Genomic DNA, 57,671 nt, shown 5'->3' with positions numbered 1-57,671 from the left:
AGCCCAAAATATCTTCCCAAGCTTTATTCAAAAAAGTAAATCGTCCTTCTCTATCTGCTTGATAGATGATGTCATTCATACTTTCAACTAAATGCTGGTATTTTCGTTCTTGACTGGTTACTTGTTGGAGTAAAAGATTGGTTTGTGTAGTTTCACGACTGCAAACAATGAGATAGTCAACCTCTTTATTGGCATTGAAATTTGGAGTAACTGAAAAATCTAAATAAAGGTTGTTTATACTGTGTGAAATCAGAAATTGTTCACCTCGAAATCCTCTTGAATATGACTCGCTCACAATTTCACGGTAAAGCTCATCAGATAATTGTTTTCCACGCTCACCGATTTGGGGAGGTTCATTAAATAGAGTATGATAAAAACCGAAGAAAGCTTGATTGAAACCCACAAAACGATAGTCTGTATCAACTACATGTACAGCGTCGTGGATTAAATCTAAAATTTGAGGATAAAAACTATTCGACCATGTACTTGTACTTACTTGCATAAATTTTAGTTTTTGGAATACCAAAGATTAGAAAAAAATCATGATTTTTCTAATAGAAAGCCTATAATTTACTTTTTTCAAAAACTATTTTTTAGAAGAACTATACTACAAATAATCTTAAATTAACTAACAAAATATTGTAAATCAAGCGTAAGGAAATTTCAATTTAAAAGTCGTACCCATATTTTCGGTACTTTCAAAAGTGATTTCGCCTCCGTTAATTTGAACTAAATTATGTACAATTAATAAACCCAAACCTGTTCCTTTGATAGAGCCAACATTGCTTCCTCTAAAAAACGAAGAATATACTTTCTTTTGCTGACTTACAGGAATGCCAATGCCGTAATCAATCACATAGATTTGATAATCGTGTTCATTGAAAAAGAGTATTAACTTCGGTGAATCACGTTTTTGCGAATATTTAAAAGCGTTAGAAACTAAATTATCAATGATATGCTCAAGATGTTGGGCATCAGCAAGTATTTTTCTTTCTTGACCGATGATTTCAAACTCTAAAGTACGTCCGTCTCGTTGATGTCTGTTTTGGCGTTCCATGATATAGCGAATCAAAGAAACCAAATCCAATTCTGCCCTATGTACTTCGGTATTTTCAGATTCAATTTTTCCAAGAAAAAGCGTTTCATTCATTAAATTGGTAATTCTGACGATTTCAGAGTGAATATTTGTTAGCTGTTTTACAATTTTTTCGTTTCGGCTATCTTCAATTTGCTCTACATACATTTCTATAATCTCTGCCGAAGAAGAAATGGTAGAAAGTGGCGTTTTAAATTCATGAGCCGTCATTGCCACAAATCTGGTTTTCATTTCATTCAGCTCTTTTTCTTTTTGAAGAGCTTTCAACATACTTTCTTCTACTAATTTCTTCTCTGTAATGTCTCGGCTTACACTAATAACCCTATCTTCTATCTCATAATCATCAAAAAATACTTTGTAGGTAGTTTCAACCCAAAGGTAATCGCCATTCTTTTTCACAAGACGGTAATCAATGGTAGAATCCAACAATTCGTTCTCCAAAATCATTCGATGTCTTTTCTGAATAAAGTCGATGTCATCAGGGTAGAAAAAATCATAAGCACTTCTACCTATCATTTCATTTTGAGTATAACCCAGCATTTCATTACAGGAAGGAGAGGCATAAAGAATATTACCCTGTAAATTATAGATTACAATAAGGTCTTTTACATTACTTGAAAGTAATTCGCTAAAGTGGGCATTCATTTTTTCATTGGTGGTGTCTCGGAGTGTTCCGGTTGTACCAATGATTTCATCATTTTCATTGAGTAAAAGCGTAGCAAATACTTGCATCCATTTAATTTTCCCAGCTTTATCAATATATCTGATAGCATGACGACAATATGTTTTTTCACGCTTGATGAGTGGCTCGAAAAGAAGGGCATTTTTGGCAACATCGTCTGGATGAAGGTATTCAAAAAATGGACGACCTAATGATTCTTCGACCGTAAATTGAAAAATTTCATTCCACGCTTTATTTAGGAAAATCCAATTTCCCTTAGTATCCGTTTGGAAAAGTACGTCACGCATATTTTCCACAACGTACTGATATTCCTCTTTCTGGGCAGTTACTGCTTTTATTAATTTATTGGTTTGAGTCGTTTCTTTGATAATAAGCATCAAAAACTCCACTTTATTATTACCATCAAAAATGGGTGTAAAAGAAAACTCCCAGTAAATCTCATTTACCATTTGATTGGCTTTAAAGCTTTCTCCTTTAAATACTCTTTCGATACATTCTTTTGTAAAGAAATCAAAATCAGTCTCCAAAGCAACCAGACGTTTCTCCCCTAACACTGGATAAGTACCATAAATCTTAAAGAAAAAATTTTCATACGCAGTATTGAAAGCAACAAACATGGTATCCCTATTGATTATACAGGTACTTTCCTCTACGGCATCAAGCATCAATTTATTAAAATCCATTGTCCAAGTAATTATTTCTCTAAGTATTAGGTAAACAATTCAAATAAATAAAAAACTTTATTTAATCTGAAGTGAAAATATCTGTATAAAATGTCAAGTTTGTGAGTATTCAAAATTCAGCTATATTGTCGTCACATATAATGACATTTATCATCTTTTTTACAAATATCTCTCAAAATAAATATGTTTTATATGTTTAAAATACAAGAAAGTGTATATAAGAGTGTTTTTAATTATTTAATCTCATAAGGAATTCTCAATCTGAAAGTTGTACCATGGTCTTCAGCACTTTCAAAACTGATTTCACCTTGATAGATTTTCACAAGGTTATTTACTAAAAATAAGCCCAAGCCACTGCCTTTGATGTTTCCAACATTATGACCTCTAAAAAATGAAGTACAAATCATTTTTTGCTGATTTAGCGGAATACCTATACCGCTATCAATAACCACTACTTGAAAATCACTTTCATTAAAAGTAAGTATCAATTTAGGGTTTGGTCTATTTTGTGAATATTTAAAAGCATTTGAAATAAGATTGTCCAAAATATGTTCAAAATGTAACGTATCACCTTGTATGTTCCTTTCAATTCCATACTTTTCAAATTCAATCACACGATTATCCTTTTGCTGTCTGTTCTGACGCTCGATGATGTACTGCACCAAATGCAATAAATTGATTTCTACTTTTTTTATTTCACGAGAACCCATTTCAATTTTACCCAACAACAAGGTATCATTGATTAATTTGGTGATTCTTATAATCTCAGAATAAATATTGTCAAGTTGCTTTGATATGTTTTTTATTCTCGGATTATCTATCTGTTGGGTATATACTTCAATAATTTCCGCAGACGACGAAATAACTGAAAGAGGAGTTTTTAACTCATGGGTAGTCATTGATACAAATCTTGACTTTAGTTCGTTCAGTTCTCGTTCTCGGTGCAAGGCTTTCATTAATCCTTCCTCAGCCAATTTTCGTTCTTGGATTTCTCTTGTAGAAGTAATCAGTCTATTTTCTAAATTAAAGTCATCATAAAATACTTTTGTATTTGATTCTACCCACACATAGTCACCACATTTTTTTTTGAAGCGATAAGTAAGGTAATGTACTGATGTTTTTTGTTTAATAACTTCTTCATGATCATTATTAATATATTCAATATCCTCTGGATGAAAAAATTCATAAGGACTTTTACCCAGCAATTCCTCTGGTTTAAAACCTGTTAGGTCTTCAATAGAAGGAGAAACATACAAATACGTTCCATCCATATTATGAATACATACTAAATCTTTGATGTTTTGCGAGAGTAAATTGTTGATGTTTGTCTTTTCTTTTTCGATACTAACATCAGTCATTGTACCAGAAATCCCTATAACTTCTTTTTGGTCATTGTATATCAAATTTGAAAGTACTTTTAGCCATTTGATTTTACCTGATTTTGAAATATAACGTACCGTTGAAATAAGGTTTTCTTTTTCCCCTTTCATTACAGGATCAAAAGAAGACAAAACTGGAGCAATATCATCAGGGTGGATAAACGAAGTATAATTTTTCCCGATTGATTCCTCGATAGAATACTCAAGAATATTCGTCCAGGCCTTATTCAAAAAAATCCAATTACCTTCTAAATCAGTCTGAAACATTACTTCATTAAAATTATCAATCATGTATTGATAACGCTGTTCGTTGACAGAAACAGTTTCAGATAAGCGAGGTTTAGCCTCAGCACTTTTTGTGTAAATAATTACAAAATCAACCTCCGACTTTTCATTGAGTACTGGTTTAAAGAAAATAGAGATTGATTTCTTATTAATCGTTTCAGTCATCTCGAAAGGCTCACCCAAAAATGCCTTTTGATAAGCTGCTCTTACTTTTTCTCCTATAAAAAAATCCCCAGCTCCCATTCCTTTTTTGAAAAGTGTCGGATAACATCCAAAGAAGGTTTTATACTGTTCAGCAAAGGCTTTATTGAAACCCAAAAACTCAAAATTATGATTGATTGCAAATACACACTCATCAAAAACATCAAGTAAAGGACTATTCAAGTTTATAAATAAAGTACTTTCATTCATAAGTTTCTAAAGATAAAATACAATTTTGGGGTTAGTTTCACATTTACCGCTTTGCAATAAATATATTTATTCATAGTTTGAAAAAGTAAATGCTTCATTTCGAAGCAAGCCTCAAATCAATAAATTAAATTTTGCATTGGTGTCTTATTTCAATGATAAACCATCAATCTTACATAAAATCCAAATATTTATTTGACTAATAAATATTTATAAAAATCTGAGCTTAACCTTTATTTTCTTAAACTTCTTGCACAAAATAACATTAGAAAAAACAAGGATACAATCCCTTAAAGTAGGGGTTTTTCCCTATTTTAAGGGGTTAGATAAAATCTGGCATAGATACACAATAAAAAAGCAGCATTCGTAATTAACGAATGCTGCTTTCAGATTACTTGTTAGTGGTTACAATATTTAAACAGTATTTATGTGTTAGTGGTTTTAATGCCAGTTTAAGTGTTTGGTTAAGTTAGTTGGCGGTAGCTACCGCCGTCGCTACCCCCAACTAAAGTAAATTACACACACCACTTCATCGTAACTATTTAATCAGGAGATTAGACAATTGAACTCTGAAGGATGATGCAAAGTAAAAACAAATTGAAAAACTGCACAATCCCTATTACAAGGGGTTTTTTAATTCTGCTAGAAAAAATTAGTCTTTTGAGGTCAATCTATTATCTACTAAAAATAAATAATCATATTCTAAGTGTTATTTGCTACATTAAAATCCAAAAATCCTCATATAAAACAATAGTAAGACAAAGGCTACTCATCGAACAATCATTCAAAATATTAAAACCCCTATTTATAGGGATTGATTAACAGATTTATATCGTCTTACTTTGTATCACTAATTGTAAAAAAATACTCCATAAAAAGGTTTTTCCAATCCAAAAGAAAACACATAGTTATAAGATTATTTTTGAAAATTCAGCTTTTTACAAAACATTATATACATTGACTTTTATCATTTTTTAGTCAAACATCTGTCGTAGTTGTAGCAATCATCAAAAACTATATTTGTTAAAAACTGATGAATATTTACTTCGCTAATTATGGATTTATTGATAGGAATCATTGAAGATGACAGCAATCTAAGAGATAATGTCGAACACTTTTTTTCAATATATGAAGACATGAAAATTGTCTTCTCGGTCAATAGTATAGAAAAGTTTCTGAGCGTCAGTCCACAACTCAGTCAACCACCTTACTTAATATTTATAGACAACGGGCTTCCGGGTATTTCAGGGATAGACGGCATAAGTATCATCCGTAAAACTTACCCTAATGCTCACATTGTAATGATTAGCGGTTCTTGTGATGAAGAGTCAATCTGGAAAGCCGTAACCGCAGGAGCAAACGGTTATTTATTAAAACCTTTGTCGCTGAAAAAATTGGTAAAGCAAATTGACATCATTAAAAATAACGGAGCTTTGATTTCGCCAGAAATTGCATCAATGTTATTTTCAAAAATATCACAAAAAACAAAAGTAAAAGAACAAAGACTTGATACAAGATTAAGTAAAAGAGAAAAAGACGTAGTTGATTATTTACTCAAAGGAAAATCTTATAAAGAAATTGCCAGCCAGTTATTCATCAGTTACTCGACCGTAAACGACCATATTAAAAAAATATATTCAAAGCTTGATATTAACTCAAAAGGCGAATTATTAGCCCTTTTCATTAATTAAACGTACATAAAGCAACGTTGAAAGCAAAAACAAAACCATAAGATTTCAATAACCTTTAGTAGATAAACAAAACATCATTAACCAATTCTATCAACATGTCTTTTTCAGAACCATCACTTATATTATCTGTTGGGCTTATTATTATATCAATTCTATTACTTGCCTTTTATAAGCTTAATAAAACAAGTATTAACGAATGCCCCAGCTGCGGTTGCGACCATTGTGATAGGATAAAAAGACCTTTTTTAATTAAATTATTCTTTTTCTTTATTTCAAATTTAAAGTATTATCGTTGCCCGGGTTGTGGCAAAAAATTCATTATTGTAGCTAACAAAAACGCTGTTGTGAACAAAAACCTCAAATACTTAAAGGTATAATTCTAAAAAAATAAGATTTCGTTTGATTTTCGATACTTTATTTTACAAAGTATCCTGAAACGCTCATGTAGTTTATTAACGAATACAAATTTGTTTAGAACCTATTGTTCATAGTTTTTTTACACTATTAATTCCTACGGATATGAATAAGAACATTTTACCTGCTTACATAGCCATCATTGCTGTTACTTTTGCATTACCTTCATGTATTAGTAATAAAAAATATAGAGAACTTGACGGTTCTAAAATGCGTCTGAATGAAAGTTTCAAGCGTTCGCAGTTAGAAGTACGTGACTTGCGTGCAAGAACACAAACTATGACCGACCAACTGGCAACGCAAGAACAAAAATACGAATCCTACATGAATGAAGTGAGGAGTATTAGAAGCTCTTACAAGCAAGATTCAGTTAGAATGCAAAATTTGATGAGCTTGGTAGATTTGAAAGTTGAGGAGTTTACAGCTTACAAAATCGAAACACAGAAAAAGATTTTTGGGTATGAAAACGAAATCGTAAAGCTCAATACTCATATTCGTAAACAAGATAAAGTAATACAAGTATTGTCTTTCAAAATTGTAAAAGAGCGAAAGCAATTTGTGGCACAGAAAAAGGAAATTATCAATCGTTATGAGCGAAAAATCAAAAATCTTGCTACGATTAAATCTTCTAATGGCGTATAGTATTTAGTCTTGGGGTTTCAGAAATGAAACTCCAAGACTATTTTTTTTAAGACATTTCGCCTGCTATTGAATATTTCAAATTTTTCTTCTTCTCAGCAAAGTAGGTATCTTGTGCCAAAATAAACATGAGTTTAGTAATGGCAGCTTCGGTGGTTAAATCTGCTCCACTTACCACGCCAATTTCTTGAAAATATCTACTTGTTTGATAATGTCCCTGACTTACTCTTCCGCCATTGCATTGTGAAACATTATAGATGATGATTCCTTTGTCAATAAATTCTTTGATTAAATCCAGAAACCAAGGTTCGGTAGGTGCATTTCCTGAGCCATAGGTTTCTAAAACTACTCCCTTGAGTCCTTCGATGGCTAAAATACTTCTGATTACTTTTTCAGAAATACCCGGAAAAATCTTTAGAATCACCACATTTTCATCCAACTTGTCGTGTACAATTAGTTTGGCATTCGGAAAATGATGTTTCAAATAAGGTTTATTGTATTCTATTCTGATTCCTGCTTCTGCCAAAACTGGATAATTTTCAGATTCAAAAGCGTTGAACTGAACACTTTCTCTTTTTCTGGCACGATTCCCACGCAATAAATGTGAATTGAAATAAATACAAACCTCTGAAACCACAGGTAAATTGTTCACTTTATCCGCAGCGATTTCCAAAGCCGTAATAAAATTTTCTTTTGCATCTGTTCTGGCAACGCCAATTGGCAACTGAGCTCCCGTAAGAATGACAGGTTTGTTCAGATTTTCTAATAAAAAACTCAAAGCAGAAGCCGTATAAGCCATTGTATCCGTGCCATGAATGATGACGAAAGAATCGTACTCGTTATACTTTTCACCAATAATTTTGGCAAGACTAATCCAGACTGAGGGATTCATATTCGAGGAATCCAACAAAGTATCAAAAGTAAGTACTGAAATATCAAAATCTAAACGAGCCATTTCGGGCAAATTTTCAGGAATTTGGGCAAAATCAAAAGGAACTAAGCCTTTGCTTTGTGCATCATAGACCATCCCAAGCGTACCTCCTGTGTAAATCACAAGTACTTTTACATCTCTTTTTCCTTCGGCTTTTGTTTTGATTTTAATGATATTATACATAAATAATAAATATTTTAGTGAGTTGTGAATATTTACTTACTAACTTTTTCAAGGCATAAATGTAGGGCATTTTGCGTACTCTGTTCGATTACTTTTTCGATGCTACATTCCATCAAATCGGCTACTCTTTGGGCAATGATTGTCAAATAAGCTGGCTCGTTTCTTTTTCCTCTGTACGGAACGGGTGCTAAATAAGGTGCGTCGGTTTCCAAAACAATGGATGTTAAATCAATATGTGGAAGAATTTTATCTAATCCGCCATTTTTGAAAGTAGCCACCCCACCAATTCCCAACAAAAAGCCTAATTCAATAGCTTTTTGGGCTTCCTCTAAAGTACCCGTGAAGCAGTGAAAAATACCTTTTAAATTGGGGTCAGCATTTTTTTCTATCAAATTTACAGTTTCCCAAAAAGCATTTCTTGAATGAATATCAATCCATAAATCGTGTTTTTTTGCCAACTGACATTGATATAAAAAAGCTTCCTCTTGCTGTTTTACAAAGGTTTTGTCCCAATACAAATCCATTCCAATTTCTCCGATAGCAATAAATTTATACTTATTTAACCAATCTTCCACAATGGCTAATTCTTTTTCAAAATCTTCTTTCACATAACAGGGATGTAAACCCATCATCGGAAAACATTGCTTCGGATATTTTTCAGCCAAAACCATCATTCCATCAATGGTTTCTGAGGCACAATTCGGCATCCAAATTTGCGATACTCCTGCCGAAAATGCCTTTTGCAACATTTCGTCACGGTCTTCTTGATAAGTTTCATCGTAAATATGAGCGTGTGTTTCAATAATTTGTAAGGATGAATTATTCATTTGATATTTTATTTTGCTTTAAGCGGTAGGCTGTAAGCTTTTGATTTTTTGAAATCTATACTAAAACAATTCCGCACTCTACATTCTTCATTCAAAACTCAACGATAAATTCTTCCCTTCCAATCCACCGCAACGGGCGAATAATAAAAGAGTATCATCGTTAATTGCCAGCAATTGGCATAGATTTCGTACAAAAGTAAATGTTTTATTAAGTGAAATCGTCTTAATTTTAAAATTGTTGGCAAGACTGTAATACTTTGGTTCAACCATTTTACAAACCATAAAATACCAGCCAGTTCCCAAGAATAAGTAAGCCCAACTACTGCCAAAATCGGCAATAAAAGTGCTTGTAAAAAAAGTAAAGTAACTATCCACCAAGGACATTGTAAAGCCCCAACCATCCAACGTTTTCTTTGATGCAAGAATTCTTTGAGGTTCATCATCGGTAAAGTTTGGTTGAATACTTTACGATTAATGGTATTTTTAAAGCCAAAACCTTTTCCGACTACTTCATGGAAAAGTGCAAAATCTTCAGTAATAGAAAAAGGGATTTTTGCATAACCGCCCGTAGCTTCATAAGCCTTGCGAGTAATGGCTGAATTATTGCCCAGACCCGTCAAAGGAATTTTTAAATCTGCGGCAATTTTCAATAAAGTGAGTGCATGAAGCCAGTCGATTGACTGAAAATGATGCCAGACGTTTGTCCCTTTAATATCTGTAATACCAACTTGATGACCGATTTTTTCATCGGCTTCAAAATTAGCAATCATGCCTTCAATCCAATCAGGATTTACTGTTACGTCGGCATCACAAATCAAAAAATATTTTCCCGTAGAATGTTCATAAAGATTGGCTAACACATTGGCTTTTCCTCTTTGACCATTAATTACTTTCTGAATATCAATAAGTTGAAAAAAAGGTTTGTCTTTTATAAAGTCTTCAACCAACGCTTTTGTTTGGTCTTCCGACTGGTCGTTTCCAATGAGTACTTGTAGTTTTTCTTTAGGATAATTGACTTTATTGATAGAGTTCAGACAATTAATAATCGTCTCTTCTTCATTACGAGCAGCTATCCAAATCGTAATATTTGGCTGTTGTGAAGTATTCATTTATTCCATTTAGGTTTACAATGCCCTAAAAGTAAAACCTTTTTCTGAGAAAAAAGACAATACTCTTGGCAAAGCATAAGACATATTTGTATTGGCTTTGATGCTGTCGTGAAACAAAACAATCGAGCCATTAGTGCTGTGTTGAATTGTTTTTTTCAATACTTTTTCGGGTGATAATTCTTGAGAGAAATCCCCAGAAAGTACATCCCACATGATAATTTCGTGACTTGGTAAAATCACTTTCGCTTGACTTTTTTTGATGCGTCCATAAGGCGGGCGAAACTTCCTTTTATTGAAAATCAAGCTATCGGGAAGCTGAAAATCCTGCTCTAAAATTGCCTCACATTCCTTGAAATTTTGTAAATAAAGTTCATCTTCTGTCACCCAACCTTTCAAATGATTAAAAGTATGATTCCCAACCGCATGACCTTGTTGTATTATTTTTTGAAATACTTCAGGATGTTTTCTGACATTATCGCCGATACAAAAAAAAGTAGCTTTTGCCTGATACTTTGCCAATTCTTCCAAAACAAATTCCGTAACATCAGGAATTGGGCCATCGTCAAAAGTCAAGTAAATTACTTTTTCATCACGCTTGATATTCCAGACAAAATCTGGATACAAAGCCCGCATCAGGAAGTTGGTTTTATGAATGAACATGGGGAATAACTTATTACAAACAAAAAATATACGAGTGCAAGTTAATTTTTATACTTTGAATTAGCTGAGTGAAAAATCAAAATTTGTGCTTGGTTCAATAAAAATGCTTCTTTACTCCAACCTCCGCCCCTTCCAACGGTAGCCTTTTCCTTGTGCCAACAAACCAAAAAACACTACATAAAAGGGATAAATAAGTTGAACAATCGGAATGTACTTAGCTTTACTTTGGTAACCCAAAAACTTGATGATAGAGTACAGAAAATAAAATTCAGCTGAGAATTTTAGCAATAAAATTCCTTTTCCGAAATAATTATCCAACATACAATAAGCCACCAAAACACTGAGATTTGCCAAGAAAATAAATACTGCTAAAGCCGATACTTGCCAATTGTCGTAGTGCTTCCACTTACTCGCCCAGCGTCTTCTTTGTTGGTAAAAATGAGTTAAATTTTCCTGAGATGCCGTTCGCACGATAGCATCGAAAACTGGATTGAAAAATACTTTATCAGGATATTTTTTGGCGATTTTATGCATCAAAAATTCATCATCGCCCGAGGCTACATTTTCGTTTCCTGCAAAACCATTTACTTCTTCAAATACTTCACGGGTATAAGCCAAATTTGCTCCGTTGCACATATTGGGCTTTTTTAAATACATCGCACAAGCTCCTGAGCCTATCAAACTGGCAAACTCTATGATTTGAATCGTATTCCACAAACTGTCTTTTTCAGTAAAAGTGACTGGCGAACTGATGAGTTTTGCATCATTATTTTTATACAATTGCTGTATGGACATCAGCCAGTTGGGCGAAACACTACAATCGCCATCGGTAGTTATCAAAAGTTCGCCCGAAGAAATTTCTATACTTTTTTGTATGGCTCTTTTTTTGGGGGAAGTGCTGGCATCATTCAATAAATTTAAGATTTTCAGTGAGTATTTGGCTTCTTCTTGATAATTCAAAACGATACTTTCGGTACTGTCGGTAGAGCCGTCGTTGGCAACAATCACTTCAAAATTATCGGCTGGATAACTTTGTTCATTCAAGTTTTTAAGTAATTGAAGTATGTATTTCTCTTCGTTTCTGACAGGAATAATTACCGTCAATTTAGTGTCGGTAGCGTGGGCTGATACTTGGTGTTTCGCCATCATTTCTCTCCAAACTGCTATCAAAATCAGGTTGAAAGCAAAGTACAAACTGGTGATCATTAGGATAATGAAGAGCATATTTTTTTAATTTGAAAATGGAAAACAATTTGAAAATTTGATGATTTGGAGATTTGAAAATGGAAAAACAATTTGAAAATTTGGAGATTTGATGATTTGAAAATGGAAACTCAATTTGAAAATTTAAAAATGACTAACTATAACCTTCAAACTAAAAAGCTAATCTTCAAATTTTCAAATTTTCAAATCGAAACCCTTGTTTTCAGCACTAAAATACTTCCAACTAATACTGGAAATAGAATATTAATCAGCCATAACACAAAGGTAGCGGCTATTACTGCTGAAGTATTGACATGGTAAAAACTAAAAAAGTAAATAGCAGAAAATTCTCTGATGCCTAAATCTCCCAAAAAATTAATGGCTGGCACAATCGTTTTTGCCAGAAAAACCAAACAAGCAATTGCCAACAAATCTAACACTTCTAAGTCGATACCAAAGATTAATAAGACCAAAACAAATTGTATTGAAATGGTAAAGTATCGCATCAAAGCCCAGAAAAAAACTATTCTAACTTCTTGATTTTCAAAATTTTCTAAAATTTTTACGGTATGAGCAAACCTTTTCAGAAAAGGTATTTTCAAAAGAAAGAGATAAAAAAGATGTCGTTTCAAATAAGCAAAAAAGCCCAAAGTCAGACTCAGACTAAATACCAAAATCATGATAAAATTGAGCGTTGAAAACTGTTCTTTTCTGAAAATAAAATATATCAAGCCCAAAGTACCAAAAAGCAAAGAAGTAAAAAATTGAATACCGTTTCCCAATAAAATTGCTCCGATACTTTCGGCTCTTTTTTCTTGTTTAAATTTCCACATTCTGCCTGCATAATCGCCCAAATTGGCTGGTGTAATAAAGCCTAAAGACAAACCCATCAGTACGCCTTTCAAGGCTTCTTTGAAAGATATTTCTTCAACTTTCAGGGCTAAAGTTTGCCACTTTTTAGTTTCAAATCCAAAATTAAAAAAGATTAAGAGTATCAATAAAACACCTTTGATGATGTTTTTTTCAACCCATATTTTTTTATATTCAAGCAGCAAATTATCAATATTTTGTTGCTTGTCGGCAAAGGCTTTGTAGAGCATCCAGAGGATAAGTACAAAAACAATGGTTTTGAGCAAGGAAAATAGTTTTTCAGATAAAATGCTTGTTTTAGGATTTGTTTCGTTGGTATTTTGCATGAAAAGATAAAAGCAGGGACGGAAATTTTTGGGCTAAAAAATGAATAATAATACAGAGAAAATAATTTTAGGCGTTGACCCCGGTACTCGGTTTATGGGTTATGGAGTGATATTGGTTCAGCGTAACGAAATGAAAGTTTTACAGTACGGCGTTATCAACGTCAGCAAATATAGCACGCAGGAAATTAAGTTAAAGAAAATTTATGAACGAATCATTTCGGTCATTGAAGAATTCATGCCCGATGAAATGGCGATTGAAGCTCCTTTCTTTGGGAAAAACGTTCAGTCGATGCTGAAATTGGGTAGAGCTCAAGGCGTAGTGATGGCTGCGGCACTGTCACGTGAAATCCCCATTGTAGAGTATTCGCCTAAAACAGTAAAACAATCGGTGACGGGCAACGGAAACGCTTCAAAAGAACAAGTAGCACACATGCTCGACCAATTGTTGAAAATGAAATTAGATGCCAAATTATTTGATGCAACCGATGCTTTGGGTATTGCGGTTTGTCATCATTTTCATGGTACAAGTATCATGGCAACGAACAAAGGAACAAAAAAAGGTTGGGGAGCTTTTGTGAACGAAAATCCTGATAGAATCAAATAAGTGAGGAGTTGCGAGTTTGGAGTGAGGAATTTTATACATATTTGATTTTCTGTAATTTAACTAATCATCTAAGCATAAACATTGTATGAAAAAGTCTATACTCCTCAAACAAACCTCTTTTATTTTCTTACTTATGTTGGCTTTAAGCCATTTTTCATTGGCTCAAATCTCTAATAAACAGGGCATTAGTTCTATCAGCATTCATCCTTCGGCTACTTTATTTGGCTTTGGTTTACCACAAAATACTGCTGTCAGTAATGGATTTCAAACGGGTGTTTTTTCTTATATTCCTTTTCCTTTTACCTCCCTTCCCATTAATTCGAGTATTAATAAAGAAGGGAAAACGGAGTTTTATGGATTAATCGGTTCGTTTGATTTAGGAGTAAATTATTCAAAATTGCTGAAAAACAATCGAATTTTCAGAACAGAAATTGGTGCTTATTATACTTGCTCGCCAGTGAGTTACGAGGTGAACGACCAGTACCATCTTTTTATCAATAACAAAGAATCAAGTATTTGGCAAAATACTATTGCCTATTCGGGTTTTTCGGCAAGTATGACTTATACTTCAAAATCGAGAGGTAGAAGGGGTTTGGGTGAAGTAAGAAATTATGTAGAAGTAGGTGCAAGAACGATGAATTTCTTGAATCAGTCAGCCAAAGAAAATGAAGATTGGATTGCCAATGGACAAGGTTTTAGGATAGAAAGCAAAGTGGTAAACAGAACCAGTACAATGCTTTTCTTTGAAATTGGGAAAACCTTTTGGCGACCCGCCAACGATATGCGTTCGTTGAATATGGGCATTAGAGTAGGCATTCCATTTTCACATTTTGTTGAAAATACTTATTTGGGCATCAGCGGCAACCAAGTTTCAGCATCAACCACAGCTTTGGAAAATGGGGCTTATATTGGCTTTCAAGTTTCGTATCACTTGCCTATTAAAACTGTCACGAAATCTTATTTAGAAAGAAAAGCGGAGAAAATTTACTGCGAAATGGAGCGAAAAGTAAAAATTAAACACTATTTCAAAGTAAAAGAAGAAGAGTTATTCATCGAAATTTTCGACCACGAAAACGAAGATGGCGACATTGTTTCGCTTTGTTTCAATGGACAATATATTCTTGAAAAACATTTATTGACCCGAAAACCTAAAGTACTGACTTTAAAACTTAGAGCCAATCAAAAAAATATCCTCACAGTTTTTGCCAACAACACAGGCAAAGAAGGAGCAAATACCAGTGCCATTCGTTTCAGTGTAAATGGTAAAAAAGAAGAAATTATTTTGTACGCAGACAAGAAGGAATCTGAGGGGATTTCTTTTGAGTTGTGAATTTTGAGTGCTGAGTTGTGAATGAAAATTTCTGATTTATAACTCAGCACTCAAAATTCATAACTCATCACTTCCCTATCTGTTCCCAAGCCTCTACAACCGTTTTTACTGGCAATTGGCAAGTTTTGTCGTAACAAACGAAAATTAAGGTTTCGTCTTCTTTGGCACTTCTATTTTCTAATAATGGTAATTTACTAATGGTTGCAGTTCCAGAAAGTACTTTGTTGGGGAAAAAATGTTGGTCAAATTGCTTTCTGAAAGTTAAAGAGTCTTTTCCTACAATGGCGATTTCTGGAGTTTTTGAAAGCATTTGTGTTGCCAAACAAGCCCAATTGGTTAGATAATCTACATTTTTCAATAATAGATTTTTCATTTTTGAAAGCATCAATTTAGATAAAGCTAAAAAATCTTCTCTTTCCAAAATCAGCCCTAAAGTATAGAGATTTCTCGCCATGATAGAATTTGAACTTGGCACTACATTATCAAAAATTTCTTTTTTACGAGCTATCAATTCCTCCGCATTTTTATCGGTAAAGAAAAACAACCCGTCCTCTTCATCCCAAAAATTCTGATAAGTATATAAACTTAGTTTTTCGGCATAATGTAGCCAAATTTCATCAAACGTAGCTTGGTATAAATTGATGTAAGCATCAATCAAAGCCGCATAATCTTCTAAAAATCCTTGAATTTTGGTTTCTCCATTTTTATAACTGTGCATCAATTGCTCGCCTACCAAAAACTTATCTTTGATAAAATGTGCATTCTGAACCGCTAAAGTCAAGAAATTTTCATCGTCGAATACTCTGTAAGCATCCACCAAGCCTTTTAGCATCAGGGCATTCCACGAACAAAGTATTTTATCATCCAATCCCGGACGAATACGTGTATTCCTAATCGTATTCAATTTGGCAATTTGTCCTTTAAATTGTTCATTCAAAGTTGGCTCGTATTTCCATAAAATATTTACGCCATATTCCCAGTTTCCTTGTGCTGTTACTTGGTAGTTTTCACAAAATGCTTCGGCTTCGTCTCCTAAAATGGCTTCTATTTCGTCTTTTGTCCAAACATAATATTTACCCTCCACTCCTTCCGAATCAGCATCCAAAGCCGAGAAGAAACCACCTTCTTCGCTTGTCATTTCTCTTTTTAGCCAAGCTACGGTTTCATAAACTACTTCTTTGTATAAGGCTTCGCCAGTTAAAGAATAGGCTTCGGAATATAGACTCACCAACTGCCCGTTGTCGTACATCATTTTTTCAAAGTGCGGACAAAACCATTCTCCATCGACTGAATAACGAGCAAAACCTCCGCCCAATTGGTCGTAAATTCCACCGATTGCCATGCGGTTTAAAGTCAGTTTTACATGATTTAGCAATCGCTCATCTTTGGTTTCATGAATATATCTTAACAAAAATGCCCAAATTGAAGGCATAGGAAATTTTGGACTTCTTTGAAATCCGCCCCAAACGTCATCAAAAGTATCGGCTAATTTATAAGCCATTACTTGTAAATCTTCTTTGGTAAAAATCTGACTTTCAGGCTCTAATCCATACTTCACAGAATCCTTAAAAAGCATATTTTGCGTAAAACCGTCTGCTGATTTTTGCAATTCTTCCTGACTATTCTTAAAACCTGTATTCACTGCATTGAGTAATCTCAACCAATTATTTTTCGGGAAATAAGTACCTCCGTAAAAAGGTTTTCCGTCGGGCATTAAAAAAACATTCAAAGGCCAACCGCCATGTACTCCCATTGCCTGAACGGCATCCATATAAACAGCATCTACGTCTGGACGCTCCTCTCTATCTACTTTTATATTTACAAAAAAGCGATTCATCACTTCGGCTACATCCTCTTTCTCAAAACATTCATGTTCCATTACATGACACCAATGACAAGCCGAATAGCCAATACTTACCAAAATTGGTTTGTTTTCAGCTTTGGCTTTGTCTAATGCTTCTTTTCCCCACGGAAACCAATCAACAGGGTTTTGGGCGTGCTGTAATAAATATGGAGAAGTTTCTTTCGCTAATCTGTTCATTTGTGAATACTTATTTCCTAAAAAATCTTTTTAAAGTTCTTTGATTTTAATCGTAATATCATGTGGGGCAGTTTCATCGCCTCCAAAATAGGGATAAAGTTTATAGCCAACGGCAGTATTTCCCGAACATCCACGAGACAAAGTATCTGCCTTGCCGTTTAGTTTAAAGAGGTAGTACGAAGGTTGGATAATCAATTCATAGTCGGAAGCCGTATTAAGTGGTACAGTTCCTAATTCTTTCCATTGTCTAACACCATTTACATAACAATAAGCGTGAATGTGCATAGCATTTTCTACCCAATTCCATCCAAATCTGGCACTATTTACTTGATGGAAACTACTGCAATCAGCTACTCCATAAAGCTTGTTGATGTCGAACTGATTGATTGGGTCGATGGTTTTATAAATACACGAACTATCAAAAATAGCTTGGAATTTAAGTGAAGTCACTTCTGTACTTGGGTAACTGTTATTTTCGGCAAAGTTATTCCCCGCTTTTATCAAATAACTGACGAAAGATTTGGTTTCTTCCTTAGTAGGATTTGGGTCTATGTCTTCACGACAAGCAAAAAATAAGCTTGTAAAAAACAAGCCCATCAGCATTGACATCGCATAAAACAACCTTTTTCGCTTGGGAGATGTTTCGTTTGTGGCAAAATATGTTTTCTTCATTATTTCAAAAAAATTAATAAGCTTTCTTCAATGCTTCCCTCCGCTACTTGCATAAGTGGCAAGTTCGGAAGAAAACCTTTAACTTTGCAACGAAAATTTGCTTCATTCTATTTTAAAATACCAAAAGGCATTTGCCTTTTGTAGCGAAATAGGTGGTATCAACATATTTTTTGCGATATGCCTGAACCATTAAAATCATTAGTTTAAAGCTTTTTTCAATTTAATTTCCTGTAAAATTTAAGGATAACAACCTTACTAAAATGAGACAACATTTATCGCTGGTAGTAGAACCACACATTGCTTTCGACGCTGAAAATTTCAGAACACATTTAAGTAAACTTTTACAATTTCCTGTGGATGCACCTGCCATTATTCGTCCTTTGAAAAGGTCAATTGATGCCCGTGGACGACAAGTAAAAGTAAATGTTGAAGTAGAAGTATTTATTGATGAAACTCCTACGCCTGTTATTGCTTTCCAAAAAAATTATCCTGATGTTTCAAAAGCCAAACAAGCAATTATTGTTGGGGCTGGCCCTGCTGGACTTTTTGCTGCTTTGCGAATGATTGAACTGGGCGTAAAACCTATTGTGTTGGAAAGAGGCAAAGATGTAAGAAGTAGAAGACGAGATTTGGCGGCTATCAACAAAGAACATATCGTAAACCCAGAATCCAATTACTGTTTTGGCGAAGGCGGAGCAGGTACATATTCCGACGGAAAACTTTATACCAGAAGTAAAAAAAGAGGCGATATTCGTAGAGTATTGGAAATTTTGGTGGCTCATGGTGCTACCGAAGAAATTTTGGTTGATGCCCATCCGCACATCGGTACAAATAAATTACCACAGTTAGTAGCCGAACTTCGTGAAAGTATTTTAAATGCTGGTGGTGAAGTACACTTCAACACCAAAGTCACCGATTTTATTCTGCAACAAAAACAAATCAGAGGAGTTGTATTAGAAGATGGCAGAGAGATTTCGGGTATAGGAGTAATATTGGCAACGGGACATTCGGCAAGGGATATTTTTGAACTATGCCAGAAAAAAGATGTACTGATTGAAGCAAAACCTTATGCCATGGGTGTAAGAATTGAGCATCAGCAATCGTTAATAGATTCATTACAATATCACCAAAAAGAAAGAGGTAAGTACTTACCTGCGGCATCGTATAGCTTAGTTGCTCAGACTTTTTACAAAGGTGTACAACGAGGCGTTTTCTCATTTTGTATGTGTCCGGGTGGCTTTATCGTTCCTTCGGCTACTGCTCCGGGTGAATTAGTGGTAAACGGAATGTCGCCTTCTCGTCGAGATTCAAAATTTGCTAATTCGGGAATGGTAGTTGCCATTAATGAAATAGATACTTTGCCTTATAAAGCTTATGGGGCTTTGGCTGGTTTACAATTACAAAAAGAGTTGGAGCAAAAAGCCTGTATTTTGGCTGGTGGTGGACAAACTGCACCTGCCCAGTTGGTAGGAGATTTTATTAAAAACCATACTTCAAAAAATCTTTTAGAAACTTCTTATCAGCCCGGGCTTGTTTCGATGGATATGTTGGAAGTACTTCCTGATTTTATCGGAAAACCTTTGCAAGATGGTTTGCAACAGTTTGGTAAAAAAATGAGAGATTATGCTTCAAACCATGCTCAAATTATTGGTATCGAAAGCAGAACATCATCGCCAGTACGTATTCCGAGAGACAAAGAAAGTTTGGAACATCTTACCATTAAAAGACTTTTTCCTTGTGGCGAAGGTGCTGGTTATGCAGGTGGAATCATGTCGGCAGCAATGGACGGCGAACGTTGTGCAGAAAAATTAATTGAATATTACGCAAATGTTTAATTAGTTTTATAATATTGATAAGAATTAAAATAAGGATGATGAAATGTAGCCATGAATCTAAAATACCTATATTCAAAACCTGTCATTCATAATTCAACCATAGTACTGTACGAAAGATTTAATTAATTCGGATTTGGGTTTTCTAATTTCGGAAAATAGGAAAAGGAAACGTTTTTATAATTTAAAATCCGAAACCCAAAACCAACAACTTGACAATCCTTCGTACTTACTAAAAATAATTCATCATTCTTACTAAATTTCCTCGCCAGAAATATGATTGGTTTTGTACCATTTACCGAAAAACTTAGAAAAAGGCTTCAAGAACCCCTTCCCGGTAGGGTTGCCCACGAAATAATGGCTTCGGAATCGAGGCTAAAATTAAAAATGCTTTCGCCAAGCGAACGCACAAGAGAGAGTGCCGTTTTGATTTTGTTTTACCCCGAAAACGATAAAATTTACATACCGCTCATTCTTCGTCCACAGTACGACGGTGTGCATGGCGGACAAATGGCTTTTCCGGGCGGAAGAGCCGAAAAAGAAGATGAAAACCTCATCAGAACAGCCATGCGTGAAGCACAAGAAGAGATTGGAGTACGTTTGACGGATGTTAAAATTCTTGGAAAACTAACTAAGCTTTTTATTCCAGCTTCAAATTTTAATGTACAGCCCGTACTTGCTTTCTTGAACCGTAAGCCCGATTTTTACCCTGATGCCCGTGAAGTTGATAAAGTAGTAGAAGTATCTTTAGACGAAATCTTAAATCCAGCAATTATTGGTAGAAAAGTCTTGAACGTGCGAGGCGTTGAAGTAGATGCCCCTTTTTATAATATCCAAGACCATGTGGTTTGGGGAGCAACAGCTATGATGATTGCTGAACTTGTTGAAATTTTACGCTCTATCAAATAGATTTTACCTAATATTTTCAAAACATCTAAATATTTGTCAATTAAAGCCACTGTAAAATATCAATTATCCAAAAATTACATTTGGCTAAAAAAATTACTACCCACTCAAGGTCTTTAGCTAAAAATCATGGTCAGTACAGATATTTCCTGCTTTTTCTAAGCAAATTTTGTGTAAATTAGGGTTTTGAAATACCCAAAAAAACGAAAAGAAGGAAATAAGTGTCAATGGAAAACGAAAGTCTGCCTGAAAATTTAGAAGTAAATCCCACTAATAACTCACAAGAAGAGGCACTGCATCAGCAAGTTGCAGTAGCTGGTTTGTACGAAAACTGGTTCTTGGAGTACGCTTCTTATGTAATTTTAGAAAGAGCAGTACCAGCAATTGAAGATGGTTTAAAACCCGTACAACGCCGTATTCTACACGCTCTGAATGAAATGGACGATGGCCGTTTCAATAAAGTAGCGAACGTAATTGGCCAAACCATGCAGTACCACCCACACGGTGATGCTTCTATCAATGAAGCCATGGTGAATTTAGGACAAAAAGATTTGGTTTTTGATTGTCAAGGAAACTGGGGAGATTACCGCACAGGCGACGGAGCAGCAGCGGCTCGTTATATTGAAGTTCGTCTTTCAAAATTTGCCCATGATGTCATTTTCAATCCTCAAACTACGGAATGGCAACTTTCTTACGACGGTCGTAAACGTGAACCCGTTTCACTTCCTGTAAAATTCCCTTTATTGTTGGCACATGGTGTTGAAGGTATCGCTGTTGGGCTTTCTACCAAAATCATGCCTCACAACTTTATCGAACTTATTGAGGCGTCGATTGCTATTTTAAGAAACAAACCATTCGAATTATATCCAGACTTTCTGACGGGCGGAGCTATTGACGTTTCCAACTATCAGGACGGGCAGAGAGGTGGAAAAATCAGAGTAAGGGCCAGAATTGAAGAGTTTGATAAGAAAACTTTGGTTATCAAAGATATTCCTTTCTCAACTACCACAACCAATTTGATTGAATCTATCATCAAAGCCAACGATGCCGGAAAAATCAAAATCAAAAAAGTAATCGACAACACAGCCAAAGAAGTAGAAATCCAAGTTCAATTAGCACCCGGCGTTTCGCCCGATGTTACCATTGATGCTTTGTATGCTTTTACTGATTGTGAAATTTCTATTTCACCCAATGCATGTGTTATCATTGCAGACAAACCTCACTTTGTAGGCGTTTCTGAAATTCTAAAAGTTTGTACACAACAAACGGTAAAACTTTTAGAAAGAGAATTAGAAATCAGAAGAGACGAATTGATGGAGAAACTGCTCTTTAGTTCGCTCGAAAAGATTTTTATTGAAAATAGAATTTATCGCCAAATTGAAGAGTGCGAAACTTTTGAAGATGTAATTGCTACGGTTGACAAAGGGCTTGAACCTTATAAACCAGACTTTTACCGTGAAATTGTAGAAGACGATATTCTAAGATTATTAGAAATTCGTATCAAAAGAATTTCTAAATACGATGGTTTCAAGGCAGAAGAAGCCATGAAACGCTTGCAAGAAGAATTAGCCGAAGTATTGGATAATTTGGCTAATATCGTTCGCTATGCCATTGATTATTACAAAACCATTTTGAAAAAACATGGCAAAGGACGTGAGCGTAGAACCGAAATCAAAAACTTCAATACCATTTCTGCTGCCGTAGTGGCTGCCGCTAACCAAAAACTGTACGTTGACCGTGTAGGAGGATTTATTGGTTATGGCTTGAAGAAAGAAGAGTACGTGATGGATTGTTCGGATATTGATGATATTATAGTTTTCAGACAAGACGGACATTGCTTGGTTACCAAAGTACAAGAGAAAGTTTTTGTTGGAAAAGACATTATTTACGTTTCGGTTTTCAAAAAGAACGACGACCGAAAAGTTTATAATATGGCGTACTTTGATGGTAAATCAGGTATTACTTATGTAAAACGCTTTAAAATTACTGCCGTAACCCGTGACCGTCCGTATAATTTAACGGCTGGAAATCCAAAGTCAAAAGTCCTGTATTTCACTGCTAACGAAAACGGTGAAGCAGAAGTAGTACAAGTAAACCTAACGGCATCAAGTACGGCGAGAGTAAAACAATTTGAGTTTGATTTCAAAGACTTACTCATTAAAGGACGTGATTCTTTGGGTAATTTACTGACAAAATTCCCTGTAAGAAAAATTACCCTAAAATCGGCTGGAGTTTCTACTTTGGGTGGCGTGGATATTTACTATGACGAAAATGTAGGAAGATTGAACCGTGACGAACATGGCAAGTACTTGGGTAATTTCGATGCAAAAGACCATATTTTAGTAATTTATAAAGATGGACAATACGAACTTACCAATTTTGAATTGACCAATCGTTATGAACCAAAAGATATTATTTCACTCAGTAAGTTTGTTCCAGAAGGCATTATCACAGCGGTTTATTATGACGGAGCTTCAAAACTCTATTATGTAAAACGGTTCAGGATAGAAACTACAACAATTGACAAAAAATTCTTGTTTATTTCGGATGAAAAAGGTTCAAAATTGGTTTTTGTAAGTATTGATGTATATCCACGTATTGAAATTTCATACAAAAAAGATAATCAGCTAACAAAAGAAGAAATCAACCTCGACGAAGTAGCAGATGTTAGAGGCTGGAAAGCGATGGGAACTAAGCTAACACTTTTCAAAGTACAGCAAATAACGCCTTTAGCTCCAAAAATTGTAGAAGTTGCCCCAGAACCCGAAGTAAGTGTTGATATTCCTGTAAGTCCAAAACTTGTTCCGCCAGAGGAAATAGATTTTCCAGAATCAGGTGAACCGATTAAAGGTGAACAATTAGGATTATTTTAATTATATTTTTTAAAAGAATAAATCTAAAATGGCATAAATGTTATGATAAAACATTAAAAATGAGAAAATTAATAACATTTATGCCATCATTTTTTATTAAATTACACAAGCTTAGGAATTATAATAAACTCAGTTGAAGTTTTCCTAAAAATTTCAACTTAATAAAATGTATTACAAAACTGAAAAATACTTTTGAAATAGCGTTGGGAGAGCCTTTAGATTTTACTACATCCATCAAATGGTTCTTCAAGGGAGTCATCGCACTGGGGTTCTTTGCGTTGATAGGTATTTTATTGTGTAATATTTGGATTGTATATTCTACCGACGACCGTAATTTTTATCAACTCGATAAACTTCCTTCTAACGACATCGGTTTGGTCTTAGGCACAAGTAAAGCTGTGCCAGGCGGAAAAGCCAATCTTTTCTTTAAGTACAGAATGAACGCTGCCGCAAGGCTTTACAAAGAAGGAAAAGTAAAGTTCTTAATCCTCAGTGGCAATCACGATTCTATCTTCTACAACGAACCCAACGATATGCGTAAAGCTTTGATGAAATTGGGTGTTCCCGAAAATGTGTTGATTTTAGATTATGCTGGCTATCGTACTTTTGATTCCATTGTGCGTTGCAAAGACGTTTTCAGACAACATAAATTCACGATTATTTCTCAGCCAACCCATAATGCAAGAGCATTATTTTTAGCCAACCAATTAGGACTCGACGCTGTGGCTTTTGCAGCTCAAGATGTTCGTTCGGGTTATAAAACCTACTTCCGTGAGTACTTGGCTCGCCCAAAAGCAATCTTAGATGTTTATATCTTAGACCGCTCTGCTTATAACAAAGAAGAAAAATAGATTTGGGATGTCGGATTTTGGATTTCACAAATCGGAATTCAGATTTCGGGCATCGGCTGTCGAGTTTAGGATATAAGGTGTGTTAAGTTTCAATTTAAATATACTTCATAAACCATAGAGCTATTTTGTCCGAAATCAGAAATCCCCAATCCGCAATAGCATCATAATTTATATCTTGAAGTAAAATTCCTAACCGTTTCTGTGGCACTTTCTACAAAAAATTTGATGTATTCATTTTCTTTTTCTGCAAAAATATTCTGTGGTGTGTCTATCTTCAAAAGTTTCCCTTTTTGCATAATCCCGATTTTATCTGCTACCAAAAAAGCATCTAATAAATCGTGCGTCACTAAAACGCAGGCAATTTTTTCTTTTCTCACAATCTCAACCATTTTTGTACGCAAATGAGTACGATTGATTGAATCTAAATTACTAAATGGCTCGTCCATCAGCAAAGCTAAAGGTTCTTCGGCAATGGCACGAGCAATGGCTGCTCTTTGCTTTTCTCCGCCAGATACTTCTCTTGGTTTTTTATCTCTGATTTCATAAATCCCGCACAATTCCATCAGCTCTTTTACTCTTTTTTGGCGGTACTCCTGTGTGTAAGCCGTCAGCACAAGGTCGATATTTTCCCAAATTTTATAATCAGGTTTGAGTCGATAATCCTGTGGAACGAGCTTGATGTTTGGTAAATCTTTAATCAGACGATTGAAGTATAAATCTATCAACTGATTATTCAAGTATAATTTTCCAGTATCAGGAGTGATATTACCAGAAATAATATTCAAAAAAGTAGTTTTTCCTGAGCCACTTTCTCCGACAATCGCCAAAATTTCACCTGCTTGTACTTCTATCGAAAGATTATCTACAACCGTTTTATCTTGATATGTTTTTGTAATATTTTCTAATTTTAGCATCTAAAAATTCTTTCTCTTTTACAGTGTTTAAGGCAAATAAAAAGCTTACGGATTTGTATCACCGTAAGCTTTTTCTAAAGTATTCAAAAACGAATCGGAGCTTTTATTAGCGTGCTGAATTAAAAATTTGGAGTATTGAATTTTAATTTTCTCATAAAATCAATCAATTATACTCACAACTCAACACTCACAATTCAGCCATCATACTTACGCTCCCTGTTCTTTTATTTTCTCCCAGCCAATTTTTCGGTATTCTCTCAACAAAAGTAAGGCAATTATTAGAAAAATTGGCGAAAGTGCTATCAATCCGAAAGAAGTCTTTGCCACAAAGTAATGTACAAAACCCAAAATCGGTGCGATAATAAATAAAATCAAGAAATGAAGCCATTGGCTGCCTTTTACTTTTCCTCCAGAAACTTCAGTAGAAAATGGCATCGAAAACTCACTATTCATGATATTTAAACTCATAAAAAACAAAGTTCCACACATCGCAAATAGAATGTCATCAAACATTCCTAAGCCTGCTTTAATCATCAAAACCGTTCCGACAATTACAAAAACTGGAATGCCAATTTTTACCAAAATGGATTTTATGCCTCCCAAAATAATTTCTCCCGGTTTGTCCAAAGGCGTTACTCGGTACAACCAAGCCGCTTTCCAGTCGTCTGAAAGATAAATTTGTTGCGTAAAAATCCAAATCGTAAACATGGTATAATACAAAACCATCAGCACATTAAAATCTTCTTTCTGAACTTCCGTAAAATAATTGTACAAAAAGTAAATAATCATTCCAAAAATTGGATAAGCTCTTACTTTGAATTTGCGGTCACGAGAAGTAATATTCCAAACAAATTCAAAAGCAGATTTTTCAACAATACTTTGGGTGAAAATACCTGAAATTATCCTTAAAAAACCTTTCTTTGAAGTCGTTTTCTTTACTTGTTCAGTAATCTCTGGAGTTCCGAGTCCTGCTAAATTTTTAGCAAACAAGGGCGATAAGTAATTATTAATCAAGTACAAAGACAAAAACGGAATCACTAACACCAAGAGTATAAAAATCAAATAAGGCAATTCAAAATGACCATTAATCAAAGATTCCATTACGCCAGCAAACCAAGCAGGCGGAGTAAGATAATGCCACCATTTGATTTCGATATTTTGCACCGTAGCCCCAATTAATTTATCAGTTCGAGCAATGAATTGATAACCCACAGCCAAGAAAACCGAAAAGCCAATTTGTGCATAACCGATAATATCTTTCAGTTTTTCTTCTGAAACTACTTTTGTTAATAAAAGATAAAGAATACTTGTCAAGAAAATCGTGATTAAGCACAGCAAAGCCACGCAAAGTGTAAACAACAAACCTGCTTGCCAACCAAATTTAATAGTCGTAAAAACAATAGAACCAATAGAATTGGCTAAAGTAAGCATTCCTAAGAAAACGATGATGTGAATCATCCTTGCCATCCAAATTACTTTTCCATCTACAGGTCGAGGTAATAGAATGACATTGTCGCTGGTATCGAAGAGTACTTCTGCAAAATCAGAAATCATGTTAAACGCCACCATAAACATAATGAAAGCAAAACTTATCATCATGACTAAATACAGCGGTTGGTCTAAAATAAAAATAGTAATTCCATAAAAAAAGCTAAAAAACGCTTGAAAAATCAAAGACTTTCCAAAAGTGTTATTCAATTCTTTTTTTTGCGTTTGTGTTCGCTGGACTCCATGAACTCTTCTATTTTCGGCTAATAATTTCACCTCCACAATGGCTCTGAGCGAACGATAATCAATTGAAAGCCAACGAAAAAGCCATTGAAGTTTATCAAGGATAAAAAGTATAAAATTTGTCATGTTTATAGAGAAGATAAAGCTTGGATAAATTCATCAGCACGGGCTTGGTTTTCATGGTTTCCACCCGTTAAACTACCGAAAACACCTTCTAATGAAGACATTGAATCCTGAGCTTTCAGCTCTTCAAAAGTACCATTGGCAACAATTTGTCCTTTGTTGATAATGACGATGCGGTCGGAGAGTTTTTCTACCACATCCATAATGTGCGAAGAGTAGAGAATTGTTTTACCTGCTTTTTTGAGTTTTGCTAAAATTTCTTTTACCAAAATCACCGCATTGGCATCCAAACCTGAAAGTGGTTCATCTAAAAATATAATGTCTGGATTATGAATCATTCCAGAAATGAGTAATACTTTTTGTCGCATCCCTTTTGAAAAAGTACTCATTCTTGAATCAATTACATCACTCAAGCCGAAAAGTGAGAGGAGTTCTTTGGCTCTTTTTTCAATCTGAGCATCTTCGAGTTGGTACAAACGACCGATAAAGAGTAAATACTCCATAGGCGTGAGTACTTCGTACAACATGGCATTTTCGGGAACATAACCAATGTGTTTTTTTACTTCCATCGCATCTTTCTTAACGTCGTAGCCCAGAATGGATACTTCGCCAGAAAAATCGCCTAAAATTCCGATGAGGATTTTTAGTGTAGTACTTTTACCTGCACCGTTTGGCCCAATGTAGCCAATAATTTCGCCCTGATGAATGTCGAGGTCGATGCCTTTTAAAACTTGTTGGTCGCCATAACTTTTTTGTAAGTTACGAATGGAAATTACGGGTGTGAGTTCTTGCATTTTTTTAATTTTGGTTTAATTTGAGTTTAAAAATAAAATATACTTAGAACAGTATAGAACATTCCTAAGTTTTTACATATTTTTGTGACAAGGTAATCAAAAAAATATTATCAAATAATCTCAATTTTTCACAAACGCTAACTATGTTACTTTTAGGTTTAGATTTAGGTACTTCATCCATCAAGGCTTCCGTGGTAGATGGCTCAACGGGCAAATTACTTGCTTCTGCACAATACCCAGATACCGAAAATACAATTTCTTCGCCCCAAGATGGCTGGGCTGAACAAGACCCCGAAATGTGGTGGACTTGCGTACAGGAAGCGATTCAAAGATGTAATTCATCGGGGAAATACAATCCTAAAGATATTCAAGCGGTCGGAATTGCTTACCAAATGCACGGATTAGTGATAGTCGATAGAAACCTACAAGTATTGCGTCCTTCAATTATTTGGTGCGATAGCCGTGCCGTTGAAATTGGGAACAAGGCGTTTAAAAAAATTGGTGAAGAAAAAAGTTTAGCTCATTTACTAAACTCTCCTGGAAATTTTACGGCTTCAAAACTGGCTTGGGTAAAAGAAAACGAACCTAAAATTTATGGTTCAATTTATAAAGTAATGCTTCCGGGTGATTTTATTGCCATGAAACTTACTGACACCATTACTACTTCCAACTCAGCACTTTCGGAAGGTATTTTTTGGGATTTTCAGAGTAATGCTGTTTCAGAAGACGTAATGAAAGCTTATGGTTTTCCAAGTACTATTTTGCCAGAAATTCGTCCGCTTTTTTCAAGTCATGGAGAAGTAAAAAGTTCAATTGCGGATGCTTTGGGCTTAAAAGCTGGCATTCCTGTTACTTATAAAGCTGGCGACCAACCTAATAATGCTCTTTCATTGAATGTATTAGATCCAGGCGAAGTAGCCGCTACGGCTGGTACTTCGGGTGTAATTTATTCTGTTTCAGACAAAGTTAGTTATGACCCAAAATCAAGAGTAAATACATTCGCACACGTCAACCACGAACTAAACGGTTTGAATCGTCTGGGAACGCTTTTGTGTATCAATGGAACAGGGATTTTAAATCGCTGGGTACGTGATAACGTAGCGGCTGGTTTGAGCTACCAAGCCATGAATACTTTGGCTTCAAAAGTAAAAGATGGTGCTGATGGTCTCAGAATTTTACCATTCGGAAACGGAGCAGAAAGAGTTTTAGAAAACAAAGTAGTTGGTGCAAGTTTTCATGGCATCAATCTGAATTTGCATAGCAATGCACATATTATTCGTGCTTCGCAAGAAGGTATTGCTTTTTCGCTCAAGTACGGCATGGACATTATGGCAGAAAACGGTACTTCGCCTTCGGTAATCAGAGCTGGAAAGGCTAATATGTTTTTGAGTGATGTTTTCTCGCAAGCCTTGGTAAACGTTACGGGTGTTGGCGTAGAATTGTACGATACCGATGGAGCAAAAGGTGCAGCTTTAGGAGCAGGCATTGGCGTAAATTACTTTAGCAATCCAAAAGATGCTTTTGTAAATATGGAAAAAATTGGGGTGGTAGAACCAGAACCAAACAGAGTAGAAGCTTATCAAGAAAGCTACCAAGATTGGAAAAGAATTTTGGATGAGCAAATTAACGAGCTGAAATAATTTATATAGTATCTTTGAACTCACTAATTGCTTAAAGGATAAAATTTTGAACTGTTTCACTAATTGCTTAAAGGATAAAAATATGTTTTTGCCAAACAAACCTTTAAGGATTAATGAAAAAAAAGCTTCAACTGCTATTGTTGTTTACTTTAGCATTCCAAACGCTCAAAGCTCAAAGAGTTTATTCTGTTGTTTTTGACCAATTGCCAAGAGACTTTCAAATTTATCAACGCAATGATTCAAATGAAGCAGAAGTAAAAATTTCTGGCATTATAGAAATTACTGGCTGGGACTATATGTCTGTGGTAGTAACTCGAAACAGTGCTTCTTTTCAATATCAACGTTCCAATTTCCAATACAACAGTAAAGGAATTGGAACGTTTTCTATTTCTACAAAAATCAAAGCTGAATTGGCTGACTATAATTTTGATGTTTACGCTGTCAAAGGCAAAGATTCACTTTTGATGGCAACCAAGAAAAATATCGCCGCAGGGGAGATTTTTCTTATCAACGGTCAGTCAAATGGGGCGGCTTATAATGTGGAGTATCCCGTTTATCTTTTTACCAATAAGTATTGCCGAACTTTTGGTTTAGCCAAAGAAAACCAAGTTTATACCGAAGCCGATACGCTTTGGTCGCAGTCGAATTACAGCATTGGCGTTTGGGGTTTAGAACTTCAAAAATTATTACTTGAAAAGTACCAGATGCCAAGTTGTATTATCAATGGTTCGGTTCATGGTACTACTATCAATGCCCATCAAAGAGACAACAATAATCCAACAAGTATTGGCTCTATTTACGGAAAATTGCTTTACAGAGCCCAAAAAGCCAGAGTCGATAAAAACTTTAGGGCATTTTTCTTTTGGCAAGGCGAAAACGACATTGTGGAAGATGACCCGTGGCTTTGGCCAGAAAAATTCGAGCAACTGTTTGCTTCATGGCAAAGCGACTATAAAAACCTGAGTAAATACTACATTTTTCAAGTGAATGTCCTGACTGTAAAAAATTATGGTTCAGGTGTACTTCGTGACTATCAGCGTAAATTACAAGACCTTCACAAGCCTTGGATTGAAAGCATAGCAACGGTAGGAAACCAAGGCTATGACGGCGGACATTACACCACCGAAGGCTACAAAGTATTTGCTAATGAAATACTTAGAAGAATTGAAAGGGATTATTTTGGAGTAAAACCAAGTACGAATGTATCCTCGCCGAATATCCGAAAAGCCTTTTATACTTCATCTAAAAAAAATGAAATTGCCTTAGTTTTTGATGAGGGTCAGGAAATGCTTTGGAAAAACGATACTACCCTTACTAACAACGACGGTACTCTGGCAACACAATACATGAAAGATTATTTTATGCTTGATAATAAACTTGGAACTGTTAGTAGTGGAAAGGCATCAAAAAACACCATTATTTTGACATTGAATCAACCATCATTTGCAAAAAAAATAACTTACCTTCTCCCCTATTTTCCTTATGATGATACCGAAAAAAGAAGTTTTTACGGCGGGCCTTATCTTCAAAATGTACTTGGTGTAAAAGCCCTCACGTTTCAAGATCTTGATATTTACGAAAAAGACCCCGACTTGCCAACTAAATTAGATTCGGTAGTATTATCGGCAAAGGCTACATTTTTTAATAAAGTAAGCCTAAATTGGCAAAGTGTTTCTGGGGCAAGTAAATACATTATCGAAAGAAAAGCATCAAATCAAGATTTTAAAATCATTGCTACTTTAGATAGTTCATCGCAATCTTATCTTGATACCAATCTCACTGCCAATACCATTTATACTTACAGAATTCAGGCTTTGAACGAAAGTATTTCTTCGGATTATAGTCTTGTAGAAATCCAAACGCCTGCCTTGTTAGCAACACCCAATTTGCAGGCTACTGCCATTTCTCACGAGCGTATCCAAGTACAGTGGTTGCCTGTTTCGGAGGCTACTCATTATATTTTAGAAAGAAAAATAAGTAGCGAAAACACTTTTCAAAAAATATTTGAAAGCGAGGCTTTACTCAGCTTTACTGACACAAACTTGATTGCCAATCAAACTTATTTTTACCGATTAAAAGCCAACAATCTTCTCACTGAATCTGCTTTTGCAACAGCCGAAACCAGAACTTTCAGTATCTTAGGCACGGAGTATGAGCCTAATTCTTCGGTACTGATTTACCCAAATCCAAGCAAAGGAAGTTTAATCATAAAGCTAAAGACGCTTGATAATTATATTGTAAGTATTTTAGATTTTATAGGAAATAAAGCATTTGAGCAAACATTTTTTAAGCAAAATAGTATTTCTTTAGATTTATCAACACTGAAAAAAGGGCTTTATCTTGTGTTAATCAACAATAATCAAGAGATTTACAGTCAGAAAATTTATTTAGAATAAAATATACCCCTAAAAATCAATGTCAACAATTCAAGCAATTATTCTTGCAATTATAGAAGGGCTTACAGAATTCCTTCCTATTTCTTCTACTGGACACATGGTATTGATGAGTTCGTATTTAGGAATTGAAAACGACAAATTCACAAAACTTTTTGAAGTATGTATTCAGCTTGGTGCTATTTTGGCGGTAGTTGTGTTGTACTGGAAGAAGTTTTTTGATTTCTCTAAATGGCAATTTTATGTGAAATTAATTTTGGCGGTTATTCCTGCCTTGATTTTTGGAAAACTTTTAGATGATGTCATTGACGAACACTTGGGTAATCCGGCTTTTATTGCAACAGTTTTATTGGTGGGTGGCGTAATTCTTTTATTTGTTGATAATTGGTTCAAAAAACCAACCATTACCGAAGAAACCGATATTACCAACATTACGGCTATCAAAATTGGTACTTATCAATGTTTGGCAATTATGTTTCCGGGTTTGAGTAGAAGTGCCGCAACGATTATCGGCGGGATGCAACAAAAACTTAGTAGAGGTCTTGCCGCAGAATTTTCATTCTTTTTGGCAGTACCAACTATGGCGGCGGCTACGGGCTATAAATTATTGAAATTTATTTCTGAAGAAGGCAGTATTTCAAGCGAAGAAATCAAACTTTTAGGCATCGGAAATCTCGTTGCTTTTGTAGTAGCAGTTTTAGCTATCAAATTTTTTATAACAGTTTTAAATAAATACGGGTTTAAATATTTTGGTGTTTACCGTATCATTGTCGGAATCGTTATTCTTGTAACTTTAGCGACAGGCACACATTCATAATGAATCAAGAAACAAACATACAGCAAAGTATTCAACAGACCTCTCCAGACCCTGGGGAGGTTTTATTAATTGATAAGCCCCTTACTTGGACATCTTTTGATGTAGTAAAAAAACTAAAATTTGCAGGAAAATTCAAGAAAATTGGTCATGCTGGCACGCTCGACCCGCTCGCAACGGGCTTGTTGATTTTGTGTACAGGCAAAATGACTAAACAGATTGATTCTTTCCAAGCCCAAGAAAAAGAGTACTCTGGTACTTTTGTGTTAGGAAAAACCACGCCTTCGATTGATTTGGAAACGGAATTTGATGAAGAATTTCCTATCGAACACATCAACGAAACTGTTTTACAAGAAGCATTAAGTAAATTTCAAGGAAAAATTTTACAGATTCCTCCTATTTATTCGGCTATTCAAGTCAACGGAAAAAGGCTGTACGAATTGGCTCGAAAAGGAAAAACGGATGCAGATATTGAAATCAAATCAAGAGAAGTAGAAATTTCTAAATTTGAGATTAATACTACTAATTTTCCTGAAATCAAATTCTCAATCGTTTGCTCAAAAGGAACTTATATCAGAAGTTTGGTCAGAGATTTTGGTTTAGCTTGCCAATCGGGAGCTTATCTAAGTTCACTTAGAAGAGAAAAAATCGGTGATTTTGATGTAAAAAATGCACTGACTATTGAGGAATTTATTGAACAAAGAAAAGTTAATCAGTAATTGGTGATTAGCGATTAGTTATTAGATTTTATTTTCATTTTAAAGGCTAAAGTTCTGTTTTACTTCAATAAAAACGAAGTTCTTTAGAGCTAAAATACAAATGCAAGTTTATCACGGAATACAGGAATTTAAGAAGTTAGCCAATGCGGTTGTGACGAGTGGTACTTTTGATGGCGTACATCTTGGACACCAAAAAATACTGAGTCGCTTGAATGAAGTAGCATCGCAAACACAAGGCGAAAGCGTGGTTATTACTTTTTACCCACACCCAAGAAGTGTTATTTCTTCTGATAATCAATCTGTTAAATTACTTTCAACGCTTGATGAAAAGATAGAGCTTCTCGAACAAAATGGTATTCAGCACCTTTTGATTATTCCATTTACCAGAGAATTTTCGGAGCTTACCTCAGAAGCATTTATCCAGAAAATTTTGCTTGAAAGTATCGGAACAAAAACTTTAGTGATTGGCTACGACCACCGTTTTGGTAAAAATAGAGAAGGCGGATTCGATTATTTAAAAGCCAATTGTGCAAGATATGGTTTTAATATCGAAGAGATTGCTCGCCGTGATATTGATAATGTAGGAGTAAGTTCATCAAAAATCAGAAAAGCTTTGTTAGAAGGAAACGTACAATCTGCCGACCAATTATTGGGCAGAAATTATTCAATTTCTGGACTTATCGTTAAAGGCAAGCAATTGGGAAGAACCATCGGTTTCCCGACTGCCAATATTCAAGTAAGAGAAGTAGCCAAATTGATTCCTACCGACGGTGTGTATGCAGTAAAAGTACATTACAACAGTGAAACTTTTGGTGGAATGTTGAACATTGGAAACCGCCCAACGGTCGATGGTACTTATCAAACCATTGAAGTAAATATTTTTGATTTTAATCGAGAAATTTATGGAGAAAATCTGACCGTAGAATTTATCAGTAAAGTAAGAAATGAACAGAAATTCAGTGGATTAGATGCCCTGAAAGCTCAAATCGCCAAAGACCAAGAAGTAATAAAAGAAATTTTAAAGAGTACCGATAAGTAAATTGGTACTCTTTAAAATTTTCATCAATTTATATTAAACCATCTTCACATAACTTCCCAACCATTTAATTTCAGAAGTATGTTTTGACATGATTTTTTGAACGCTTTCGTCTAAGAAATAGCCGTCAAATTCCATCAGAAACCAGAAATTAAATTGTTCGCCTTCCTTCACTGGACGGCTCTCAATTTTCAATAAATTAATTCCTTGACTTTCAAATTCTTGCAAGAAACGCACCAAAGTACCCGGTTTTCCGTCTTCTGGTAAACGTGCGATAATCGTGGTCTTATCGTTTTCACTTTTCTGATTGATAAAATCTTTACCAATAATAAAAAAGCGAGTACGGTTTTGTGCTGAATCTTGGATATTGTCAAACAAAATTGGCACATCGAATAATTTAGCGGCAATATGAGAACAAATGGCTGCTGAGTCAGTTTCTTGTCCTGCCAATTTTGCTGCTTTAGACGTAGAATCTACTTGTACGAAGAAATCATCTTCTTTGCCTCCAAAGTAATCATTCAAGAATTTTTCGCATTGTCCAAAAGCGATGTCTTTTGAATAAATTCGTTTGATGTCTGATAATTTATCAGCTTTTGTAGCAAAAGTAAAATGAACAGAAATCACTACTTCTGCCACGATTTTCAAATCTGTTTCATTCAATAAATCAATCGTTTCTTTTACAATTCCTTCCAAATTGTTTTCGATAGGTACAACGCCAAATCTTGCACGACCTGTGTCCACACTTTCAAAAACCGAGCGGATATTAGGCAAAGCCAAATAGTCGCTCATTGCCCCGAATCTACTTTCAGCAGCTTGGTGCGTAAAGCTTCCTTCTGGGCCCAAGTAAGCAATTCTTTCTGGAAGTTCGAGATTACGAGAAACCGCAAAAATTTCTAAATAAATGGCTTCAATAGCAGCTCTATTGAGTAACCCTTTATTCATAGACGCTAATCTGTCCACAATTTGCTTTTCTCGTTCAGGGCGGTAGATGACCGTCTGAGTACTCTTTTTTAGCTCGCCTACGTGTTTTACTACTTCCATTCGCTTGTTGAGGATTTCAAGCATTTGGTTGTCGAGCGAGTCAATTTGATTTCTTAATTCTTCGAGAGACATTTTTAAAATATTAGATTGAATTGGCAATGATTTCGTGAACTAATGAACAGATAATCACAATTCACGCAATCACTAATTCACGCAATCTATTTTGATTTAAGCCGCTAATTCGGCTGGGTCTTTTTCTATAATCAGGTTTTCGATGATAAATTTCTGACGGTCGGGCGTATTTTTTCCCATGAAATAAGTCAGAATTTTCGGTATCGTTGTGTCTTTATTCAAAATCACAGGCTCTAAACGAATATCATCATTGATAAACTTGGCGAATTCTTCTGGCGAAATTTCTCCTAAACCTTTAAATCGAGTAATTTCTGGTTTTGGTCCTAATTTTTCGATTGCCTTCAAGCGTTCTTCATCCGAATAACAATAAATCGTTTCCTTTTTATTTCTTACTCTAAACAAAGGCGTTTCAAGAATGTACAAGTGTCCATTTCTTACCAAATCTGGGAAAAACTGTAAAAAGAATGTCATCATCAACAATCGAATGTGCATCCCATCCACATCGGCATCGGTAGCGATAATGATTTTATGATAACGAAGTCCTTCTAAACCTTCTTCAATGTTTAAAGCGTGTTGAAGTAAATTAAATTCTTCGTTTTCGTAAACAATCTTTTTGGTCAATCCAAAGCAATTCAAAGGCTTACCTCGCAAACTAAATACGGCTTGACTTTGCACATTACGAGATTTGGTGATTGAACCACTGGCAGAATCCCCTTCGGTAATAAAAAGCATAGAATCATAACGATTTTCAGCTTTTTCATCCGTTAAGTGTACTCTACAATCTCTCAGTTTTTTATTGTGCAAATTGGCTTTTTTGGCACGTTCGTTTGCCAATTTTTTGATGCCTGCCATGTCTTTGCGTTCACGTTCCGACTGCTCGATTCTCTTTTTGATAGCATCAGCGATGGTAGGATTTTTGTGTAAATAATTATCAAGATTTGTTTTGATAAAATCACCTACAAAACTTCTTACCGACTGCGAATTTGAGTCTGGCGACATTGTGTTTGAACCCAATTTTGTTTTTGTTTGTGACTCAAAAACAGGTTCTTGTACACGAATAGCAATTGCTCCTACAATACTTGCACGCACATCTTCTGGTGCATAATCTTTCTTATAAAACTCTCGAATGGCACGAACAATTGCCTCACGGAAAGCCTGCAAATGCGTTCCTCCTTGTGTAGTATTCTGTCCGTTTACGAAAGAATAATACTCTTCACCATACTGATTTCCGTGCGTAAGTGCTACTTCAATATCTGCTCCTTTTAAATGAATAATTGGATAGCGACGTTCTTCTTCGGCAGAATACTTACTCAATAAATCGAAAAGACCATTTTGTGAATAATACTTTTGCCCATTGAAATTAATGGTCAAACCAGCATTCAAATAAGCATAATTCCAAATCAGGTTTTCTAAGTACTGCGGAATGTAGTGGTAATTTTTGAAAATGGTATTATCAGGTTCAAAAATTACTAAAGTACCATTTCGGGCATTTGATTCAGTACCATCTGGCGACTCAGCTACTAATTCACCTTGTTTAAATTCAGCCCATTTGGTTTTACCTTCACGGAAAGACTGTACTTTAAAATAAGACGAAAGAGCATTCGTAGCCTTAGTACCCACACCGTTCAAACCAACAGATTTTTGAAAAGCACCCGAATCGTACTTTCCACCTGTATTAATCTTAGAAACACAATCAATCACTTTTCCTAATGGAATACCTCTTCCGTAGTCACGGACTTCAACACGGTGGTCACTAATTTTAATTTCAATGGTCTTGCCATTTCCCATCATGTGTTCGTCGATAGAGTTATCCATGATTTCTTTTACCAAAACATAAATACCGTCGTCAATAGAAGAACCATCTCCTAATTTTCCGATATACATTCCTGGACGAAGCCTAATGTGTTCTTTCCAATCGAGCGACCGAATGTTATCTTCGGTATATTGTACAGCAGTAGGGTTTGTTGACATTAATGAAAGGTTTTAAATAGTGTTAATCTTCTTGAATAAGCCAAAAAGGAATAGGAATCCCTATTTAGCAAAAACGATGTTTTCTTTTTATCAAGAAAGCAAAGCTACAAAAACATTAAGAATTTATAAAATTAGGATGATTTAATAGATACTGGATAATTAATCTAAGAGAAGGTCGTTAGAAATTAGTAAAAGTTGATTTACTTTGCACTTTATTTAATAGTAATTCGGTTTATCAATCAATTATTGATTGGCAAAATTATCCTTGTAAACCCAAAGTCTTAAAGATTTATATGTTTAAAATCATGTTAACAAGCGACCTCTTTCAACAGGCAAATACTCGATTTATTTCCGCACCAACATCAAAAATGCCTTTACTTACAGTGGCTCTGTTTATTTTCCTTTTCCCAAGTATTCTTTTAGGACAAACGGTAAACTTAGGAGACCTTCCTGCTTCTACTACCACTGCTATACAAGGAGCAAAAAAAGCAGCTACAAGTACCACTACCACCGCAAAACCTGCTAATTCGGAAGCCCGAAAAGTAAATGATTCTGCCAACAACAAAGCAGAAAGTAGTTCAGAAAACGATGTACGTAATGCCAAAATACAAACAGGCGACGGTGTAGATTCAGCTACTGCGGCTTTGAGAAAAAAAATATTTGGTATCAATATCTTCAACAATAGCAAAATCTCATTTGAACCTTCATTGAATATCCCTACACCCAAAAATTATATTTTGGGTACAGGCGATGAACTTATCATCGACATCAATGGCTACTCTGAGGAACATTACACGCTACCCATTACAGCAGAAGGTTACATTAAAATTGCTAAAGTTGGTAATGTTTTCGTAAGCGGACTAAGTATTGAAGAAGCTAAAAAAAGAATAACTGACAGATTATCAAAAATTTACGTTGGACTCCGTCCCTATGGAGGAATGCCAGCTAATACCACTGCTACTATCTCTTTGGGTAATATCAAAACGATTAGAGTAACGATTTTAGGAGATGTTATCACTCCTGGTACTTATTCGGTTTCGTCTTTATCAAGAGTGATGAATGCTCTTTATTTGGCTGGTGGACCTAATGAAAATGGTACTTTCCGTGAAATTAGAGTAATTAGAGATAAAAAATTGATTGCTAAAGTCGATTTGTACGACTTATTAACCACTGGAAATTTACGTCAGAATATTAGTTTACAAGACCAAGACCTTATTCAAGTTGGTACTTATAAATCAAGAATTGAAATTCAAGGACAAGTAAAAAAACCGGGAATTTTTGAAAATTTACCAAACGAAAGTTTAGAAAGAATCATCAACGAATACGCAAATGGTTTTACGCCTGATGCGTACAAGGCTATCCTTAAAGTATTGAGATACACGGATAAAGCTACAAAATTGATTGACTTAAACGCAGATTTACTTTCTTCATTTTATCCGAAAGCAGGTGATATTATTACTGTTGAAAGAATTTTAGTAACTCGTCTCGAAAATCCAGTTACTTTAAGTGGTGCAGTACTAAGACCTGGACAATATTCATTAAACGATAACCCAACACTTAGTAAATTAATCAGCAGAGCAGAATCTTTTACGCCTGATGCTTTCTTGGGAAGAATTCTAATTACTCGTTTAAAAGAAGACTTATCAAAAGAAAACATTGCTATTAATTATAACGACATCCTTTCTGGTAAAACGCAAGATGTAGTTTTACACGCTCAAGATGTAATTACTGTTTATTCAAGTTTTGAATTAAAAGAAACTTATACCGTTAGGATTCAAGGAGAAATTAATTTAAAACCTTCCGCTCCGATTACAAGTCCGCCAAACACAGGTACGACTGGCGTAGCTGAAACACCAGCAGAAGAATCGCCTGATACTGCTCCAATAGGTTCGTTTCCTTACCTTCAAAACATGACCGTAGAAGACCTTATCGAGCAAGCTGGTGGTTTGAAAGAATCAGCTGCAACAGGTAGAATTGAGGTAATCAGAAGAAAGAAAAATATTGGCAAAGACGACCCAAGCCAAATTAACTCAACCATTGGCGAACGCTTCAATTTTACTATCAATAGTAATCTTAGCTTAGATGCCACAGCTTCTAAGTTCATTCTTGAACCTTTTGATGAAGTATTTGTTCGTTCTTCGCCCAATTATGAAAAGCAACAATTCGTTTCGGTAGAAGGGCAAATTACTTTCCCAGGTATTTACGGCTTAGAAAGAAAAGACGAACGTATTTCTGAAATCATCAAAAGATCAGGCGGACTTAGTGCTCAGGCCTATCCAAAAGGAGCTACTTTGGTGAGAAAGTTCCGTATCAGTAAACAAGAAGCTGAACGCAAAAGCAAGCAACTCAACGAATTATCAGATAATAGCCAAGAAGTATCCTTGAAAGTATCAGCAGTACAAGAAGAAACGAGTGAATCTATCGGTATTGATTTGGTAAAAGCTTTGGAAGAACCAGGAAGTAGTGCTGATATGTTGTTGCAAGACGGCGACATCATCAAAATTCCAAAAGAGCCACAAACTGTTAGAATCCAAGGTGAAATACTTTATCCAACTTCAACAAGATATTTAGATGGAATGCCATTTAAACACTATATTTCGGAAGCTGGAGGATTTACTGAATTATCTGCTCGCAAACGTTCTTATATCATTTATGCAAACGGTTCAGTAGATAGAACTCGTAAAATTTTAGGTTTATTCAATATGTATCCTAAAGTATCGCCCGGCTCTGAAATCGTTGTACCAAGCTTAAACTTAAAAGTATCGGCTTCACAGCAAGTTTTACAGACTATTCAGTCACTATCAATGGGATTGGCAAGTCTTGGAACATTATTGGTACTTATAAGAACATTCAAGTAATTATTAATCAAATTATGTCAGAAATTCAATATACTCCTTTACCCGAAGACCAGTTTTCGTTTAAAGACATCATATTTAAAATCTTAAAATTCAAAAACCTATTAGTTTCAAACTGGAAAACCATTGTTTTGGTAACGGTTGTTGGGGCTGTTATTGGTTTAGCTATCGACTTTTTCAATAAAAAACCACCATTTTATACTGCCAAAATTGTTTTTAACATGGAAAACGGCGGTGGCGGAAGTGCTGGTGGTGGATTATCGGATTTAGCCAGTGCTTTTGGTATCAATACAGGTAGTGCGGCTTCGGTTGGACTGTTTGCTGGAGAAAACTTTTTAGAGCTTTTGAAGACCAAGAACCTTTACAACAGAGCTATTTTAGCAAAAGTAAAAGTAAACGGCAAAGACGTGATTTTTGGCAATTACTATCTTCAAAAAAGTGGTATTCGTGATTATGAAATGGAGGACGACGAAGAACTAAAAACTTTTCAGTTCAAACATAATACTTACGCAAAACTTACACCTAAAGAAAAATCTAAAGTACGTCTTATCCAAGAATTCTTGATGCCTGTAACTATGATTATGAACGAAAGTAGAAAAGCTTCTTTCATGACTTTACAAGTATCTACCAGAAATGATACACTTTCGTATTTGTGGGCAAATCTTTATTTAAAAACAGTGACTGATTTTTATAGAGAAACCAAAACACAAAAAACACAAGAACTCCTAACCTTGATTGAAAGAAGAGTGGATTCTCTTCGTCATGAATTATACGCTACACAAGGTGCAGCCGCACGTTTTGCCGACCAAAATCAGCAAATCATCGTTCAGCAAGGATTAATTCAACAGCAAAGATTAAACACCAATAGCTCGCAGTTGCAAGGAATGTATTTTGAAGCCGTAAGAAATTTAGATAATCTAAAGTTCTCGATGGTGAAAGAATCTCCTCTTTTAACAAGAATTGACGACCCTGAATTACCTATTTCTAAAGACCCCTCACCTAATTCTAAATCCGTAATAATTGGTGGAGTTTTAGGTTTCTTTTTATCTATACTCTATTTTGCGTTAAGGAAAACGCTTGTAGAACTAAGCAAAATTTCAACTACATAACAAAATTTAATTTATGCAAGAAATAGTTATTGAATCAGGAAGATCAGAAAAATATTACTGGCAAGATTTATGGAGATTTAGAGAATTACTTTTCATTTTAGCCATACGTGATATTACAGTTAAATACAAACAAACCTTTGTAGGAGTAGCTTGGGCAGTATTTCGCCCAGTGCTTACAGTATTGGTTTTTGTTTTTGCTTTTGATAAAGTGGCAAAAATAGAAAGTCATTCAGCTATTCCTCTTCAAATCATCATTTTTACAGGTGTAATCTTCTGGAACTTCTTCGCTATGTCTTTCCAGCAAGTAAGTAATAGTATTACTGGAAATGCCAATTTGGTATCTAAAGTGTATTTCCCAAGATTGCTGATGCCTTTGAGTGCCGTAGCTGTGCCTTTATTAGACTTTTTAGTTGGCTTTGTAGTAATGATTCCCTTCCTCATTTACAAAGGCTATACTCCTACTATTCATATCGTTTTTGTACCTGTATTCTTATTTTTAGCATTTTTAGCTTCATTCAGTTTAGGCGTAATTTTTGCTTCTTTGAACGTACAATTCCGTGATTTTCAACAAATTGTTCCTTTGGTAGTGCAGTACGGATTTTTTGTTTGTCCGATTGCCTATCCAATCACTTCTATTCAGCATTTTTCTTGGTATCCAATCTATCAATGGCTGAATCCCCTTTCTGGCATTATTGAAGGGTTTCGTTGGTGCTTAATTCCCAATTATGAATATTTTGAATGGAGTAATTTTATCCCGACACTCATTTTTGTAACGATAACCACTACTTTAGCAGTTATATTTTTCCGTAAAAAAGAAAATTCTTTCGTTGATTATATCTAAAATCACTTATCGCAACAAATAAGTATTGGCAAAAAGCCATGAAAATCAACGAACAATCTAATTAAAGAAACTGGAAAAAACTTTTTGAAAATGACAGTAATTGAAGCTGAAAATATAGGAAAAAAATATATCATCGACCATATCAAAAGTAATGCTCAAGGAAATACGCTAAGAGAAGTCGTGACTGATAAAGTAAGAAATCTTTTTACTAAAAAAGAAAAAGATCAAGTAAGTCACGAAGAATTTTGGGCATTAAAAGATGTGAGTTTTAAGATAGAACAAGGTGATAGAGTTGGGATTATTGGTTCTAATGGTGCTGGGAAATCAACAATGTTGAAGATTTTGAGTAGAATTACCGAGCCAACCCAAGGAAAAATTACCATCAGAGGAAGAGTAGCCAGTCTTTTAGAAGTAGGAACAGGTTTTCATCCTGAACTTTCTGGAAGAGAAAATATTTTCTTGAATGGCTCAATTCTTGGCATGAAACGAGAAGAAATCAAACAACATTTTGATGCTATTGTTGATTTTGCAGGAGTTGAAAAATTCTTAGATACACCCGTAAAACGTTATTCATCAGGGATGTACGTGCGTTTGGGTTTTGCTATTTCGGCACACCTTGAACCAGAAATTTTGATTGTGGATGAAGTATTAGCCGTTGGTGATGCTGAATTTCAAAGAAAATGTTTAGGCAAAATGAAAGATGCTTCTACTTCGGGTAGAACCATTTTATTTGTAAGCCACAACCTTACCGCCGTTCAAGGACTTTGCAATAAAGCGATGTATATGCAAAAAGGGCGATTACTTGAAATGGGCGAAACCAATCAAGTATTGGCAACTTATTTGAGCCATGTACAAAAAACTGCTCTTGAGTCTTGGTGGAATACACCAGAGGAAGCTCCCGGCAATGATAAAGCTCGTTTGAAAAAAGTAAAATTAGAGCCACAATTTGTAGGAAATCAGAAATTTATTGATGTAAGAACAGCATTTAAAATTCATATTGAATTTTGGAATTTCTTAGAAAATACCAATCTGAATATTAGCCTTCACCTCAATTCACTGACTGGTGAATGTATTTTTAATATCGGCACACCTTCTTTATCTTTTGAAAAAGGAGTTGTGTATGCCAGTTGTGAAATCCCTGCTGATTTTATGAACGACGGCTCGTATGCTATTTCTTTGATGATTGTAAAAGACAAAAGTACTGTCATCTATAATTTTGAAGAAGTATTGATTTTTGAAATAGAAGATTATAGAGAAGGTACTTCGTGGTATGGCAAGTGGCCCGGTTATGTTAGACCAAAAATTGACTTTCCAATTACTCAACTTGAATTAGAAAAATGTTAATAGGAAAAATATTTTTCATCCTTTTTTCCTTTAACATCAACAAATGATAAACGTTACAAAAACATATTTACCTCCTTTAGAAGAGTACCAAGCATATATACAAGGCATTTGGGAAAGAAACCAACTGACCAACAACGGCCCTTTAGTTCAAGAGTTAGAGCATCAACTCAAAGAATACTTAGGCGTAAAGCATTGTATTTATGTAAGTAATGGTACAATTGCTCTACAAATTGCTTTGAAGGTACTTAATATTACCAAAGAAGTAATCACCACGCCTTTTTCCTATTGTGCTACTTCTCACTCAATCATTTGGGAAAATTGCACACCAATTTTTGCCGATATTTCTGCCGATGATTTTTGTATTGACCCAGAAAAAGTAGAAGCACTCATCAACGAAAATACTGAAGCGATTTTGGCTACACACGTGTATGGAAATCCTTGTGAAGTAGATAAATTGGCGGCTATTGCCCAAAAACATAATATTAAGCTTATTTACGATGCGGCTCATGCTTTTGGTGTAAAAGTACAAGGAACTTCGCTTTTCAACTTTGGTGATATTAGTACTTGTAGCTTCCACTCCACCAAAGTATTTCATTCAACCGAAGGCGGAGCAATTTTCACCAACGACGACCAATTAGCGTATTTAATTGATAGTTACAGAAGTTTCGGACACAAAGGAGACACTTATAATACCATTGGCATCAATGCGAAAAATTCAGAATTTCATGCCGCTATGGGCTTATGTGTTTTACCAAAAGTGATAGAAATCATTGATGCTCGTAAAAAAATATTCCAACTTTACGACAGCTTGCTAAATTGGGACAAATTAGTAAAACCCGTTCTAAAAACTTCTTTTGAAAGAAATTATGCTTACTATCCAGTTTTTTTTGAATCAGAAGAAGTATTACTTGCTGTAAAGAAAGCTTTGGAAACAGAAGATATTTTCCCGAGACGATACTTCTACCCTTCCTTGAGTACGCTCAAATTTGTGACGGAACAAAGTAATTGTCCTATTTCAGATGATTTTGCTCCACGAGCTTTGGCTCTTCCATTGTATTATGATTTAGCACACGCTGATGTTGAAAGAATTAGTAAGATAATCAATAAAACTATTTCATAAAACCAAGATGACTTTCTTATATCCTATCATTTTCGCCATATTCGTTGGTTTTGTCTTTCGAGTATCGGCACGTGTTTGTCAGAAATCGTTAATTGACCTCATCGTTATTGCTTACATTGTTTTTTGTGGAAGTGTAATTCTTACAGGATTTACGCTTTCAGAATTACATAAAATGGACGACAGAAGATTTTGGGCTGTAGGAGCTTTCATTCCTGCCTTTATTTTCTTCATCCAATTCAGTAAGTTTTTCGGGAATGATAGAAAAGAGAATTTCACCGTTTTTCAAATTATCGGCAGCAGAATTCAAGCCGTTTGGAATTGGTTTGGTAATCTTTCAGTTTTCTTAAAAGTTATTTTTGGTGGACTCTTCCTAACGCTTGCCGTTATAGAAGTAACTGATTTCTTACTGATTTGCTACACGCCACCCAATGAATGGGACAGTATGACGGGACACTTGAACCGTTTATTGTACTATATTCAACACGGAACGATGGACCATTTCGGCGGAACAAACTGGAATATAGATACTTACCCAAGAAGTGCCTGTACGATTCAACTTTATACTTATTTGATGTCTGATAAAGTTGAGAACTGGTTTAAATCAATTCATCATGCTGCTTATTGGGTAATTGGCTTTGCTACTTTCGGTATTGTAAGAAGTATTACTAATAATCTTTCCGCAAGCTTTTTTTGTGCTTTGGTAATATTACTTCTGCCAGACGTACTCAAGCAGTCAATTACTACTGAGTCTGACATTGTACTTGCTTCGTACTTGAGCTGTTTGGTCTATTTTCTATTTAGCTTCAATGAAAAAAAGAAAAGAAGATATATTTATTTGGCTGGTATAAGTTTCGGAATTGCCCTTGGACATAAAATTACATTTGTATTTTCGTTGCCTCCTGTCTTTTTAATTTTACTTTATACTGTTTTCAAAGACGAACAAAAGCAGATTTTTGGAGGTTTTTCGCTCATTCACTTCAAGCATTTAGTTGTGGCTTTTGTGTTGGGTTTTGTGTTGTTCACATTACCATCAGGATATATTCCAAATATCAGAGACTATCATCATCCGATTGGTCCGCCGACAGCTTTGCGTCATCAATCAATTGACAGAGCAGGGCCGAAATCAAATCTCATCAAACAGGGTACTCGTAATGTGGCACGTTATGCCATTGATATGATTAACCTTGATGGATTACGCAACTGGGAAGAAGGCGAGAAAATCAACCGTTGGATGAAAAAACCAATTATTTGGTTGGAAAAAAAGGTTTTAAAAGCTCGTTTGGAAGAAGAAACCAATTTTACCATTTTTCCTTTTGCTTACAATAAGCGTTTTGAATTTTATAATGGTAGTCCGTGTTGGGGTATTTTTGGTTTTGCCTTAATTATTCCACTGGCTTTGCTGGCACTTGTTCGAGTAATCAAGACCAAAGAAGTATATGTATATTTGGGTTTAGCCTTTGTTTTTCATTTTATCGCACTTGCCTACACAGCCCCTTACGATGCTTGGAAAGGACGATATATGATTAGTACTGCTGTTTATGCAGTACCATTTTTAGCTTTACTTTTTACAGGAAAATACTCGCTTGAAAAGCCCAATCATGTGATTTTGAAATCTTATGTTAGTTTTGTGGTACTTGTAGGCATTATGTCGGCTCTTTTAGCTGTATTCTTGAATTATAGATGTTTACCTATAAGAGCTTACGGAAGAGTTTCAGCTTTTGAAATGACAAGAATCGAATTACAAACCGAGGCTCGTCCTGATATTACAAAAGCCTACGAAAATTTCAATAAACTTGTACCACAAGATGCAACCGTGGCTTTGGGGACAATCAACGACGACTATGAGTATCCACTTTGGGGCGATAAATTGACTCGTAAACTGATTGTTTTGAATCCTTTTGAACAAGGACTTCGACCAATTCCGAAAGAAGCTGATTATTTATTCTTTGCCAAAAGTGTGATTAAACCGCAACCCGGAGACATCCGTTTAGGCACAGATACATTGATGAAAAATGTAATTGTAAGAGGCGAAGACTATTACCTCCGCAAATTACATTAATCACCTAAAAACCGTTTTTTTATGAAAATTGCGATTATGCAACCTTATATATTTCCCTATATCGGGTATTTCCAACTGATTAATGCCGTTGATAAATTTATCATTTACGACGATGTGAATTTCATTAACAAAGGTTGGATTAATCGTAACAGAATTTTAGTAAATGGTAAAGACAGCCTTTTTACCATTCCTTTGAAAGAAGCAAGTCAGAATAAATTAATCAATAGCATAGAAGTAAATTGGGACAGTGCTTGGAAGAGTAAATTTCTAAAAACCATTGAACAAAGCTATAAAAAAGCACCGCATTACCAGCAAGTACTTCCTTTGATTGAGGGTTTATTGAATACCGAAAAAAGTATTTTTTCAGAGATTATTTTTGAAAACTTAACGCAAGTTTGTCAATATTTAGAAATAAAAACTGAAATTGTTCCGAGTTCAAGTATTTATCACAATACACATCTGAAAGCTCAAGAAAGGATTATTGATATTTGTGTGCAGGAAAAAACCGATACTTATATCAATCCAATTGGTGGTTTGGAACTTTACGACAAAGCCGCTTTTCAGGCAATTGGCAAAGAATTATTTTTTATCAAAAGCAAAGCCATTCGTTACACTCAATTCAAAAATGAATTTGTACCTTGGCTTTCTATCATTGATATTTTGATGTTCAATAGCCCCGAACATATATCAACATTACTAAACGACTATGAATTAGTATAAATCAGCTTCTGATTTACAATCAACTTTCTAAAATACTTTCGAAAATGGCAAAAGTAATAATTTTCGGCACTACGCTTTCAGCAGAACTTGCACACTTTTATTTAAAGTACGATTCTGAACACGAAGTAGTGGCTTTCACAGTAGAAAAAGAATACTTGAAAGAAAAAGAGTATAAAAATCTTCCAGTAATTCCATTCGACGAAATCAACGAAATCTATCCTCCAGAAGAATTTCAGCTCTTCGCTCCGATGACTGAACTCAAAATGAACCGAGTTCGTGAAAGAATTTATAACGAAGGTAAAGCAAAAGGTTATAAATTTATTTCATATATCAGTTCAAAAGCGACTGTTTTTCCTGAAGCTCAAATCGGGGAAAATTGCTTTATTTTGGAAGACAATACCATTCAGCCTTTCACAAGTATTGGTAATAACTGTGTACTTTGGAGTGGTAATCACATTGGTCATCATGGTGTTATCAAAGACCACGTTTTCTTTACTTCTCATGTAGTTTTGTCAGGAAGATGTGTAGTAGGCAATAATTGTTTCATTGGCGTAAATGCAACTATTCGTGATGGTGCAGTTCTGGGCGAAGGTACTTTGATTGCAATGGGAGCAAATCTAACTAAACAAAAAACAGAACCTTGGTCTATTTGGAAAGGTAACCCTGCCGTTCCTGCTAATATTTCGAGTAAGGATATTAAGATTTAATAGCTGTGAGCTATCAGCACTGAGCTTTGAGCTTTTTTGATTCAGTTTTTTAAGTAAATCAAATTTTAGCAAAACTATATCAATTGACTTTACTAACTCATGAAAATAATTAAATACTTAAAATACTAATCACCAATTACTATTTACCAATCACTACTTAAACCTCAATAAATCAAATGAATTGGATTAAGAAAGGACATATTTACACACCAGACGGGTCGATAAGTTGGAGTAAAAGCCATGCACAAGTACCAATTTGTGACTATGCTCCAGATGAAAATAAAATCAGAATTTACTTTTCTACTCGTGATGAACAAGGAAGAAGTCATCCTAATTTTATTGAAGTAGAAGCCAACAATCCGCATAATGTTCTTTTTGAAAACCGTGAACCATTCATTGAATTAGGTAAAAAAGGTACTTTTGATGATTGTGGAGTAATGCCTTCGTGGATTATTGATTATGACAACAAAAAGTACTTGTACTATATCGGTTGGAATGTACGAAATACCATTCCTTACCACAATGCTGTCGGTTTGGCGATTAGTGAAGATGGCGGCAAAACTTTCCAAAAGCTTTCAGAAGGCCCACTTTGGGACAGAGATTATATTGAACCACATTATTCGGGTACTTCCTGTGTATTGATTGACGACAATGGTATTTGGCGAAATTGGTATTTGTCATGTACTGAATGGCGAGAAGTAAAAGGAATTATGGAACCTCGATACCATATCAAATACGCAGAATCGACCAATGGCATTGACTGGGTACGAAAAGGACGTGTGGCGATTGATTATAGAGACAACGATGAAGCGGGTATTGTAAAAGCTTCTGTGATTAAAGAAAACGGCATTTATAAAATGTGGTATTCGCACAGAAATTTCAATGATTATCGGATTGATGCTACTCAAAGTTACCGAATTGGTTACGCAGAATCTTCTGACGGCATCAAGTGGGATAGAAAAGACGAATTAATGACGATGGACATCAGCAGTAATCCAGCAGATTTTGATAGTATGATGTTGGCATACCCACACGTATTGCCTATCAATAATCAACTGCACATGTTTTACAATGGCAACGGTTTTGGAAGAACAGGAATTGGTTATGCTGTTTTAAATTAAAATACATCAAACAATGGTAAATTTTCAAGAATTTAAAGAAACTGGTTATCAGATTGTTAGAGGTCTTTTTGCGGTAGAAGAAATAGACAAAATTCGTGAAGACGCAAAGCAAATTTTTGTCAATCAAATGAAATATTTGAACTATCCTGTGGATGAAATTCAAACTGAAATTGATTTTAATAAATTGTTATTCAGATTATTTGAAGAACATCCAGACAGATTAATGGCTTGCGGAAAACATATTCAGCACTTAATTTCGTTGCATAAACTTTCTTTAGACGACCGTTTAGTTGATAATTTAAAAAAATTAGGCATTGAATTTCCAAACGTTTGTACTCGTCCTGTGATGTTTTTCAACGCTCGCAAATTGGCGAAAAAACAAGTGTATTGGAAAACTGACGCTCATCAAGACTGGCGAAGCATGCAAGGTTCACTGAACTCTATTGTAGTTTGGGTTGCTTTAGCGGATATTGATATTTCATTGGGAGCTTTGGAAGTAATGCCAAACAGCCATAAATTAGGACTTCAAGCTACGCAGATGGTTGATTCTTTTGGAGTAATCCCTGATGAAGTATTAGCACAACAGCAAATCGTACCCGTTGAAGTAAAAAAAGGCGATGCTTTGTTTTTCTCTTCATTTTTGATTCACCAATCTGGAAATAATTCAACCGAAGATGGCATCAGATGGTCTTGTCATTTTAGATACAACGATTTATCTGAACAAGCTTTTATTGAAAGAGGTTATCCGCATCCCTACGTTTATTATCCAAATCCAGACTTGATAACGCCAGATTATCCTCAGGCAAAAGACATACTTAACTATTTTGTGAATGAATAAAGTACAGCCATCCTCACCTATTGAAGTAAGTGTTTTTATCACGGTTTATAATCATGGTAAATACTTGCGTCAATGCTTAGATAGTCTTGTGAGTCAGATTACAAATTTCAATTTTGAAATTGTAGTCGGAGAAGATTGTTCTCCTGACGATTCAAGAAGTATCGTGATTGAGTATGCTTCAAAATATCCAGCTTTAATAAAAGCCCTTCTTTGGGAGAAAAATCAAGGCACAAAAGAATGTCCAGGTAAGGGGAATTTTACACAAACTTTCTACCAATGCAAAGGCAAGTATATTGTTTACATTGAAGGTGACGATTATTTAACCGATAATTATAAACTTCAAAAACAATATGATTTTCTGAATGCTCACCCCGAAAGTTCGGCTTGTTTTCATAATGCCATTATGTCTTATGAAGATGGTTCAGACATGGGGCAGAAGTTTATCAATCCGCCCGACCAAAAAGATAAAATCTATCCCGAAGATTTACTTACGCAAAAGGAAGTTTGGTTCATGGCAACCGCCAGCGTGATGTTTCGGAGAAATCTGATTGGTGAAAAATTTCCAGAATGGTTTTTAAAATCAAAAAGTGGAGATATACCAATTTATATTTTACTCGCCAATCAAGGCTACATCGGCTATATTCCTGATGTAATGTGCGTTTATCGAAGACATCAAGGTGGTTTGAGTTATACTGATAGTAATTACAGTGAAGTATTTATTAAAAACAGACTTTTCATGTATTCAAACATCGACAAAGAACTGAATTTTAAATATACACATTTGATAAAACCCATTTTAGGGGAATATTATTTACTGATGGCGAACGTTTTCAAACTCAAAAATCAGTCTTTAGCATCGCTATATTTTGCTATTATTTCACTGTATTTGACAAAGCCTAACAATAGCGAACATTTAAAATTTGTCTTACAAAGCTTTATATTTCCAGAAACATTCATGAAAGTATATGCTAATGTAAAATGGAAAATAGAAACATTATTTACAAAAAAAGGCTCTTGAGAAGAGCCTTTGTAAAGTAATTGGGAATATATTATTTGGGATTTACGATTTCTGATTTCGGAATTCGTCTATAATAGATGTAATTTGAATTAAATTCTTCTGAAAAATTGTTTAAAAAGATCTTTATCCGACCTAAAAAAGCCTAAATTAGAAATTTAAAAAACCAATCACTTATTAGGTTTTTTGCTTTTTCTTCTTTGCAGCCGGAAAAAGTACATTATTGAGTATCAAACGATAACCTGCCGAATTTGGGTGTAAATTCAAATCTGTTGGCTCTTCATTCACATAATGGCGATAATCTTCGGGGTCGTGACCACTGTAAAATGTCCAAAAACCTTTCAAAAAAGTACCGTGAATATATCGAGCTTCATTCAATGAACGATTTTCCCCCAATACGATTACTTCGGGTTTTAGCAAATCTTTTCTGAATGAAGTAGTTTGTCCCATAAAACCATGAATGGTAGTTTCATGATTTTGGGTAAGCATTGTAGGAATTGGATCCCATTTTGCAGAAAACTGAAACAAATTAAAAAAATCTTTCTCCTCTCCTACTGGTCTGCTTTCGTTGGGAAAAGCCTCAATATTTGAAAACTCAACAATTTGAGGATGATAAACTAAATTAAAATTTTGAAAAGCAAAGGTCTTAGAAAAATCTAATTTAGCGTCAGCATCATGGTCGTAGCCGTCGCCATCATACATCGCATCTACAATATCAATTCCTTCAGCAGCTAAGGCAATATCATAAGTATCTGTTGCCGTACACATCGCAAACATATAACCTCCCCCTGCAACAAACTCTCGAATTTTTTTAGCAACGCCCAATTTCAATTCTGATACTTTATCAAAACCATACTTGCGGGCATTTTTTTTATCTTCTCTCAACTGTGCCTGGTACCAACTTTGTCCACTTTGATTCAAAAATTTACCCATTTGTCCTGTAAAATCCTCATGATGCAAATGTAACCAATCATACTCAGGAAGTTTACCATTCATCACTTCATCGTCGAAAATCAAATCATAAGGAATCTCTGCATAAGTCATTGCCAAGGTAACGGCATCATCCCAAGGTTGAGCTGTTTTAGGTGAATACACAGCCACTTTTGGCGGTTTTTGCAGTTTTACAACATCCATATTTACATCAGGGCTACTTACTTCTGCTCTGATGGCAGCGGCATCGCCTTCTGAAATTACTTCATAACTTACTCCACGAATCACCAATTCATTTTCAAATTTCTGAGCTTGCGGAAACATAAAAGCACCTCCACGATAATTCAACAACCACTCTACTTCTGTTTCATGGTTTTTCAAAATCCAAAAAGCAATACCATAAGATTTCAAATGATTTTTTTGGGTTTCATCCATTGGAATTAATATTTGCGATGCCCACAAACGACTCGAAAGCAATAAGAATATGATAAGCGGAAATATTAGCCTTTTCATTGGTGAAGTTTTTTGAGTTCTCTGAACTAAATTTGTTATTGTAAACGATAAACGAATTTAGCATATTATTCGTGCTAATCACAGTGAAAAACCTTTAATCAATCATTGATATTCAATTTTATTTTATCTGAAATTCTCTTCGTTTGAACATACACAACTATGAATTTATTAGAAAATTTTCGTGAAGGAATGCGTTCGATTCAGGCAAATATGCTTAGAACTACGCTTACAGCACTAATTATTGCGATTGGTGTAACAGCTTTGGTGGGTAGCCTTACCGTTATTGATGGGATTCAAAGTTCAGTAAACAACAGCTTTGCAGGGCTTGGAGCAAATGCTTTTGACCTTAGAAACCGTGAGATTTTTAAAATCAGAAAAGACGGTGAAAAAGAGAAAAACTATCCACCAATTGATTACCGTGAAGCAAAACTTTACAAAGAGAAATTCGGACATTCTGCCATTATTGGTATTAAAACCAATGTGAGTATGTCGGCAGAAGTAAAATTTGAGTCAAAAAAGACCAATCCTAATTCAAGAGTAATGGGAACTGATGACCATTTTATGGACATTAAAGGTTATAAAATCTCTGCTGGTAGAGTGTTTTCAACTAATGATTTACAATTAGCTACGAATGTATGTATCGTAGGAGTTGATATTGTTGACCAACTTTTTGGGAAAAAAGGAAATCCTTTGGATAAAGAAATTAATATTCTCGGGCAAAAATTTAAAATTATTGGACTTTTAGAGAAAAAAGGAAGTATGATGGGCGGTGGCGACGATAGAGTAATTTTTATGCCACTCGAAACAGGTAGAAAAATGGCAGAAGGCAGGTCGCTTACTTTTGATATTGTTACTTCTGTGCCAAATATTACTGATATTGATAATGTAATGGAGGAAGCTCGTGGCGTTATGCGAGTGGTTAGAGAAGATAAAATTGGTCAGCCAGATTCATTCTCAATCGAGCGTTCGGATTCATTGGCTAAACAATCAGAAAGTATTACTGGGATTCTAAGAGTAGCAGGCTTTGGCGTAGGATTCATTACTCTTTTAGGAGCAGCCATTGCCTTAATGAACATCATGTTAGTTTCAGTAACAGAGCGTACACAAGAAATAGGCATTCGTAAATCTTTAGGAGCTACTCCTTATTTAATTCGCTTACAATTTTTGATTGAAGCCGTTGTCATTTGCCTTTTGGGCGGTTTGGGCGGTATTGTTTTAGCCATCATTATTGGTAATTTATTTGCACAATTATTAATGTCAGGCACTGCAAGCTTTATTATTCCATGGTTTTGGATGTCGATTGGTATTAGTGTTTGTGTAATTGTAGGTTTATTTTCTGGAATTTATCCTGCATACAAAGCTTCTAAGCTTGACCCGATAGAATCTTTAAGATATGAATAATTTTTTTTCAAATTTAATGATTCCATAACCATTCTAATTATCAGAATGTTAAGGAAACCTTACAAAAAAAGTTTCAGTTTTATTCAAATTTAGGGTTGTGTAGTCCAAAAACATCACTTATCTTTGCATCAAGTTTGAGAAATCAAATGCCCAGATGGCGGAATTGGTAGACGCGCTGGTCTCAAACACCAGTGCCTTCATTGGCATGCCGGTTCGACTCCGGCTCTGGGTACTTTGTAAAATCCTAATTACTTAATTATCAAGTAGTTAGGATTTTTTATTTAATAATAGCTAAGCGAATTGCTAAGCGAATTTTTATTTTACTATATTCCAACATCATAAAAACCCCTTCAAATCCTTTCCCGAAAACCACCCTAAAACAAAAAATAGACTGATAACTAAATCTAATTCTCTATCTAAAACTATTCTTTAATTTTCAAATTCTACTTAAACGCCATTTAAACACTACTTAAACAAATCCCTTCATAATTTCACGGCTAAACAGACCAAAAAAGCATTTTCCTATTATGTGAATAAGTACTTTAAATCAAATAGTCTATTTAATCTATAAGAAAACAAGCAATAAAGATGTACTAAATGGTAATATTCTTATTCCTCCACAAATTCAAAACAAGCCTAAAAAGCTTTAAAGGCAATTTAAGCCACAAAATCAATTAACACTCACAACCACCGCCCCCAAACAAAAAAGCCGTACAAAATGCACGGCTTTTAGTAATTCTTATTTTTCTCATTTGGCAACTGTCAACAACTCATTTATTTGTCTGGTTTGCTCGGCACTAATATCAAGCTCACTTAAAGCCGACTTTAGCAACACAAACCAAAAAGTTTCATAGTCATTTATCGGAATATCTTTATTACTTAGCATTACCATTAACAACTCTGAAAAAGTCTGATTCATCATTTGCCAATCTCGGAAAGGATTTTCAACACTTTTAATCGTGATAACTATTGAATCTTTTGTGAAATGTACCATTGCTTTACTTTGTTTTTTAGGAGTTAAAAAAAATACCCTGTCTTAGCTGTCCTACCGTTACAAAGTGAACGGCTGGGGGCTTTCGCCTACCCACAGCATAACAGGGCAATATCATTGCAATTAAATATCTTATCATAATACTTTGTAATTTTAGGAATCACAAAGTTTAATACCTATTTCCACAAATCCAAAAACAGCAAAGATTTTATTTTCCTTTAAAGGCTCGTTGTTCCCAATACTCTTTTGAAGGAACAACCCCTTTCTTTTTGTAAAATGGGGTTTTATAATTCATAAATGTACAGTAAGCCAAGAAATGACCATATTTTTTTAATACAACTCTAAGAAAATAAGTGTCTGGTCGGTCGTAATTTTCAACTTTCCAATTATCATAGAGATTCATAATAAAATCTACTGTTTTTTGATAGTTTTTTCCGTTGTATGACATTGTTTTACATCTAATGTTAAATTGTATCTAAATCAATTAAAGTACTTTAAAGCGTAATTTGCATATTCTCAGCCGTCAATTCCTCCAACACCTCAACTGCATCCTTTCCCGTGAGCAGTTCCCCGTGGTGTGCATGGCTCAAATCTTGGTATAATGCTGGTTCTGGTTCGTTTGGCAAAATTTCAAGGCTGACAATCGTATTTAACAAACCACGGTGTACGGCAATCTCTGAACTATGCAGAATATCCGAAAAGGTTGATTGGTTAAGGTCATCTAAATTTTTGTACGTAACCCGTAAGAATTGATTATTTACTTTAGCTCTCATAATTTGGGCTTTTAAAGTTCGTCTTTTGTTACTGTCTTTGTTTCTACATTGCTTTGCGTTCGGGTTTGTACTTTTCCTACAAAACAGGCTGTTTTTTCTACTACCTATTATTTCCTTTCCGCACGTCTTACAATACCGTTTATCAATCGTCAATTTTAGGCTTTTCCCGTCTTTTTTCTCTTTATTGTCTCTATTCTCTAAAAAGTGGTTTTGTAACGTTTTCACACTATATACAAGTGGTGAAAACATTACGTTTTTATGTGCTTCACTTACTGAAATATTCGTGTAAATGTTACTTCTTTGGAGTGCTTCAATTGGTTCAATAAAAAGGGTTTTCCATTCCTCTAAAACTCTTTCTTTTAAATCTTTCTGATAATCAAAAGCCTTGCATTTTTCCAAGATTCTACTAAGCATGATTCTTTTATCAAATCGTTGCTTTGGCGTGTAGTCCTTCCAAGTGTAGGGCTTTCCCATTGCATGAAAGTTAATCTTTTGCTTTTTGGTCAAACTGGATAAATCAGAATCAGTGGGAATAAATACGGTATCATCCAAAGCACCTATTAACAAATCAAGCAAAGGGTTTACTTTGGTTTTATCCGTGAGGTCTGATAAAGTTACAATACCGTATCCCTCTAAATCTTTCATCCTGCTAACATGGTATTCAACCCGAATAATATTTTCATCCAAGCCACAAACAAAACCTTTGTCATAAATTTTAAACTCATAGTTTTCCCGAACGCACACCACACCGTTACGCCTACTCTTTGCAATGGCTTCATAAGGCTTGTTTTTATTCACTACTACCGATTGAATAAGCTTTTGTACTGGATAGGGCAATTTGATATTTACGCCAAACTCCAAAGAGTGTAATACTGCTTGTTTCGGGTCAATGCCAAACACTGTAAACAGTTCTTCAATAACCGTGACGCAATGAGTAACAGTAAAGCGGTCATAATTGTGCTTTCCGTTGTTCCTATACTTGTGAATTGAACCACTCAACAACATTGTATAACCACCCGATTTAGCGGAGGGCAAAAGCTTGAAGGTTAAGCCCTGATACTCTGCAATACGTTTTTTTCTCAATACTTCGCCTGTACTCTCAACCACCTCCAAAGGAAAGCCCGAATCCTGCAAAAGAGGGTTTAAAAGCCAAACTTTAGGCAATAGATTTTTACACTCTATGTTAATAAAGTCAATCAATGAGATACTGGAAAGATAAAATTAATTGGTTACTTGAAACGGAAACCAGACAAAGAGAATGAAACAAATAAACAACACACTGAAATACAATTACTTACACTCAAAAACGAATTTACACGGATTGAAACGTTTCAATTCATAAGGCGTTTCTAATATTACATTTCAAGGGTCGTTTTGCTCTAACTCTTGGATAACATCAATGATATATCCCAAAGCACATTCTATATACTCTTGAACCTCATTTAAACCGTATATTTTTACGCTTTTTCGTTTAAAATATAGGCTTGCAACTAACCTTTTAGACTTTGCAATATTTAAAAGTACCATCCAGTATTTACCAGAAATATACCCATCAGAGGAAAAATTTATCAAACGGATTGTATCAAGATAA

46 protein-coding genes and 1 tRNA gene (2 of these 47 cut by a window edge) are annotated in these 57,671 nt (G+C 35.0%); 26 read left to right on the top strand and 21 right to left on the bottom strand.

Features of this window, described 5'->3' with window-relative positions; translation table 11 throughout:
* From VB248_RS12060 to VB248_RS12050, 3 genes are all read right to left on the bottom strand, one after another.
* Positions 1-502: the start of a sensor histidine kinase gene (locus VB248_RS12060; protein ID WP_323297035.1), read on the bottom strand. It extends 1,340 nt beyond the left edge of the window; only the first 502 of its 1,842 coding nucleotides appear in the window; its start codon is at positions 500-502; the stop codon falls past the left edge of the window.
* 144 nt (positions 503-646) lie between these two features.
* Positions 647-2,461, bottom strand: coding sequence for a sensor histidine kinase (locus VB248_RS12055; protein ID WP_323297034.1), 1,815 nt, complete (start codon positions 2,459-2,461; stop codon positions 647-649).
* 233 nt (positions 2,462-2,694) lie between these two features.
* Positions 2,695-4,536, bottom strand: coding sequence for a sensor histidine kinase (locus tag VB248_RS12050; RefSeq protein ID WP_323297033.1), 1,842 nt, complete (start codon positions 4,534-4,536; stop codon positions 2,695-2,697).
* A gap of 1,052 nt (positions 4,537-5,588) precedes the next feature.
* On the opposite strand from VB248_RS12050, the gene VB248_RS12045 reads away from it, so the two are divergent.
* Positions 5,589-6,224, top strand: coding sequence for a transcriptional regulator (locus tag VB248_RS12045; RefSeq protein ID WP_323297032.1), 636 nt, complete (start codon positions 5,589-5,591; stop codon positions 6,222-6,224).
* 519 nt (positions 6,225-6,743) lie between these two features.
* Positions 6,744-7,280 carry a hypothetical protein gene (locus tag VB248_RS12040; protein WP_323297031.1) on the top strand — a complete coding sequence of 179 codons (537 nt, stop codon included), beginning with the start codon at positions 6,744-6,746 and terminating at the stop codon, positions 7,278-7,280.
* A 46-nt stretch (positions 7,281-7,326) separates the two neighbouring features.
* Here the strand turns inward: VB248_RS12040 and VB248_RS12035 are convergent, their stop codons facing one another.
* From VB248_RS12035 to VB248_RS12010, 6 genes are all read right to left on the bottom strand, one after another.
* On the bottom strand, positions 7,327-8,391 hold the full coding sequence (locus VB248_RS12035) for an asparaginase (protein ID WP_323297030.1): 1,065 nt from the start codon (positions 8,389-8,391) through the stop codon (positions 7,327-7,329).
* Positions 8,392-8,423: 32 nt separating this feature from the next.
* Entirely contained in the window at positions 8,424-9,218 is a 795-nt protein-coding gene (locus tag VB248_RS12030; RefSeq protein WP_323297029.1) for a TatD family hydrolase, read from the bottom strand.
* A gap of 98 nt (positions 9,219-9,316) precedes the next feature.
* Entirely contained in the window at positions 9,317-10,327 is a 1,011-nt protein-coding gene (locus VB248_RS12025) for a glycosyltransferase (protein ID WP_323297028.1), read from the bottom strand.
* Between the two features lie 15 nt (positions 10,328-10,342).
* Positions 10,343-10,987 (bottom strand): polysaccharide deacetylase family protein, encoded by a 645-nt coding sequence (locus tag VB248_RS12020; protein ID WP_323297027.1) that lies wholly within the window; start codon positions 10,985-10,987, stop codon positions 10,343-10,345.
* A 111-nt stretch (positions 10,988-11,098) separates the two neighbouring features.
* Complete coding sequence (locus VB248_RS12015; protein WP_323297026.1) at positions 11,099-12,211, bottom strand: glycosyltransferase; 1,113 nt, start codon at positions 12,209-12,211, stop codon at positions 11,099-11,101.
* 182 nt (positions 12,212-12,393) lie between these two features.
* Positions 12,394-13,386 (bottom strand): lysylphosphatidylglycerol synthase transmembrane domain-containing protein, encoded by a 993-nt coding sequence (locus tag VB248_RS12010; RefSeq protein WP_323297025.1) that lies wholly within the window; start codon positions 13,384-13,386, stop codon positions 12,394-12,396.
* Positions 13,387-13,426: 40 nt separating this feature from the next.
* On the opposite strand from VB248_RS12010, the gene ruvC reads away from it, so the two are divergent.
* Both ruvC and VB248_RS12000 read left to right on the top strand, forming a co-directional pair.
* Entirely contained in the window at positions 13,427-13,990 is a 564-nt protein-coding gene (ruvC, locus tag VB248_RS12005; RefSeq protein ID WP_323297024.1) for a crossover junction endodeoxyribonuclease RuvC, read from the top strand.
* Between the two features lie 85 nt (positions 13,991-14,075).
* Entirely contained in the window at positions 14,076-15,320 is a 1,245-nt protein-coding gene (locus tag VB248_RS12000) for a hypothetical protein (RefSeq protein ID WP_323297023.1), read from the top strand.
* Positions 15,321-15,387: 67 nt separating this feature from the next.
* Here VB248_RS12000 and VB248_RS11995 read toward each other — a convergent pair whose 3' ends face one another.
* Positions 15,388-17,361 (bottom strand): thioredoxin domain-containing protein, encoded by a 1,974-nt coding sequence (locus VB248_RS11995; protein ID WP_323297022.1) that lies wholly within the window; start codon positions 17,359-17,361, stop codon positions 15,388-15,390.
* Between the two features lie 30 nt (positions 17,362-17,391).
* A complete protein-coding gene (locus VB248_RS11990; RefSeq protein WP_323297021.1) occupies positions 17,392-18,033 on the bottom strand; it encodes a hypothetical protein in 642 nt (213 codons plus the stop codon).
* A 260-nt stretch (positions 18,034-18,293) separates the two neighbouring features.
* Between VB248_RS11990 and VB248_RS11985 the strand changes: the two genes are divergently transcribed.
* From VB248_RS11985 to VB248_RS11970, 4 genes are all read left to right on the top strand, one after another.
* On the top strand, positions 18,294-19,868 hold the full coding sequence (locus VB248_RS11985) for an NAD(P)/FAD-dependent oxidoreductase (RefSeq protein ID WP_323297020.1): 1,575 nt from the start codon (positions 18,294-18,296) through the stop codon (positions 19,866-19,868).
* A 273-nt stretch (positions 19,869-20,141) separates the two neighbouring features.
* Positions 20,142-20,774, top strand: coding sequence for an NUDIX hydrolase (locus tag VB248_RS11980; RefSeq protein ID WP_323297019.1), 633 nt, complete (start codon positions 20,142-20,144; stop codon positions 20,772-20,774).
* Between the two features lie 224 nt (positions 20,775-20,998).
* Entirely contained in the window at positions 20,999-23,644 is a 2,646-nt protein-coding gene (locus VB248_RS11975; RefSeq protein WP_323297018.1) for a DNA gyrase/topoisomerase IV subunit A, read from the top strand.
* A gap of 203 nt (positions 23,645-23,847) precedes the next feature.
* Positions 23,848-24,495, top strand: coding sequence for a SanA/YdcF family protein (locus VB248_RS11970; protein WP_323297017.1), 648 nt, complete (start codon positions 23,848-23,850; stop codon positions 24,493-24,495).
* A gap of 161 nt (positions 24,496-24,656) precedes the next feature.
* Here VB248_RS11970 and VB248_RS11965 read toward each other — a convergent pair whose 3' ends face one another.
* The 3 genes from VB248_RS11965 to VB248_RS11955 all read right to left on the bottom strand — a co-directional run bounded on the left by VB248_RS11965 (position 24,657) and on the right by VB248_RS11955 (position 28,057).
* On the bottom strand, positions 24,657-25,409 hold the full coding sequence (locus VB248_RS11965; RefSeq protein ID WP_323297016.1) for an ABC transporter ATP-binding protein: 753 nt from the start codon (positions 25,407-25,409) through the stop codon (positions 24,657-24,659).
* 207 nt (positions 25,410-25,616) lie between these two features.
* Complete coding sequence (locus VB248_RS11960; RefSeq protein ID WP_323297015.1) at positions 25,617-27,266, bottom strand: hypothetical protein; 1,650 nt, start codon at positions 27,264-27,266, stop codon at positions 25,617-25,619.
* 2 nt (positions 27,267-27,268) lie between these two features.
* A complete protein-coding gene (locus VB248_RS11955) occupies positions 27,269-28,057 on the bottom strand; it encodes an ABC transporter ATP-binding protein (protein ID WP_323297014.1) in 789 nt (262 codons plus the stop codon).
* Positions 28,058-28,200: 143 nt separating this feature from the next.
* On the opposite strand from VB248_RS11955, the gene VB248_RS11950 reads away from it, so the two are divergent.
* The 5 genes from VB248_RS11950 to VB248_RS11930 all read left to right on the top strand — a co-directional run bounded on the left by VB248_RS11950 (position 28,201) and on the right by VB248_RS11930 (position 34,662).
* Positions 28,201-29,697 (top strand): xylulokinase, encoded by a 1,497-nt coding sequence (locus VB248_RS11950; RefSeq protein WP_323297013.1) that lies wholly within the window; start codon positions 28,201-28,203, stop codon positions 29,695-29,697.
* 113 nt (positions 29,698-29,810) lie between these two features.
* The gene (locus VB248_RS11945; protein ID WP_323297012.1) at positions 29,811-32,093 is read left to right on the top strand and encodes a sialate O-acetylesterase; all 2,283 of its coding nucleotides are present in this window, start codon (positions 29,811-29,813) and stop codon (positions 32,091-32,093) included.
* Between the two features lie 19 nt (positions 32,094-32,112).
* A complete protein-coding gene (locus tag VB248_RS11940; RefSeq protein WP_323297011.1) occupies positions 32,113-32,907 on the top strand; it encodes an undecaprenyl-diphosphate phosphatase in 795 nt (264 codons plus the stop codon).
* Complete coding sequence (gene truB, locus VB248_RS11935) at positions 32,907-33,623, top strand: tRNA pseudouridine(55) synthase TruB (RefSeq protein WP_323297010.1); 717 nt, start codon at positions 32,907-32,909, stop codon at positions 33,621-33,623. The genes VB248_RS11940 and truB overlap by 1 nt, the downstream gene beginning before the upstream one ends.
* 100 nt (positions 33,624-33,723) lie before the next feature.
* On the top strand, positions 33,724-34,662 hold the full coding sequence (locus VB248_RS11930) for a bifunctional riboflavin kinase/FAD synthetase (protein ID WP_323297009.1): 939 nt from the start codon (positions 33,724-33,726) through the stop codon (positions 34,660-34,662).
* 33 nt (positions 34,663-34,695) lie between these two features.
* Here VB248_RS11930 and pheA read toward each other — a convergent pair whose 3' ends face one another.
* Positions 34,696-35,772, bottom strand: coding sequence for a prephenate dehydratase (gene pheA / locus VB248_RS11925; RefSeq protein WP_323297008.1), 1,077 nt, complete (start codon positions 35,770-35,772; stop codon positions 34,696-34,698).
* Positions 35,773-35,868: 96 nt separating this feature from the next.
* Complete coding sequence (locus VB248_RS11920) at positions 35,869-37,743, bottom strand: DNA topoisomerase IV subunit B (protein WP_323297007.1); 1,875 nt, start codon at positions 37,741-37,743, stop codon at positions 35,869-35,871.
* Between the two features lie 305 nt (positions 37,744-38,048).
* On the opposite strand from VB248_RS11920, the gene VB248_RS11915 reads away from it, so the two are divergent.
* The 11 genes from VB248_RS11915 (at position 38,049) to VB248_RS11865 (ending at position 51,475) form a co-directional block, all read left to right on the top strand.
* Entirely contained in the window at positions 38,049-40,601 is a 2,553-nt protein-coding gene (locus VB248_RS11915) for a polysaccharide biosynthesis/export family protein (RefSeq protein WP_323297006.1), read from the top strand.
* Positions 40,602-40,615: 14 nt separating this feature from the next.
* Positions 40,616-41,707 (top strand): GumC domain-containing protein, encoded by a 1,092-nt coding sequence (locus VB248_RS11910; protein ID WP_323297005.1) that lies wholly within the window; start codon positions 40,616-40,618, stop codon positions 41,705-41,707.
* A 13-nt stretch (positions 41,708-41,720) separates the two neighbouring features.
* Complete coding sequence (locus tag VB248_RS11905) at positions 41,721-42,548, top strand: ABC transporter permease (RefSeq protein ID WP_323297004.1); 828 nt, start codon at positions 41,721-41,723, stop codon at positions 42,546-42,548.
* 90 nt (positions 42,549-42,638) lie between these two features.
* The gene (locus VB248_RS11900) at positions 42,639-43,892 is read left to right on the top strand and encodes an ABC transporter ATP-binding protein (protein WP_323297003.1); all 1,254 of its coding nucleotides are present in this window, start codon (positions 42,639-42,641) and stop codon (positions 43,890-43,892) included.
* A gap of 43 nt (positions 43,893-43,935) precedes the next feature.
* Positions 43,936-45,012: a DegT/DnrJ/EryC1/StrS family aminotransferase gene (locus tag VB248_RS11895; protein ID WP_323297002.1), complete on the top strand. Its 1,077-nt coding sequence runs from the start codon at positions 43,936-43,938 to the stop codon at positions 45,010-45,012.
* Positions 45,013-45,019: 7 nt separating this feature from the next.
* Positions 45,020-47,071 (top strand): ArnT family glycosyltransferase, encoded by a 2,052-nt coding sequence (locus VB248_RS11890; RefSeq protein WP_323297001.1) that lies wholly within the window; start codon positions 45,020-45,022, stop codon positions 47,069-47,071.
* A gap of 21 nt (positions 47,072-47,092) precedes the next feature.
* The gene (locus VB248_RS11885) at positions 47,093-47,791 is read left to right on the top strand and encodes a WbqC family protein (RefSeq protein WP_323297000.1); all 699 of its coding nucleotides are present in this window, start codon (positions 47,093-47,095) and stop codon (positions 47,789-47,791) included.
* 44 nt (positions 47,792-47,835) lie between these two features.
* Entirely contained in the window at positions 47,836-48,498 is a 663-nt protein-coding gene (locus VB248_RS11880; RefSeq protein ID WP_323296999.1) for an acetyltransferase, read from the top strand.
* A gap of 176 nt (positions 48,499-48,674) precedes the next feature.
* On the top strand, positions 48,675-49,619 hold the full coding sequence (locus tag VB248_RS11875; RefSeq protein WP_323296998.1) for a glycoside hydrolase family protein: 945 nt from the start codon (positions 48,675-48,677) through the stop codon (positions 49,617-49,619).
* A gap of 13 nt (positions 49,620-49,632) precedes the next feature.
* Positions 49,633-50,457, top strand: coding sequence for a phytanoyl-CoA dioxygenase family protein (locus VB248_RS11870; RefSeq protein ID WP_323296997.1), 825 nt, complete (start codon positions 49,633-49,635; stop codon positions 50,455-50,457).
* On the top strand, positions 50,450-51,475 hold the full coding sequence (locus VB248_RS11865; protein WP_323296996.1) for a glycosyltransferase family 2 protein: 1,026 nt from the start codon (positions 50,450-50,452) through the stop codon (positions 51,473-51,475). Before VB248_RS11870 ends, VB248_RS11865 begins: the two co-directional genes overlap by 8 nt.
* A gap of 174 nt (positions 51,476-51,649) precedes the next feature.
* Here VB248_RS11865 and VB248_RS11860 read toward each other — a convergent pair whose 3' ends face one another.
* Positions 51,650-52,915 carry an asparagine synthetase B gene (locus VB248_RS11860; protein WP_323296995.1) on the bottom strand — a complete coding sequence of 422 codons (1,266 nt, stop codon included), beginning with the start codon at positions 52,913-52,915 and terminating at the stop codon, positions 51,650-51,652.
* Positions 52,916-53,074: 159 nt separating this feature from the next.
* Between VB248_RS11860 and VB248_RS11855 the strand changes: the two genes are divergently transcribed.
* Positions 53,075-54,316, top strand: coding sequence for an ABC transporter permease (locus VB248_RS11855; RefSeq protein WP_323296994.1), 1,242 nt, complete (start codon positions 53,075-53,077; stop codon positions 54,314-54,316).
* A 148-nt stretch (positions 54,317-54,464) separates the two neighbouring features.
* Positions 54,465-54,548, top strand: a tRNA-Leu gene (locus VB248_RS11850).
* Between the two features lie 516 nt (positions 54,549-55,064).
* Here the strand turns inward: VB248_RS11850 and VB248_RS11845 are convergent.
* The 4 genes from VB248_RS11845 to VB248_RS11830 all read right to left on the bottom strand — a co-directional run.
* Positions 55,065-55,310, bottom strand: coding sequence for a hypothetical protein (locus VB248_RS11845; protein WP_323296993.1), 246 nt, complete (start codon positions 55,308-55,310; stop codon positions 55,065-55,067).
* A 205-nt stretch (positions 55,311-55,515) separates the two neighbouring features.
* Positions 55,516-55,755, bottom strand: coding sequence for a hypothetical protein (locus VB248_RS11840; protein ID WP_323296992.1), 240 nt, complete (start codon positions 55,753-55,755; stop codon positions 55,516-55,518).
* A 46-nt stretch (positions 55,756-55,801) separates the two neighbouring features.
* Positions 55,802-57,244, bottom strand: a complete 1,443-nt coding sequence (locus VB248_RS11835; RefSeq protein ID WP_323296991.1) for a hypothetical protein — start codon at positions 57,242-57,244, stop codon at positions 55,802-55,804.
* A 198-nt stretch (positions 57,245-57,442) separates the two neighbouring features.
* On the bottom strand, positions 57,443-57,671 hold the 3' portion of the coding sequence (locus VB248_RS11830; protein WP_323296990.1) for a hypothetical protein. The gene runs 197 nt beyond the window's last position; the window shows 229 of its 426 coding nt (coding positions 198-426); the start codon falls outside the window, past its right edge — the gene reads right to left on this strand; it ends in the stop codon at positions 57,443-57,445.

This window comes from Arcicella rigui (genome assembly GCF_034929435.1).
GTDB lineage: Bacteria > Bacteroidota > Bacteroidia > Cytophagales > Spirosomataceae > Arcicella > Arcicella rigui.
This window is presented reverse-complemented; position numbering and strand designations above follow the sequence as displayed.

Excerpts from the sequence above, each read along its gene's own strand:
- VB248_RS12055 (WP_323297034.1), bottom strand. The coding sequence starts at position 2,461 with ATGGATTTTAATAAATTGATGCTTGATGCCGTAGAGGAAAGTACCTGT.
- VB248_RS12050 (WP_323297033.1), bottom strand. The coding sequence starts at position 4,536 with ATGAATGAAAGTACTTTATTTATAAACTTGAATAGTCCTTTACTTGAT.
- VB248_RS12045 (WP_323297032.1), top strand. The coding sequence starts at position 5,589 with ATGGATTTATTGATAGGAATCATTGAAGATGACAGCAATCTAAGAGAT.
- VB248_RS12040 (WP_323297031.1), top strand. The coding sequence starts at position 6,744 with ATGAATAAGAACATTTTACCTGCTTACATAGCCATCATTGCTGTTACT.
- VB248_RS12035 (WP_323297030.1), bottom strand. The coding sequence starts at position 8,391 with ATGTATAATATCATTAAAATCAAAACAAAAGCCGAAGGAAAAAGAGAT.
- VB248_RS12030 (WP_323297029.1), bottom strand. The coding sequence starts at position 9,218 with ATGAATAATTCATCCTTACAAATTATTGAAACACACGCTCATATTTAC.
- VB248_RS12025 (WP_323297028.1), bottom strand. The coding sequence starts at position 10,327 with ATGAATACTTCACAACAGCCAAATATTACGATTTGGATAGCTGCTCGT.
- VB248_RS12020 (WP_323297027.1), bottom strand. The coding sequence starts at position 10,987 with ATGTTCATTCATAAAACCAACTTCCTGATGCGGGCTTTGTATCCAGAT.
- VB248_RS12015 (WP_323297026.1), bottom strand. The coding sequence starts at position 12,211 with ATGCTCTTCATTATCCTAATGATCACCAGTTTGTACTTTGCTTTCAAC.
- VB248_RS12010 (WP_323297025.1), bottom strand. The coding sequence starts at position 13,386 with ATGCAAAATACCAACGAAACAAATCCTAAAACAAGCATTTTATCTGAA.
- ruvC (WP_323297024.1), top strand. The coding sequence starts at position 13,427 with ATGAATAATAATACAGAGAAAATAATTTTAGGCGTTGACCCCGGTACT.
- VB248_RS12000 (WP_323297023.1), top strand. The coding sequence starts at position 14,076 with ATGAAAAAGTCTATACTCCTCAAACAAACCTCTTTTATTTTCTTACTT.
- VB248_RS11995 (WP_323297022.1), bottom strand. The coding sequence starts at position 17,361 with ATGAACAGATTAGCGAAAGAAACTTCTCCATATTTATTACAGCACGCC.
- VB248_RS11990 (WP_323297021.1), bottom strand. The coding sequence starts at position 18,033 with ATGAAGAAAACATATTTTGCCACAAACGAAACATCTCCCAAGCGAAAA.
- VB248_RS11985 (WP_323297020.1), top strand. The coding sequence starts at position 18,294 with ATGAGACAACATTTATCGCTGGTAGTAGAACCACACATTGCTTTCGAC.
- VB248_RS11980 (WP_323297019.1), top strand. The coding sequence starts at position 20,142 with ATGATTGGTTTTGTACCATTTACCGAAAAACTTAGAAAAAGGCTTCAA.
- VB248_RS11975 (WP_323297018.1), top strand. The coding sequence starts at position 20,999 with ATGGAAAACGAAAGTCTGCCTGAAAATTTAGAAGTAAATCCCACTAAT.
- VB248_RS11965 (WP_323297016.1), bottom strand. The coding sequence starts at position 25,409 with ATGCTAAAATTAGAAAATATTACAAAAACATATCAAGATAAAACGGTT.
- VB248_RS11960 (WP_323297015.1), bottom strand. The coding sequence starts at position 27,266 with ATGACAAATTTTATACTTTTTATCCTTGATAAACTTCAATGGCTTTTT.
- VB248_RS11955 (WP_323297014.1), bottom strand. The coding sequence starts at position 28,057 with ATGCAAGAACTCACACCCGTAATTTCCATTCGTAACTTACAAAAAAGT.
- VB248_RS11950 (WP_323297013.1), top strand. The coding sequence starts at position 28,201 with ATGTTACTTTTAGGTTTAGATTTAGGTACTTCATCCATCAAGGCTTCC.
- VB248_RS11945 (WP_323297012.1), top strand. The coding sequence starts at position 29,811 with ATGAAAAAAAAGCTTCAACTGCTATTGTTGTTTACTTTAGCATTCCAA.
- VB248_RS11940 (WP_323297011.1), top strand. The coding sequence starts at position 32,113 with ATGTCAACAATTCAAGCAATTATTCTTGCAATTATAGAAGGGCTTACA.
- truB (WP_323297010.1), top strand. The coding sequence starts at position 32,907 with ATGAATCAAGAAACAAACATACAGCAAAGTATTCAACAGACCTCTCCA.
- VB248_RS11930 (WP_323297009.1), top strand. The coding sequence starts at position 33,724 with ATGCAAGTTTATCACGGAATACAGGAATTTAAGAAGTTAGCCAATGCG.
- pheA (WP_323297008.1), bottom strand. The coding sequence starts at position 35,772 with ATGTCTCTCGAAGAATTAAGAAATCAAATTGACTCGCTCGACAACCAA.
- VB248_RS11920 (WP_323297007.1), bottom strand. The coding sequence starts at position 37,743 with ATGTCAACAAACCCTACTGCTGTACAATATACCGAAGATAACATTCGG.
- VB248_RS11915 (WP_323297006.1), top strand. The coding sequence starts at position 38,049 with ATGTTAACAAGCGACCTCTTTCAACAGGCAAATACTCGATTTATTTCC.
- VB248_RS11910 (WP_323297005.1), top strand. The coding sequence starts at position 40,616 with ATGTCAGAAATTCAATATACTCCTTTACCCGAAGACCAGTTTTCGTTT.
- VB248_RS11905 (WP_323297004.1), top strand. The coding sequence starts at position 41,721 with ATGCAAGAAATAGTTATTGAATCAGGAAGATCAGAAAAATATTACTGG.
- VB248_RS11900 (WP_323297003.1), top strand. The coding sequence starts at position 42,639 with ATGACAGTAATTGAAGCTGAAAATATAGGAAAAAAATATATCATCGAC.
- VB248_RS11895 (WP_323297002.1), top strand. The coding sequence starts at position 43,936 with ATGATAAACGTTACAAAAACATATTTACCTCCTTTAGAAGAGTACCAA.
- VB248_RS11890 (WP_323297001.1), top strand. The coding sequence starts at position 45,020 with ATGACTTTCTTATATCCTATCATTTTCGCCATATTCGTTGGTTTTGTC.
- VB248_RS11885 (WP_323297000.1), top strand. The coding sequence starts at position 47,093 with ATGAAAATTGCGATTATGCAACCTTATATATTTCCCTATATCGGGTAT.
- VB248_RS11880 (WP_323296999.1), top strand. The coding sequence starts at position 47,836 with ATGGCAAAAGTAATAATTTTCGGCACTACGCTTTCAGCAGAACTTGCA.
- VB248_RS11875 (WP_323296998.1), top strand. The coding sequence starts at position 48,675 with ATGAATTGGATTAAGAAAGGACATATTTACACACCAGACGGGTCGATA.
- VB248_RS11870 (WP_323296997.1), top strand. The coding sequence starts at position 49,633 with ATGGTAAATTTTCAAGAATTTAAAGAAACTGGTTATCAGATTGTTAGA.
- VB248_RS11865 (WP_323296996.1), top strand. The coding sequence starts at position 50,450 with ATGAATAAAGTACAGCCATCCTCACCTATTGAAGTAAGTGTTTTTATC.
- VB248_RS11860 (WP_323296995.1), bottom strand. The coding sequence starts at position 52,915 with ATGAAAAGGCTAATATTTCCGCTTATCATATTCTTATTGCTTTCGAGT.
- VB248_RS11855 (WP_323296994.1), top strand. The coding sequence starts at position 53,075 with ATGAATTTATTAGAAAATTTTCGTGAAGGAATGCGTTCGATTCAGGCA.
- VB248_RS11845 (WP_323296993.1), bottom strand. The coding sequence starts at position 55,310 with ATGGTACATTTCACAAAAGATTCAATAGTTATCACGATTAAAAGTGTT.
- VB248_RS11840 (WP_323296992.1), bottom strand. The coding sequence starts at position 55,755 with ATGTCATACAACGGAAAAAACTATCAAAAAACAGTAGATTTTATTATG.